Annotated in this window: 50 protein-coding genes (2 of these 50 running past the window's edge); 27 read left to right on the top strand and 23 right to left on the bottom strand. The window is 64.7% G+C overall.

Annotated elements, in window-relative coordinates; all coding sequences use genetic code 11:
- Positions 1-382, top strand: partial view of an ATP-dependent helicase HrpB gene (gene hrpB / locus ACO0LV_RS10220; protein WP_424787788.1) — the final stretch only. The gene continues 2,195 nt to the left of window position 1, outside the view; 382 of the gene's 2,577 nt are visible here — the last part of the coding sequence; the start codon falls outside the window, past its left edge; it ends in the stop codon at positions 380-382.
- Between the two features lie 241 nt (positions 383-623).
- Positions 624-2,660, top strand: coding sequence for an FIMAH domain-containing protein (locus ACO0LV_RS10215; RefSeq protein WP_424787787.1), 2,037 nt, complete (start codon positions 624-626; stop codon positions 2,658-2,660).
- A 212-nt stretch (positions 2,661-2,872) separates the two neighbouring features.
- Here the strand turns inward: ACO0LV_RS10215 and ACO0LV_RS10210 are convergent, their stop codons facing one another.
- The 3 genes from ACO0LV_RS10210 to ACO0LV_RS10200 all read right to left on the bottom strand — a co-directional run bounded on the left by ACO0LV_RS10210 (position 2,873) and on the right by ACO0LV_RS10200 (position 4,090).
- Complete coding sequence (locus ACO0LV_RS10210; RefSeq protein ID WP_424787786.1) at positions 2,873-3,310, bottom strand: type II toxin-antitoxin system VapC family toxin; 438 nt, start codon at positions 3,308-3,310, stop codon at positions 2,873-2,875.
- Positions 3,307-3,552, bottom strand: a complete 246-nt coding sequence (locus tag ACO0LV_RS10205) for a FitA-like ribbon-helix-helix domain-containing protein (RefSeq protein WP_424787785.1) — start codon at positions 3,550-3,552, stop codon at positions 3,307-3,309. The genes ACO0LV_RS10210 and ACO0LV_RS10205 overlap by 4 nt, the downstream gene beginning before the upstream one ends.
- A gap of 67 nt (positions 3,553-3,619) precedes the next feature.
- On the bottom strand, positions 3,620-4,090 hold the full coding sequence (locus tag ACO0LV_RS10200; RefSeq protein WP_424787784.1) for a hemerythrin domain-containing protein: 471 nt from the start codon (positions 4,088-4,090) through the stop codon (positions 3,620-3,622).
- A 249-nt stretch (positions 4,091-4,339) separates the two neighbouring features.
- Here ACO0LV_RS10200 and ACO0LV_RS10195 point away from each other — a divergent pair, with 249 nt between their 5' ends.
- Complete coding sequence (locus ACO0LV_RS10195) at positions 4,340-5,947, top strand: DUF262 domain-containing protein (RefSeq protein ID WP_424787806.1); 1,608 nt, start codon at positions 4,340-4,342, stop codon at positions 5,945-5,947.
- A gap of 102 nt (positions 5,948-6,049) precedes the next feature.
- A complete protein-coding gene (locus ACO0LV_RS10190; protein WP_424787783.1) occupies positions 6,050-6,430 on the top strand; it encodes a DUF5655 domain-containing protein in 381 nt (126 codons plus the stop codon).
- A gap of 75 nt (positions 6,431-6,505) precedes the next feature.
- Here the strand turns inward: ACO0LV_RS10190 and ACO0LV_RS10185 are convergent, their stop codons facing one another.
- Together ACO0LV_RS10185 and ACO0LV_RS10180 are read right to left on the bottom strand one after the other, a co-directional pair.
- A complete protein-coding gene (locus ACO0LV_RS10185; protein WP_424787782.1) occupies positions 6,506-7,282 on the bottom strand; it encodes a cation diffusion facilitator family transporter in 777 nt (258 codons plus the stop codon).
- Positions 7,283-7,800: 518 nt separating this feature from the next.
- The gene (locus ACO0LV_RS10180) at positions 7,801-7,980 is read right to left on the bottom strand and encodes a hypothetical protein (protein ID WP_424787781.1); all 180 of its coding nucleotides are present in this window, start codon (positions 7,978-7,980) and stop codon (positions 7,801-7,803) included.
- Positions 7,981-8,343: 363 nt separating this feature from the next.
- Here ACO0LV_RS10180 and ACO0LV_RS10175 point away from each other — a divergent pair, with 363 nt between their 5' ends.
- Both ACO0LV_RS10175 and ACO0LV_RS10170 read left to right on the top strand, forming a co-directional pair.
- Positions 8,344-9,042, top strand: a complete 699-nt coding sequence (locus tag ACO0LV_RS10175) for a carbon-nitrogen hydrolase family protein (RefSeq protein ID WP_424787805.1) — start codon at positions 8,344-8,346, stop codon at positions 9,040-9,042.
- Between the two features lie 9 nt (positions 9,043-9,051).
- Positions 9,052-10,386: an APC family permease gene (locus tag ACO0LV_RS10170; protein WP_424787780.1), complete on the top strand. Its 1,335-nt coding sequence runs from the start codon at positions 9,052-9,054 to the stop codon at positions 10,384-10,386.
- Positions 10,387-10,534: 148 nt separating this feature from the next.
- On the opposite strand, the gene ACO0LV_RS10165 is transcribed toward ACO0LV_RS10170, so the two are convergent.
- Together ACO0LV_RS10165 and ACO0LV_RS10160 are read right to left on the bottom strand one after the other, a co-directional pair.
- Entirely contained in the window at positions 10,535-10,903 is a 369-nt protein-coding gene (locus tag ACO0LV_RS10165) for a type II toxin-antitoxin system PemK/MazF family toxin (RefSeq protein ID WP_424787779.1), read from the bottom strand.
- A complete protein-coding gene (locus ACO0LV_RS10160; RefSeq protein WP_424787778.1) occupies positions 10,866-11,114 on the bottom strand; it encodes a hypothetical protein in 249 nt (82 codons plus the stop codon). The genes ACO0LV_RS10165 and ACO0LV_RS10160 overlap by 38 nt, the downstream gene beginning before the upstream one ends.
- Positions 11,115-12,194: 1,080 nt before the next feature.
- On the opposite strand from ACO0LV_RS10160, the gene ACO0LV_RS10155 reads away from it, so the two are divergent.
- Both ACO0LV_RS10155 and ACO0LV_RS10150 read left to right on the top strand, forming a co-directional pair.
- Positions 12,195-12,449, top strand: a complete 255-nt coding sequence (locus ACO0LV_RS10155) for a ribbon-helix-helix protein, CopG family (RefSeq protein WP_424787777.1) — start codon at positions 12,195-12,197, stop codon at positions 12,447-12,449.
- A complete protein-coding gene (locus ACO0LV_RS10150) occupies positions 12,446-12,751 on the top strand; it encodes a type II toxin-antitoxin system RelE/ParE family toxin (RefSeq protein WP_424787776.1) in 306 nt (101 codons plus the stop codon). The genes ACO0LV_RS10155 and ACO0LV_RS10150 overlap by 4 nt, the downstream gene beginning before the upstream one ends.
- Positions 12,752-12,798: 47 nt before the next feature.
- On the opposite strand, the gene ACO0LV_RS10145 is transcribed toward ACO0LV_RS10150, so the two are convergent.
- The 3 genes from ACO0LV_RS10145 to ACO0LV_RS10135 form a co-directional block, all read right to left on the bottom strand.
- Positions 12,799-13,389: a hypothetical protein gene (locus ACO0LV_RS10145; RefSeq protein ID WP_424787775.1), complete on the bottom strand. Its 591-nt coding sequence runs from the start codon at positions 13,387-13,389 to the stop codon at positions 12,799-12,801.
- A 157-nt stretch (positions 13,390-13,546) separates the two neighbouring features.
- On the bottom strand, positions 13,547-14,029 hold the full coding sequence (locus ACO0LV_RS10140; protein WP_424787774.1) for a hypothetical protein: 483 nt from the start codon (positions 14,027-14,029) through the stop codon (positions 13,547-13,549).
- 5 nt (positions 14,030-14,034) lie between these two features.
- Positions 14,035-14,478: a DUF3892 domain-containing protein gene (locus tag ACO0LV_RS10135; protein ID WP_424787773.1), complete on the bottom strand. Its 444-nt coding sequence runs from the start codon at positions 14,476-14,478 to the stop codon at positions 14,035-14,037.
- Positions 14,479-14,497: 19 nt separating this feature from the next.
- Here ACO0LV_RS10135 and ACO0LV_RS10130 point away from each other — a divergent pair, with 19 nt between their 5' ends.
- Genes ACO0LV_RS10130 through ACO0LV_RS10115 form a run of 4 tightly spaced genes read left to right on the top strand, consistent with a single transcriptional unit; the run spans position 14,498 to position 22,586 of the window.
- Positions 14,498-16,552: a hypothetical protein gene (locus ACO0LV_RS10130; protein WP_424787772.1), complete on the top strand. Its 2,055-nt coding sequence runs from the start codon at positions 14,498-14,500 to the stop codon at positions 16,550-16,552.
- A 3-nt stretch (positions 16,553-16,555) separates the two neighbouring features.
- The gene (locus tag ACO0LV_RS10125) at positions 16,556-18,196 is read left to right on the top strand and encodes a type I restriction-modification system subunit M (protein WP_424787771.1); all 1,641 of its coding nucleotides are present in this window, start codon (positions 16,556-16,558) and stop codon (positions 18,194-18,196) included.
- Positions 18,196-19,365 (top strand): restriction endonuclease subunit S, encoded by a 1,170-nt coding sequence (locus ACO0LV_RS10120; protein WP_424787770.1) that lies wholly within the window; start codon positions 18,196-18,198, stop codon positions 19,363-19,365. Before ACO0LV_RS10125 ends, ACO0LV_RS10120 begins: the two co-directional genes overlap by 1 nt.
- Positions 19,366-19,367: 2 nt before the next feature.
- Positions 19,368-22,586, top strand: coding sequence for a type I restriction endonuclease subunit R (locus tag ACO0LV_RS10115; RefSeq protein WP_424787769.1), 3,219 nt, complete (start codon positions 19,368-19,370; stop codon positions 22,584-22,586).
- A gap of 254 nt (positions 22,587-22,840) precedes the next feature.
- Here ACO0LV_RS10115 and ACO0LV_RS10110 read toward each other — a convergent pair whose 3' ends face one another.
- The 6 genes from ACO0LV_RS10110 to ACO0LV_RS10085 all read right to left on the bottom strand — a co-directional run bounded on the left by ACO0LV_RS10110 (position 22,841) and on the right by ACO0LV_RS10085 (position 29,876).
- A complete protein-coding gene (locus ACO0LV_RS10110) occupies positions 22,841-23,074 on the bottom strand; it encodes a hypothetical protein (protein WP_424787768.1) in 234 nt (77 codons plus the stop codon).
- A 180-nt stretch (positions 23,075-23,254) separates the two neighbouring features.
- Positions 23,255-24,253 carry an ABC transporter permease gene (locus tag ACO0LV_RS10105; protein WP_424787767.1) on the bottom strand — a complete coding sequence of 333 codons (999 nt, stop codon included), beginning with the start codon at positions 24,251-24,253 and terminating at the stop codon, positions 23,255-23,257.
- Positions 24,250-25,752, bottom strand: a complete 1,503-nt coding sequence (locus ACO0LV_RS10100; protein ID WP_424787766.1) for a sugar ABC transporter ATP-binding protein — start codon at positions 25,750-25,752, stop codon at positions 24,250-24,252. The genes ACO0LV_RS10105 and ACO0LV_RS10100 overlap by 4 nt, the downstream gene beginning before the upstream one ends.
- The gene (locus tag ACO0LV_RS10095; RefSeq protein WP_424787765.1) at positions 25,749-27,890 is read right to left on the bottom strand and encodes a hypothetical protein; all 2,142 of its coding nucleotides are present in this window, start codon (positions 27,888-27,890) and stop codon (positions 25,749-25,751) included. The genes ACO0LV_RS10100 and ACO0LV_RS10095 overlap by 4 nt, the downstream gene beginning before the upstream one ends.
- Before the next feature lie 72 nt (positions 27,891-27,962).
- On the bottom strand, positions 27,963-29,045 hold the full coding sequence (locus ACO0LV_RS10090) for a sugar ABC transporter substrate-binding protein (RefSeq protein ID WP_424787764.1): 1,083 nt from the start codon (positions 29,043-29,045) through the stop codon (positions 27,963-27,965).
- A 156-nt stretch (positions 29,046-29,201) separates the two neighbouring features.
- Complete coding sequence (locus tag ACO0LV_RS10085; RefSeq protein WP_424787763.1) at positions 29,202-29,876, bottom strand: helix-turn-helix domain-containing protein; 675 nt, start codon at positions 29,874-29,876, stop codon at positions 29,202-29,204.
- A gap of 231 nt (positions 29,877-30,107) precedes the next feature.
- Here ACO0LV_RS10085 and ACO0LV_RS10080 point away from each other — a divergent pair, with 231 nt between their 5' ends.
- Together ACO0LV_RS10080 and ACO0LV_RS10075 are read left to right on the top strand one after the other, a co-directional pair.
- Positions 30,108-31,250 (top strand): M20/M25/M40 family metallo-hydrolase, encoded by a 1,143-nt coding sequence (locus ACO0LV_RS10080; RefSeq protein WP_424787762.1) that lies wholly within the window; start codon positions 30,108-30,110, stop codon positions 31,248-31,250.
- Positions 31,247-32,185, top strand: coding sequence for a serine/threonine dehydratase (locus ACO0LV_RS10075; protein WP_424787761.1), 939 nt, complete (start codon positions 31,247-31,249; stop codon positions 32,183-32,185). The genes ACO0LV_RS10080 and ACO0LV_RS10075 overlap by 4 nt, the downstream gene beginning before the upstream one ends.
- Before the next feature lie 12 nt (positions 32,186-32,197).
- Here the strand turns inward: ACO0LV_RS10075 and ACO0LV_RS10070 are convergent, their stop codons facing one another.
- Both ACO0LV_RS10070 and ACO0LV_RS10065 read right to left on the bottom strand, forming a co-directional pair.
- Positions 32,198-32,590: a RidA family protein gene (locus tag ACO0LV_RS10070; RefSeq protein ID WP_424787760.1), complete on the bottom strand. Its 393-nt coding sequence runs from the start codon at positions 32,588-32,590 to the stop codon at positions 32,198-32,200.
- A gap of 117 nt (positions 32,591-32,707) precedes the next feature.
- Entirely contained in the window at positions 32,708-33,523 is an 816-nt protein-coding gene (locus ACO0LV_RS10065; RefSeq protein ID WP_424787759.1) for an amidohydrolase family protein, read from the bottom strand.
- A gap of 166 nt (positions 33,524-33,689) precedes the next feature.
- Between ACO0LV_RS10065 and ACO0LV_RS10060 the strand changes: the two genes are divergently transcribed.
- Both ACO0LV_RS10060 and ACO0LV_RS10055 read left to right on the top strand, forming a co-directional pair.
- The gene (locus tag ACO0LV_RS10060) at positions 33,690-34,037 is read left to right on the top strand and encodes an L-rhamnose mutarotase (protein WP_424787758.1); all 348 of its coding nucleotides are present in this window, start codon (positions 33,690-33,692) and stop codon (positions 34,035-34,037) included.
- Positions 34,034-34,783: an SDR family NAD(P)-dependent oxidoreductase gene (locus tag ACO0LV_RS10055; protein ID WP_424787757.1), complete on the top strand. Its 750-nt coding sequence runs from the start codon at positions 34,034-34,036 to the stop codon at positions 34,781-34,783. The genes ACO0LV_RS10060 and ACO0LV_RS10055 overlap by 4 nt, the downstream gene beginning before the upstream one ends.
- A gap of 25 nt (positions 34,784-34,808) precedes the next feature.
- Here the strand turns inward: ACO0LV_RS10055 and ACO0LV_RS10050 are convergent, their stop codons facing one another.
- Positions 34,809-35,372, bottom strand: a complete 564-nt coding sequence (locus ACO0LV_RS10050) for a helix-turn-helix domain-containing protein (protein WP_424787756.1) — start codon at positions 35,370-35,372, stop codon at positions 34,809-34,811.
- 529 nt (positions 35,373-35,901) lie between these two features.
- Between ACO0LV_RS10050 and ACO0LV_RS10045 the strand changes: the two genes are divergently transcribed.
- The 4 genes from ACO0LV_RS10045 to ACO0LV_RS10030 all read left to right on the top strand — a co-directional run bounded on the left by ACO0LV_RS10045 (position 35,902) and on the right by ACO0LV_RS10030 (position 43,378).
- Complete coding sequence (locus ACO0LV_RS10045; protein ID WP_424787755.1) at positions 35,902-36,573, top strand: DUF47 domain-containing protein; 672 nt, start codon at positions 35,902-35,904, stop codon at positions 36,571-36,573.
- 6 nt (positions 36,574-36,579) lie between these two features.
- A complete protein-coding gene (locus ACO0LV_RS10040) occupies positions 36,580-37,539 on the top strand; it encodes an anion permease (RefSeq protein ID WP_424787754.1) in 960 nt (319 codons plus the stop codon).
- A 156-nt stretch (positions 37,540-37,695) separates the two neighbouring features.
- Positions 37,696-41,115, top strand: a complete 3,420-nt coding sequence (locus tag ACO0LV_RS10035; RefSeq protein ID WP_424787753.1) for a chondroitinase family polysaccharide lyase — start codon at positions 37,696-37,698, stop codon at positions 41,113-41,115.
- A 34-nt stretch (positions 41,116-41,149) separates the two neighbouring features.
- On the top strand, positions 41,150-43,378 hold the full coding sequence (locus tag ACO0LV_RS10030; RefSeq protein WP_424787752.1) for an FAD-dependent oxidoreductase: 2,229 nt from the start codon (positions 41,150-41,152) through the stop codon (positions 43,376-43,378).
- Here the strand turns inward: ACO0LV_RS10030 and ACO0LV_RS10025 are convergent.
- From ACO0LV_RS10025 to ACO0LV_RS10010, 4 genes are read right to left on the bottom strand one after another with little or no spacing between them, the layout of a single operon-like run.
- Positions 43,345-44,184, bottom strand: a complete 840-nt coding sequence (locus ACO0LV_RS10025; protein ID WP_424787751.1) for a sugar phosphate isomerase/epimerase family protein — start codon at positions 44,182-44,184, stop codon at positions 43,345-43,347. The genes ACO0LV_RS10030 and ACO0LV_RS10025 overlap by 34 nt on opposite strands.
- Before the next feature lie 2 nt (positions 44,185-44,186).
- Positions 44,187-45,617 (bottom strand): sulfatase-like hydrolase/transferase, encoded by a 1,431-nt coding sequence (locus tag ACO0LV_RS10020; protein WP_424787750.1) that lies wholly within the window; start codon positions 45,615-45,617, stop codon positions 44,187-44,189.
- 51 nt (positions 45,618-45,668) lie between these two features.
- Complete coding sequence (locus ACO0LV_RS10015; protein ID WP_424787749.1) at positions 45,669-46,673, bottom strand: Gfo/Idh/MocA family protein; 1,005 nt, start codon at positions 46,671-46,673, stop codon at positions 45,669-45,671.
- Positions 46,670-47,791, bottom strand: a complete 1,122-nt coding sequence (locus ACO0LV_RS10010; protein WP_424787748.1) for a substrate-binding domain-containing protein — start codon at positions 47,789-47,791, stop codon at positions 46,670-46,672. The genes ACO0LV_RS10015 and ACO0LV_RS10010 overlap by 4 nt, the downstream gene beginning before the upstream one ends.
- Positions 47,792-48,113: 322 nt before the next feature.
- Here ACO0LV_RS10010 and ACO0LV_RS10005 point away from each other — a divergent pair, with 322 nt between their 5' ends.
- The 7 genes from ACO0LV_RS10005 to ACO0LV_RS09975 all read left to right on the top strand — a co-directional run.
- On the top strand, positions 48,114-49,415 hold the full coding sequence (locus ACO0LV_RS10005; protein ID WP_424787747.1) for an ABC transporter substrate-binding protein: 1,302 nt from the start codon (positions 48,114-48,116) through the stop codon (positions 49,413-49,415).
- A complete protein-coding gene (locus tag ACO0LV_RS10000; protein WP_424787746.1) occupies positions 49,415-50,395 on the top strand; it encodes a carbohydrate ABC transporter permease in 981 nt (326 codons plus the stop codon). Before ACO0LV_RS10005 ends, ACO0LV_RS10000 begins: the two co-directional genes overlap by 1 nt.
- Before the next feature lie 15 nt (positions 50,396-50,410).
- Entirely contained in the window at positions 50,411-51,298 is an 888-nt protein-coding gene (locus ACO0LV_RS09995; protein ID WP_424787745.1) for a carbohydrate ABC transporter permease, read from the top strand.
- Positions 51,299-51,308: 10 nt separating this feature from the next.
- On the top strand, positions 51,309-52,685 hold the full coding sequence (locus tag ACO0LV_RS09990) for a sulfatase family protein (RefSeq protein ID WP_424787744.1): 1,377 nt from the start codon (positions 51,309-51,311) through the stop codon (positions 52,683-52,685).
- Positions 52,686-52,765: 80 nt separating this feature from the next.
- Positions 52,766-55,621 (top strand): polysaccharide lyase 8 family protein, encoded by a 2,856-nt coding sequence (locus tag ACO0LV_RS09985; protein WP_424787743.1) that lies wholly within the window; start codon positions 52,766-52,768, stop codon positions 55,619-55,621.
- Positions 55,622-55,697: 76 nt separating this feature from the next.
- Entirely contained in the window at positions 55,698-57,191 is a 1,494-nt protein-coding gene (locus tag ACO0LV_RS09980) for a sulfatase-like hydrolase/transferase (RefSeq protein WP_424787742.1), read from the top strand.
- A gap of 39 nt (positions 57,192-57,230) precedes the next feature.
- Positions 57,231-57,671 carry the beginning of a formylglycine-generating enzyme family protein gene (locus tag ACO0LV_RS09975; protein ID WP_424787741.1) on the top strand. It continues 492 nt past the right edge of the window, so 441 of the gene's 933 nt are visible here — the first part of the coding sequence; the start codon lies at positions 57,231-57,233; its stop codon lies off the right edge, out of view.

Below are 57,671 nucleotides of genomic sequence, written 5' to 3'. Positions count from 1 at the left end.
CCTGCTTCCCTGGCCCCAGGCCGGTGAGTTGGACCGCCTCGCACCCGAACGCATCGAGGTGCCCAGCGGGTCGAAGATCGCGGTGGACTACACCGACCCGCAGCGCCCGGTGCTGCCGGTACGGATACAGGAGGTGTTCGGGTGGGACCAGGCGCCGCGGCTGGCCGGGGGCCGGGTGCCGCTGGTGTTGGAACTGCTCTCGCCGGCTTCCCGACCGGCCGCCGTCACCGCCGATCTGGCCACGTTCTGGGCCTCCGGCTACCCGCAGGTGCGCGCGGAACTGCGTGGCCGCTATCCGAAGCATCCCTGGCCGGAGGACCCGACGACGGCGACGCCCACCACGCGGACCAAGCGCGCCTCCCGGCGCGCTCGCGACGCGTGAACCGTCCGGGCGAACCTCCTCATCTCGTCACGAAGTTTCCTCATAGGGTTGGTTGACGGTGGTGAATTACCCTCGCTAGTTTGTCGGGCGAAGCAAAGGAGCGCTCCGTCCGTGATGTCACTGAAGCCGTTGCTGAAATCTCCTCGAGACCCGTCGGGTCTGACGACGCGAGTTTCCGGCGCCTCGGCGGTGGCGTCCGCGGCCGGTCCCAACCCCCATACACCGAGGATGTGGTTCGATCATGGCTCGCTCTCGCTCGCGTCTGACCCGCACCAGTAGCGTCGCCGCTGCCGCTGCCCTGGCACTGGCCGGCTTCACCGCATCGCCCGCGGTCGCCGATGACGAGGACTTCCGTGTTCAGCCATACCTGCAGAACCCGGCCACCGACGGGATGCTCATCACCTGGATGTCCTGGGATGACGAGCCGGGCGAGGTGCAGCTGGAGGGCCAGGACCCCATCGAGTCGGACCCGGAGGTTCAGGAGGCACTGGACTGGACGGACAACAACCGGCAGCAGGCCATCGATCACCCCGAGTGGGGTGACTGGTTCCGCGAGGGCCGCAACTACCGCCATCAGGTCCAACTGAGCGACTTGGAGCCGGACACCACCTACACCTACACGGTGCGCCAAGGGACCTCGGAGATCACGAACACCTTCACGACCGCGCCCACATCCGATGACTGGGAGAACATCAGGCTCGTCGCGATGGCGGACTCCGAGACCGATCCGGCGGGCCGCACCTCCCATCGCGAGTGGGTCCCGGGTGCCATCGCCGAGGGAAGCGATCGCCCCTCGGTCACCGACAGCCTGTGGGCCGAACGCTTCGGCACCACGGAACAACAGGGTGAGGAGATCCTGCAGTACGCCCTGACCGAGGATCAGGGCTTCGCCTACAACATGGAGATCGTCACCGAGCGCGACCCGGACTTGATGCTGTTCGCCGGTGACCTGGTCCAGGGGGGCGGTTTCCAGCCCGCCTGGGACGAGTGGTTCCGGTACCTGGCCGGAGAGGTCGGCAACCCGGCCTCCAGCCGGCCGGTGGTCACTGCGCTGGGCAACTGGGAACCGTTCGGAGCCTCCGATGGTGGGTATGAGATCGAGGCGGTGATGAACGGCCGGGACTCCTTCCACTCCTATTTCACCCCGTTCCCGAACGGCACGCCCGAGCACCAGGGCAACTACCACCGTCTCGACTATGGTCCGCTCACCGTGATCACACTGGACTCCACCAAGGGCATCCCGGACGATCACCCCGACAATTACGCCGAAGAGGACAAGCTCTCCGGCACCGAGTACGACGGTCCCGGCCCGGACACCCAGTCGAGTTACACCAGTACGGAATACGTTGCTGCCGGCGGTGACAACCTCTCGCCCTACAACGAGGGCAGCGTTCAGTGGAACTGGGCCGAGGATCAGTTGGCGGACGCCCGCGAGCAGGGGCAGATCATCGTGGTGCAGTTCCACCACGCGCCCTTCTCCTCCGGGGAGCACGGGCTTCCGATGAACCACGAGGACACCTCGGGTCAGGGCGGGACCCCGATGCGCATCTACGCGGAGATGTTCGAGCAGTACGGGGTGGCGGCCGTGTTGTCAGGGCACTCGGAGATGTTCGAGCGCTCACTGGTCGACCTCAACGGTGACGGCAATGCCGTCAACTACTACGACGTCGGCGTGGCCGGGGACGGCCTGCGCGGCGAGCGCAGGGCCAACGGCAATCTGCTGTCCGAACCGATCCTGGAATACAACCCCTACCGGGTGTGGTCCGCGGACCAGTTCGAAGCCGAGATCTGGGACGGGGAGACGCTGGTCGACGGCGGCAAGCACTACGGCCACCTGGAGATCAACATCGAACGCGCCGCTGACGGCGGGGCGACGATGACCATGACACCGGTGTACTCCTTCCCGCTGCTCGATGACGACCTCGACGTACTCGGCACCGAACGGCGGATCTACGACGACGAGGTGTCATTGGCGATCGGCGCTGACGGCACCGTGGAACCAGAGGAACGGGACGCCGTGGACGCGGTCGTTGACCTCGCCACCGCGTTGCAGGAGTACGTCGACGCCGGCGATGTCGCTGGTCCGATCGCGAACCAGCTGGAGAACGCCCTGCGCCAGGCTGAACAGCACCTGGAGGGCGACCGCACCAACCCGGCGAGGGTCGCCATGGAGCGGTTCGTGCGGCACCTGGACAATCCGAAGCGTCCCGACACCCTCACCGAACAAGCCGCGGAGGACCTTCGGGCCCAGGCGATGAGCGTGCTTGACCTCATCTGACGACGTCTGAACGACCCTCCGATTCGCCGGTCGGCGGTCTGCGGTCTGCGGTCGGCGGTTGGCGGTCGGCGGTTAGCGGTCGGCGGTCGGCGGTCGGCGGTTAGCGGTCGGCGGTCGGCGGTCGGCGGTCGGCGAAAGTTACAGTGGCCCCAGCACCCGGCGTGGGTCTGCGTCCAGTGCGAGCGTGTCCGGCAGGTGGAGGTTGGGGCTCCTCATAACGGAAGTGGATCTCCATGATCGCCGCGATAGGGGTCGACCAGGTCCAGCCCGAGGTGCTCGAAGTCCTCGGTGTCCCGGGTCGCCAGGGCGCTTCCGCTGAAGCGTGCGATGGCTGCGATGAGTGCATCCATCGCCCCGATCGGGCGCCCGATGCTGCGTCTGGTCGCCACGATGTCGGCGTACTGCGCCGCGCACCCGGGCACTAACGGCAAACAGGCGCCGAGGGTGTCGAATGCGGCCGTCGCCACCGACTCAAGCCGGTCGCGCCGCTGTCCGGCGGGCAGCAGCGCGACGCCAGCGAGGATCTCGGCGCGCGTGACCACCGTGGTCACGGGTTGCTCGGCCAGACCGCGCACCCAGTTCAGCACTGCTGGAGAAGCACCAGACCCCCGCATGAGTTCGGAGACGACGTTGGTGTCGAGGATGATCACGACCGCAGGTCGGCCGCCGTCGCCGGTTCGTCCTCAGGTACGGGCAGATCCACGCCGCCAACCTCATACCCGACGGCGACCAACTGCTCGACCCAGTTCAGGTCGGCTTTCCCGGTGGATTCCAGTGCAGCCAGGAGGATCCCCCGAGCCTCCGCCTCCATCGAGCGACCGTGGGCAGCCGCCCGCATCCGAAGTCGCTGTTTGGCTTCCTCGGGCAGTTGACGGATGGTGATCGCGGCCATGTTGCAATGATATCACTGCAACACGCGTCCGGATCGAACGTGACGCGGAGTTCGCCGGTCGGCGGAACTACAGCGGTCCGAGGGTCCGGCGTGGGTCTGCGTCCAGTGCGAGGGTCTCCAGCAGGTGGAGGAGTTGGCGCTCCTCATAGCGGAAGTGGCTCTCCATGATCGCCGCGATCCCCTCGAGGTGACGATCCAACTCGACCGGGGAGGCCGCTCTCGACACCGCTTCCTGCAACCCCGAGAGCAGGTGGGCGATCATCGAGTGGTCCTGCTCCAGGCGTTGCAGGGTCGGCCGCAGTTCGGGATGCGCTGCCGCGATCGCGGGAAACAACTCCCGGTCCTCACCCTCGTGGTGCCCGGCCAACGCGGTGCAGAACCCGTGGCAGAACAGCAACAGGTCACGCGTCGCCGAATCGCCGTCGCCTCCGGCGTCCACCGCCTCGCGCGTGACTCGCAGCGCCTCACGCAACCGCTCATGCACGGCACGCAACTCTCGACTCCAGGCCACCAGCCTGGTCTTCTCGCCCTCAGTCACGTGAGGACGAAGGGCATGACGTGATCATCGTCGTACTCCTTCGTGTCCCACGCCTCCATGCCTGACACTGCCTGCCACCAGCACGCGACGCTGGTGAGCAGCCTACAGCTCTCCGTCTAGAGAAGGGTGAGTAGTCGACCGGTTATCCTGAACGGAGCCGTGGCCAACCCGTCGGAGATCGGCCCCTCGGCACGACATCGCGGCAGGGCCGCTCCACAACGGTTGATGAAGGAGCCTGGCTTGAAGGCAGTGGACTCGCACCTACTAACCCTTCTAAAGAAGAGCACTCAGTTCATCGTGCCGATATATCAGCGGCTTTACTCGTGGCTGGAGCCAGAGTGCGACCAACTGTGGTCGGACATCCTGCGGGCGGGGTCAGACCCTGAACTCGGGTCGCACTTCACCGGATCTATCGTTTACGTCGCACGGGATCAGGCGACCAACACCTCGACTGAGCCCGACCTGATCATCGACGGTCAGCAGCGCATCACCACCGTTACCCTCATCCTCGCGGCTCTGGTCGAGCGGCTATCTCAGTTACCACCGGACCAACAGGAGCCGCACGACGGATTCTCCCCGCGTAAGATCCGCAACCGATACCTGCTCAACGACGATGAGGACGGGGACCGGCAGTTCAAGTTGATCCTGTCCCAGAGCGACAGAGACGCACTGAGGGCGATCCTTCAGGGCGTCAAGCCTGCGGACGGTCTGGTCACCCGCGTCATGGACAACTACAAGTACTTCCAAACGAAGTTTGCCGACCCCCGCCTCGACCTAGCCCAGGTATGCCGTGGGCTGGACAAGTTGATCGTGGTCGACGTCAAACTTGAGAGGGGCGTGGACAACCCCCAACTTGTCTTTGAGGCGATGAACTCCACCGGGCGGAAACTCTCTCAGGCAGACCTGATCCGCAACTACGTGCTCATGGACCTGCCCACCAAGCAGCAGAGCATGATCTACACGGCTCACTGGCGCCCGATGGAACTTGAGTTCGTGGGGGCAAGCGATAGCAAGTTCGATGAGTTCGTCCGCCATTACTTGACGGTCAAAACCGGAGATATCCCAAAGCTGGACGACATCTATGAGGCCTTCAAGGATTACGCAGCCACCCACACGCAGACCGGCGAACCTATCGAGTCGCTCGTGGTCGACCTGCGAGAGTACGCCCACCGGTTCTGCGCGATGGCCCTGGGTAAGGAGCAGGACCCCAAACTCAAGCCGGCCTTCCGCGACCTGGACCAGATCCGCGCCGACGTGGTCTATCCCTTCTTGCTAGTGGCCTACACCGACTACGAACTAGGCATCATCGACACAGATGAACTGCACGAAATCGTTCAGATGGTGACCTCCTACGTCTTCCGTAGGGCCGTGTGCCGCATACCCACCAACTCACTGAATAAGACTTTCGCGGGCTTTGCCTCAGCAGTGCGCAAGGACCGCTACGTCGACAGCGTCAAAGCCCACTTCCTCAGCCTGCGCAGTTACCGGGCCTTTCCCACCGACGAGGAGTTCCGCACCTCGCTGACTACAACCGACCTGTACAACTTTCGGCGGCGCTCCTATCTGTTCCGGAAGTTGGAAAACCACGGGCGCAAGGAACGAGTCGCAGTGGAGGAGTACACGATCGAGCACATCCTCCCGCAGAACGAGAACCTCTCACCCCTGTGGCGTCAGGCACTAGGCGACGATTGGCAAGACCTGCAGCGCAAGTACCTGCACACCTTAGGCAACCTGACCTTGACCGGATACAACTCTGAGTACTCCGACCACCCGTTCACAACAAAGCGCGACATGAAGGGCGGGTTCCGTGACAGCCCGCTGCAGTTGAATGCAGGTCTTGGCCAGTTGGAGAGCTGAACCGCCAAGGAAATCGAAAAGCGGGGCGAGCGGCTGGCGAGCGATGCCATCGCCCTTTGGGCCCGACCACACCTTGATGATGAAGTCATCCAGGACTTCCGGGTGACTAGCAGCGACTGCCCGTTCACGATCGAAGACCACCCACACCTATTGCCCCCGCGCCGCCGTGAACTCTTCGAACGTTTCACCGAGGAGACCCTCGCCCTGGACTCGGGCGTGACCCGCCACTTCCTGAAGTTGTACGTCGCGTTCAAGGCGGAGACCAACTTCGTTGATGTCGTGCCACAGAAGGCACGTCTGCGGCTAAGCCTGAACATCCCGCTCGAGGCGCTCAACGACGAAAGGAAACTGGCTAAGGATGTAAGCGGCAAGGGCCGTTGGGGCAACGGACCCACGGAAGTCAGCCTGTACGAAGACTCAGACTTCACCTACGTCATGGGTCTGGTCCGACAGGCCTACGAATTCCAGATGGGTGGCGACTGAAACACACAAGCATCATGCACTTGCCGGCCAGGGACTTGGTCGAGTAACTAGGGGCAGGGGTCCCATGCAGCGGATTCAGCGTAGGTCGGGTTCGAGGTAGATCGACATCTTCAGGGGCGCAGCCGCCCGGGCACGCTCCTCGGCGGCGTCGATCGCGCCGGCGATCTGTGCGGCGGTGTCGGTGCGGGTGACCGCGATCTTGGCGGCGACGAGGATCTGGTCGGGGCCCAGGTCCAAGGTACGCATGTGGATGACCGAATCGACCCCGTCGCCAACCAGCGCTTTCTCGATCGCGCGGTGATGTTCCGGGACCGCTGACTCCCCGATGAGCATGGAGGCCATCTCGATCGCGAGGAAGACGGCGATGATCACCAGCAGGACCCCGATCGCCGCGGTTCCGGCGGCGTCCCAGCGGCCGTCCCCGGTGAGGAGGGTCAGCCCGACTCCAGCCATCGCGAAAACCAGACCGACGAGCGCGCCGGTGTCCTCCAGGAGGATCACCGGAAGCTCTGGGGGACGGGTCTTGCGGATGTAGCGCAGCCACGGCAGCCGGCCGCGTACCTGGTTGGCTTCCTTGACGGCGGTGCGCAGCGCGAAGGCCTCCATGACGATGGCCAGGCCCAAGACGAGCGGGGGCACCCAGTGCCACGCGTCGGTGCCGTGTGGATCGGACCACTTGTGCCAGGCCTCATACAGCGCGAAGCAGCCACCGAGGGTGAACAGCACGATCGAAACGACGAAGGCGTACACGTACCGCACTCGGCCGTAACCGAACTGGTGCGTCGGGGAGGGCTGCCGCTGGGCGCGACGCCCACCGATGAGCAGTAACGCCTGATTGCTGGAGTCGGCCACCGAGTGGACACCCTCGGCGAGCATCGAACTGGAACCGGTGAGGATCCAAGCAAGAAACTTTCGTCACCGCAATGCCCAGGTTGGCGACAAGCGCGGTGACCATCGCCTTGGTGCCGCCACTAGCAGCCATCGGGGCTCCCCTAGTCGAAGGGTCTCCCGCCGCAGCATAGAGCCGACTGTTTCCGAGCACGAGTGGGCACCTCGCCCCCCGGGTGACGGCCTGCGACAGTCCAGCCGCGGCGCTGGGCCGCGGTGGAGCCTTCTCATGAAGGGCGCACAAGTCACCGCGAATCGTGTGGCCACGTCCCCGCAGCCATGGAGCAATGTAGGGATTCTCAGAAGTACTGCGGTTCGACGGACTTCTGCCGTGCGAGGCGACCGCGGTGGCTGCCGCCGGTTCCGCGCTGCGCCCGGAGGATGTGGTGGCCTGGCGCCAGGACCTCATCGACACCCACCGGGTGCCCCTGTGCGCGATCGAGTTGTCCCGGGAGCGTCTGGAGGCCGCGGACTGCGAGGAGTCAGCGGGTCGTCGTCGTACCGCTGCTGCCCCTGGCCTTGGCCCGCAGCCAGAGGAACACTCCGGTTCCCACGAACAAGATGATGCCGATGAGGGTGAGCCACAGCAGGCCCTCGATGATCGCGCCGATCACCGACACCACGAGCCACAGCACGAGCAGGAAAATCAGGAAGCCAATCATGAATGGGACGGTAGCAACACCGGGCTGCACCGGCATGTTGAGCCGTGGTGTAGGGGTGATCGGGCGTATCCAAAGTCGGGGCCCAATCTGCCTCGGAATTCATGTTCTGAAATCCATCGAGAAGTCCGGGCGCAGGAGTATGCTCCGGCTCATCGCAGCCTGCGAGTATTCGGAGGTGATGAGGTGAATCGATGGTTACCGATTCTCGTCGCCCAAGTTCCCGCACGAAACCCCGCCACGGCCACCAGCGAACTCGGCGATGAGGTTTCCGAACTTCTCAAGGACTTTCCCGAGACCAGGCTTCTGCTATATCCCGAATATCACACGTGTGAAGTCTCGGGGGATCCGTAAGAGCGCGCCGCCCTGTACGCCGAACTGGCAGAACCGCTCGAGGGTCCCCGGGTGCGGGAACTAGCCGCGATCGCCCGGGCGAACGCTGTGTGGCTGTTCCCGGGGACGATTATCGAAAGCGGGCCGTCCGGTGAGGTGTACAACACCGCCATCCTGCTGAGTCCTGCGGGTGAGGTGGTCTGCTCCTACCGAAAGATATTCCCGTGGCGCCCGTTCGAACCATTCACCTCCGGGTCCACGATGGCTGTGGGAGACATCCCGGATGTGGGACGCATCGGGTTGAGCATCTGCTACGACATCTGGTTTCCGGAGGTGGCTCGCCACCTGGCCTGGATGGGGTCAGACGTCATCTTGTGCCCGGCACAAACGAGCACGTCCGACCGTGAACAAGAACTGATCCTGGCCCGCGCTACCGCGATCCAGAACCAGACGTTCGTGCTGAGCGTGAACGCCTCCGCTCCCCATGGAACCGGTCGAAGCATCATCGTCGACCCCGAGGGGATCGTCCGCTCCCAGGCACCGAGTGAAGCACCGGCCTTCCTGACCGACGTCCTCGACCTCGGCGCCGTCGCACGGGTCCGCAGGTACGGCACTGCCGGCCTCAACCGCATGTGGGATCAAGTCCGCACGGACGACGCCGAGATCCCACTACCTCTCTATAACGGATCGATCAGCGCACAGCGCTGGCGGCCGCACTCTTCACGAGATTAGGAGAGCAAAGTGACCACGCCCAAACTCGAACGGACCGTGACTCTGTGGCCGATGGTCCTTTTCGGTCTTGCCTACATCACGCCTTTCATCGTTCTGACCACATTCGGCGCGTTCTCGGAGGTCAGCGGGGGCATGCTCGCCGGCAGCTACGCGTTGACGACCATCGCGATGATCTTCACCGCGATCAGTTACGCGAAACTTGCCAGAGAGTTCCCGGTATCGGGTTCCGCCTATACCTACGCACGCCGCGCGATCGGGCCCCGCACAGGATTCATGGTGGGGTGGGCGATCCTGTTGGACTATTTCTTCCTGCCCATGGTCGTCTGGTTGATCGGCACCGCCTACCTGACCGCCGAATTCCCCGGCGTTCCCGGTTGGGTGTTCCTGCTCGGCTTCATCCTGCTCACCACGATTCTCAACGTCATCGGCATCAAGGTCGCGACCCGGGTGAACCTGGCGCTCATCAGTTTCCAGGTTCTGGTGCTTCTATTCTTCGTCGGGCTATCGCTGCGCCGGGTCTTTGCTGATCCTGATCTGGCCGTCACCACTGAACCGTTCTGGAACGCGGATGTGGGTCTGACGCCGCTGGTAGCCGGAGCGGCGCTGGCGGCGTACAGCTTCATCGGTTTCGACGCCGTCAGCACATTCTCCGAAGAAGCGGTGGACCCGAAACGAACTGTGCCCCGTGCCATCATCTTGACCGCCGCGATCGCCGGTGCCGTGTTCGTCGCCGTGGCTTTCGTGGTCCAACTGGTCAGCGCCGGAGCGACATACCCCGACCCGGACAGCGCTGCTCTGGATATCGCCCGGACGATCGGCGGTGACCTGTTCGGGGCGGTGTTCCTCGCAACCGTCATCGTGGCGCAGTTCACCGCCGGCATACCCATTCAAGCGGCCGGCTCCCGACTGCTGTTCGCGATGGGTCGCGACGGGGTGCTCCCGCGCAAGATCTTCGGCTACGTCTCCCCCCGGTTCCGGACGCCGGTGTTCAACCTCGCGCTCACCGGCGCCGTCGGTCTCGTCGCGGTGTTCCTCGATGTGACCACCTCCACGTCCTTCATCAACTTCGGCGCCTTCACCGCCTTCGCCTTCGTCAACATCTCCGTGATCGTTCTATTCATGCGGCAACGCCACGAGAAGCACCGGAACGTCCTCAGTTGGACGCTCCAGCCACTGCTCGGCCTTGGGGTGATCACGTGGCTACTGGTCAATCTCGACGTCAACGCGCTGACGATCGGGGTGATCTGGCTCGTCCTCGGGTTCGCGTGGCTCCTCATCATGACGAGGGGCCTACGGCGGGAGCCGCCCGAGGTGAGGCTGGAGGAGGTCGTAGCCGACGCGTGATGACGCTGGTATACACGTCCAGTGCCTTCACGAAGCGTGAGGTCGACAGGGACGACGACCATCGCGCGCGGCTCGCCGCACCCAGACTCCGTACACAAGCATGGAACCGGTCCCTGACGGCGTTAAGGAGCAGGTCAGGAGCGGCCGCTCAGAGCCGCAGCAGCAACCGGAGAACCCGCTCCACCTCAGACATCACCGCGATGTCAGCACGGCCCAAACGATGCACCATCCGAGCCGTGCTGAGGGTACGCGGCTGCTCTGCCTGCACGTAACTGGTCTCATCCAGGCCCGATGAGCCCGGAATGATCTCCACGCGCGTGGGGTAGCCCCGTCTCGACCGGGTGATCGGGCAGAGCGTCACCAGCCCATAGCGGTTGGCGGGATCATCGGAGACGACGAGGGCGGGCCGATGGTAGGCAGCCTCGCGGCCGATCGGGTCGCCGAGGTCTACCAGCCACACATCGTGACGAAGAGGGGTTTCAGCCACGCCGGGATCCATCGCGCGCGGTCGCCGCATCCCACAGCGCGTTCTCCTCGGCCTGGTCGGCTGCCACTTCCGGATCGACCCGTTCCGCGGCCGCCGCTGCCCCATAGTCAGCCCAGAAGAGGGCCCGCTCGTACTCCTCCAACGCCCGGCGCACGACTTGCTCGGCAGTCTGACCGGTTCGTGCACCGACGTCATTGACCCGGTCGCGAGTCTGCTTGCTGAGTTTGATCGTGGTCACCACGCACTGAGTATACGTGTATGAGAATTCTGCGTATACCTTGCGCACACTCAGGGCCGTGGCGAGAGTGAAGTCAACGTCCCACGCTTCGCGCCGTATGCAGGCTCCCACCCGGTGTCCTCTCGGATAGATGACTGCACCCCTTGAGGCTGCTGACTGGCGCTGAGAATGTAGGGAGTTCGCTGATGGCACCTGGGGAGCGGCGGATCGATCGCTGGGCACGTTCAGTGTGGGCGTCCGGCATCCCCTCAGGGGTCGAGCGCCGGGTACTGCTGGAGAGTCCGCACGCCACGCAGCCCGGGTTCTGGAAAACTCCGCCGGGTGTGGTGTTGGTGATCGTGCTCGTTGTCTTGTTGACGATGGTGCCTGTGTGCGCAACCGGACCTTGCAGACCTTGGCGGACCGAAGCCTCCTCGCGCTCGAGATCGTCGACCGCGCACTAGGTGTTCCCCTCGGTGAACTGCACACCTTGGATGATGAAGCAGAAGCGCTAAGGCCTGACCCCTGAGGGATGAGTTACCCGCGAAGTGGGTTCACAATGCGCACTCCGCGCAACGTCGCCCCCTCAGGGAAGTCTTCACTCCCCCGCGGCGTCGCCAGAGCGCGCCAGGCGCGTTGTTGGCGGTCCGGATCAGATTCGTCGAAGGGATAAGCGAGTCGTGTCCAGGAATGCCCCACGAGATGCGCCGACCGTCGTAGAGGTCCTCTCGAGACCATCCACGGCCCCCAGACGACCCGCTCATCGACTTCGACAGTTCCAGAAGCCGAGTCACCGTGCGTTGTTGGCGATCGTCCTCATCGTCCTGGGCGTACTTGCGCAGTTGGTCAGCAGGGTAAGCGTTCACGGACTCCCCGCGCTCGAGAGCACGGATACGGGCGCGCTTGAGCGTCTCGTCGTCGACCGTGATCGTCAAGTCACCACTCACGTCAGGGTAGCCCTGATGTCGTGTAGCACGAGGCCCGACGAGTTGGAGGGCGCCAGGCGCTTTGGGCCCCAGGCAGTCGTGACCAGCCCGCCGGCGGCGCATGAACCCTGCGAGGTGCGTACGCCGCAGTATGATGAACTCATACTGAGGAGGAACCATGGCAGTCCGTAAGGTGGCGATCACTCTCCCTGAAGAACTCTATGAACTCGTCGAGCGCGCCCGGGCAATCGAGCATCGAAGCCGCTCGGAGGTCGTCCAAGAGGCTCTTCGTACCCACTTCGGCGAACCGACTTACCGGCCGACCGAGGCCGAACGTGCCCAACTCCTCGCGGCCCTTGATGCGATCCAAGCCGACCCGCAATCAGTGCGTGAGTGGTCGGAGGTTCGCAACGACCTTCGTCAGCACAGGTGAAGGTTCACATCACCAGGGACGCCGAGAGCGACCTCGTAACGGCCCGTCGCTACTACGCGGCGATCGACTCGGCGCTGGGCGAGCGCTTCTTGGATGATTTCGACGCTGTGATCGACCGTCTCGCCGTGTTTCCCGACGGCGCTCCTCCGGTTGAGGGTGTCACCGTGCTGCGGCGAACTCGGATGCGCCGGTTCCCGTACGGCGTCTTCTACACCCGTGCTGGAGAAGCGGAACTGATCGTCGTGCGTGTGCTGCACACCAGACGCGATCAACCCGCCGCCCTTGAAGGCCCGCCCGCCTGATCGCCGCAAACGGGCCTCCCACCGTTATCGGTCACCAATCGGAGTCATCACCCCATAAACTCCCACGTCCCACACCCCTGGCTGCTGAATCCAGCATCACTCCCCTGGATCGTGACCGTCGAAGGGCCCGACGTGAAGTCGTTGGAGATGATGTCGCTGAACTCACCGGAGAATCCGGAGAGCCGCTCCCAATAGCATCCGCTACCGCCGTCGGTGCGGTAGGTGCCCGGCTCAATGTCCTCGCCGACCCGCCAGGTGCCGTTCCCGAATGAGTCGCTCGGCTCCGCCGCTTCGGCGGCGGCCTCAGCCTCGGCCTCCGCGGCAGCCTGCGCTTCTTGGCTCTCCGCCTCCATGGCTTCCACGCGCTCCAGCGCCTCGTCACGCTCGGTCCTGGCAGCGGTGATCTCGCCCGCGATTTCGTCCCGCTCCGCGGCTACGGACTCGAGGTCGGCGGCCACACTGTCACGATCGGCCTCCGTCTCCTCCAGTTCCGTGACAAGCGCGTCCCGCTCGGCCTCGACATCTGCCACTGCGGCCTCGATCTCGGCATCGAGATCCCCCGTCGGCGTGATCTCCTCTGTGTCCCCTCCGGCGCCCGCAGCAACGCCGATAGTGAACGCAAGCACACCCACGATCACGGGCGTCAGCCAGCGGCGCAAGCGTCCCTTGCGAGGCGGCGCTGGAGCATCGGTCCCTACCCCCGAGGCGCCATCGGCAGTCGGACTCTCATCGAACTGTGGGTCCGGGGAGTAGGAGTAATCCTGGTAAGGGTCATTCGTCATCGTTCTTGTCCTTTCAATCGATCGTGATCATCAGGTTCAGACCCGAGTTCGGGTGATAGGTCCAGGTGGCGGTGTAGACGTCCCAGGAGTCACTCACGCGTCCGTCAAGAGCCCGCGTTGCGGCGATCTGGGTGGTAACGCGGGTCGGCACGTCCAGGGCAGTGAAGGCACACAGCACTTCGAGGTAATCCATGCCGAGGGAGTTCTCCTCCCCGGCGGTCTGCAGGAGCAGGGTGCGGCCCTCATCGGCCAGTTGCGCGCCGAGGTCTTCTTCAAACCCACAGCGCTCGTAGGCGGCTTCCAGCGCAGTAGGCGCCGGGGGCCGGCTCTGCCAGTAGGCGGTACCCGCCAAGACGAGTACCACCACCGCGATTCCGAGCAGACCGATCAAACGCCACCGACGGCGCTTTCCCCTTTCCTGCTCGGCAGCCAGAATCGCCTCAACCGAGTAGCCCTGCCCAGCAGCGGGCCCTTCTCGCCGCGATTCGGTATCCATCGCGATCAGAACCGGGGAAGTTCGAGCAGGTTGTTGGACTCCCGCCCGTCGGCAACGGTGGTGATGTAGCGCAGCCCGTTCACCGAGGTAGCCACGACCACCGGCGCCTGCGCACCCGTTGCGTCGTTGTGGCTGCGGTACTGCTGGCCGGCCAAGATCCCGGCGACGGTTTCCGCCAGGGTCGCGGTGCGCAAAGTGCCGGTGGTGGCGAACGAGAACTGCACCGCGGTGATGTGACGGTTAAGGGTGCCCGGATCTTCCAGGCGAACCTTACGGATATACATCATCGAGAACCTCCTGTTAACGGGAGAACTGATCTGCCCTCCGCTGGTCTCCAGGAACGTAGAGCGACGTTCACTCGCATTTCCAACACCATGGCGATAAGCCCCCTTATCGCCTGGATAGCGCCCGGTGTCTGCATCCATCGCTACGGTGAAGTCATCGCCCATCGACCGACAGGAGACCGCCATGGCACCCAGCCCCGCACCAGGCGCGGAGGAGCCTCAGCCACCGGCTGCTCTGTTGTCGATGTCCGGCATCGCTCGGCTGGCCAAGGTCCGCCGGCCGGTGGTGACGATCTGGCGGCGGCGCAAGGCCCAAGGCCCGGACCCGTTCCCCGCGCCGGTCAACCCCGGCCACCCGGAACTGCAGTTCGACGCTACGGAGATCGCCGCATGGCTCACCCGTACCGGCCTGGGCAACAACGCCAGTGCCCAGGAGGACCTCGCCGCCCACGTCCGTCCGGGCCCCGCGCACCTGAGCGCCGACTTCGACGCGGCGGTCGCCGCCCTCCTCACCCTGACCACGCTCACCGGCGCCTCCCTGACCGAGACCGTCCCCACGGAACTCCTCGACCTCGCCGACGACGTCGATCCCCATGACGAGTTCTGTTACCGCGAAGTCGAGGCCGCCCACCAGAACCCCGAACTGGTCTCCCACGCCGAGCAGGTTGCCGATGCGTCCTACTCGGCGGCCAACGCTCTGGAGCAGTCGCTGCAGGAAGCACGACGGCGCGCACCGAACCTCCCGGACGTGCTCTCCCGTCCGGCACTGAGGTTGCTGGCCGATCTGGCAATTGCGCTGCATGAGGGAGACGACGGCGAGATGCACTTCGCCGATCCGTTCCCGCAGGCGGGTGACCTGTTGGCGGCGGTCCGCGAGCGCCTGCCTGAGCACATCCCAGCGGTCGCACACACTCCCGAGGTGACCACCGCCGTCGGACGGAACACCCTCCGGCGATTGCTGTCGGGCGGGTGGGGACGACGGCGACTGTCCGGAGAACTCGGCGCGGCACCGTCCGCCGTGGTGCTGACCCAGGTCGATCACGAGGACGACCCGCGAGGCTCCGCGCTGCACCTGTTGCGACAGATCGATGACATCGCCTTGGAAATGCACGCCGGTCAGCGTGCCGTGATCGTCGGCCCGGCCCAGGTACTGATTGACGAACTGGCCGACCGGGAGGCGGACAACCTGCGCGCGCATCTGCTCCGGCTGGACCGGGTTCGCTCCATCATCCGGTTGCCCGCCGGTAGCGTCCCGCGGCGCCACAACCGAGCCATGGCGGTGTGGGTACTGGGGGCCACGCACCCCGGCGTGCCCGCCGAGCGGCGCTGGACCACCGTCTGCGACCTTACCGACCGCGGCCTCACCCCAGCGTTGTGCATTGACGTCGTCAACGACACGCTGGCTGCGATGGGCGATGAGCAGACCGTACGTTCCCACGCGTTCCACTACTCCCGCCGGGTCGCGGCACGCTCCGTCATCGCAGCCCACGGCCCACTGATCCCCGGCCCCACCACCGCTCCCCCACGGCCGGCGACATCCGGCTCCCACACCGCGGCGCGCCTGATGACCCTGGCCGAGCGCCTCGATAGCGAACCAGCCCAGCCGCTCGCGCCCGCTGTTCGCGTCTTTCACGCAAGCGCGCCGACCACGCGGCGGCCCAGTACGCACGAGACCATCGAGCACTGGCTGGACCGAGGTGATCTGGAACTGATCCCCGGCCACCGCCTCAGCGGCGAACCCACCGACGAAGCCGGTGTCCCCGTGCTGGGCGCGGACCAGATAATGGACGGCAGCCTGGCCCCTGCTCAGGTTCACATCGACCTGCTCACCCTGGCCGAGGACTACCCCGCCGCGCACTTGAGCGAACCTGGTGACGTCATCCTCACCACCACCGGCGGGCTCCGTGCCGCCGTCGACCATGAGGGCAGCGCCCTCGTCACCTACCCCGCGCGCATCCTGCGGCCAACAGAAACACTCGACCCACACCTACTCGCCCGCGCGCTCAACCGTCACGGAGCCACCGGCGGTCGGGCTTGGCGGTCAGTGACACTGCGCCCGGTTCCGGAATCCCAACGCAAGGCGCTGCGCGAGGCGATGGCCGCAGTGGACAATGCACACAGACACGCTCATGCCCGCATTGCCGCACTGAAGGAACTCCGGGACGACTTGCTCGACGGCATCGCCGCCCGGGTTCTGCAGTTCGACACCCCCACGACAGCCCCACCGGAAGGACACTAGGACGTGCCACCCAAGCGCAAGGCCGCCGAAGCCTCGGCAGCCAATTCGGTCAAGGGACCGAGTTCGATGAAGGAACTCAAGGACACCCTGTGGAAGGCCGCGGACAAACTCCGCTCCTCCATGGATGCCTCGCAGTACAAGGACGTGGTGCTGGGGCTGGTGTTCCTCAAGTATGTCTCGGATGCCTTTACCGAACGTCGTGAGCAGATCAGCGCCGAACTGCTCGATCAAGCCATCCCTGAGGACCAGATCGACACCTTCACCGATGACATCGATGAGTACACCGGCCACGGAGTGTTCTGGATCCCGGCCACGGCGCGCTGGGACTACTTGGCCACCAACGCCAAGGGTCTACCCGCTTCCGGCGCCGAACTGGCTCGCTCTATCGGCGAACTGGTCGATGACGCCATGGAACTCATCATGGGCGCCAACCCCAGCCTGCGCGGCACCCTGCCGCGGATCTATAACCGCGACAACGTGGACCAACGCCGCTTGGGTGAATTGATCGACCTGTTCAACACCGCCCGGTTCACCGGCCACGGGGCCACCAAGGCCCGGGACATTCTGGGCGAGGTGTATGAGTACTTCCTCGGCAAGTTCGCGGCCGCCGAGGGCAAGCGTGGCGGGGAGTTCTACACGCCCCCGGATGTGGTGCGCGTGCTGGTGGAGGTACTCGAGCCCTACTCCGGTCGGGTTTATGACCCGTGCTGCGGATCGGGCGGCATGTTCGTGCAGACCGAGAAGTTCCTGCAGCGCCACGACACCGACCGCACCGCGATCTCCGTCTACGGCCAGGAGTTGAATGACCGCACCTGGCGCATGGCGAAGATGAACCTCGCTATCCACGGCCTCAACGCCAACCTCGGTCCCAAGTGGGGGGACACCTTCGCCCGCGACCAGCACCCGGACATCGAGATGGACTACGTGCTGGCCAATCCCCCGTTCAACATCAAGGACTGGGCCCGTTCGGAGGAGGACTCCCGCTGGGTCTACGGCGTGCCACCGGCCAACAACGCCAACTACGGCTGGATCCAGCACATCCTGTCCAAACTCAGCCCCCGCGGGTCTGCGGGTGTGGTGATGGCCAACGGGTCGATGTCCTCGAACTCCGGCGGGGAGGGCAAGATCCGCGCCCAGATCGTCGAGGCGGACCTGGTCTCCTGCATGGTCGCGCTGCCGACCCAGTTGTTCCGCTCCACCGGCATCCCGGTCTGCCTGTGGTTCTTCGCTAGAGACAAGACCGCCGGCCCTGGTGGTGCAACCGACCGGACCGGCGAGGTGCTGTTCATCGACGCCCGGAACTTGGGCCACATGATCGACCGCGCCGAACGCGAACTGCGCGAGGAAGACATCGCCCAGATCGCCGACACCTTCCACGCCTGGCGGGGCACCGAATCAGCGACGACGGCGGGCCTCACCTATGAGGACGTGCCGGGCTTTGCTTACTCGGCCACCTTGGGCGAGATCAAGGAAGCGGACTACACACTCACCCCGGGCCGGTACGTCGGCGTCCCTGAGGTGGAGGACGACGGCGAGCCGCTGGAGGAGAAGATCGATCGTCTGACGACGGAGTTGCTCGAGCAGTTCGAAGAGTCGTCGCGGTTGGAACAGGTCGTACGCGAGCAGTTGGGCAGGGTCAGATAATGGCCTGGGCGACACGCAAACTCGGAGAACTCACCTCAAAGATCGGCTCTGGAGCCACGCCCCGTGGCGGCAGTACGGTGTACCGTCCATCCGGCACGACATTCATCCGTTCGCAGAACGTACACGACCACAAAATGCGCCTTGAGGACGTGGCCTACATCGATGATGACTCAGCGGCGGCCCTATCATCCGTAGCAGTGAGTCCAGGGGACGTCCTTATAAACATTACGGGCGACTCAATTGCTAGGACTTCATTAGTCGATCTAAAGGCCCTACCCGCTCGGGTGAGTCAACACGTGGCCATCCTCAGGCCCACAGATGAACTTGATAGCCGGTACCTGCAGAAGTTCCTGACAAACCCCTCCTTCAAGGATCACCTTATTGCGATTAGTTCCGGAGGAACTCGGAAAGCACTAACCAAAGCGACTCTAGAATCACTGAATATCGCGCTACCACCGTTAGCCGTGCAACGGGCGATCGCGGAGGTGCTGGGCGCCCTCGACGACAAGATCGCCGCCAACCACCAGTTGACTGCGCGATCACGCAGCCTGATTTCGGCCCTGTATCGGAGTGCGCTTGCTCAGGCGCCCATCCGACACGGACGCTTCTTAGAATACTTCCAGGTTACTTATGGTTCAGCGTTTAAAGGCGAGAACTTTAGCGATATAGGCATTGGTCGACCACTCATGAGAATCCGGGACCTTCGCACCCACACTCCCCAGACATGGACGACAGAAACTCGGAGCGATGAAACAATCATCACGCCCGGCGAGATCGTGGCTGGCATGGACGCTGAGTTCACGCCGACAATATGGCTCGGCGAGAATGCCATCCTCAATCAACGTATGTGCCGACTCCGAACTGATCATTCAAACGCACTTACACTTGAAGCAGCTCGCGAACCCTTGAGTTATATTGAGAGCCACAAGACAGGCACGACGGTTATCCACATGAATAAACGCGACCTACAATCCACGGCTGCAACTCTTCCGGGCAAGGACGCTGCGCACGAGTTCGATCAGAAGTGCTCACCGCTACTCGAACTTATCGTGAGCCGTCACATCGAGAATCGTGCACTCGCGGCCACTCGCGACGCACTTCTTCCCGCACTCATGTCGGGCAAGTTGCGCGTGAAGGATGCCGAGCGTCAGGTCGAGGCGGTGGTGTAAACGTGCGGTTCTCGGAGGATGACTTGGAGCAACTCGCCGTCGACGTCCTGGGCGAACTCGGTTGGAAGCCGGTCGCTGGCACCGCCATCGCCCCCGGCGCTACCACCGAGCACGGAGAGGGTGAGCGCCACACCTGGGACGAACTGCTCATCCGTCCCCGGCTGCGCGCTGCGCTGCACCGCCTCAACCCGGACGTCCCGCGCGTCTACCTGGACCAGGCCCTCGACGTCATAGGCTCGGCCACGTCACAGGATGCGATCACCGAGAACCAGCGCATCCACACCATGCTCACCGACGGGTTCCGCGGGATGTCCTACGTCGACTCCGACGGTGTGGAGCAGAACCCCACCATCCGCCTGGTCAGCGCTGAACCTGCGCACAACGACTGGCTCGCTGCTCGCCAGGTCACCATTACCAGCGGCGAGACGACCCGCCGGTTCGACGTCGTGCTTTACCTCAACGGCATGCCCGTGGGCATCGTCGAACTCAAGCGTCCAGGTGCCGCACATGCTGATACAGCCGCTGCTCACGCCCAACTGCAGACCTACCTGCGGGAGTTCCCGCTCGCGTTCCGCTTCGCCGTCGTCTCGATCATTTCCGATGGAGTGACCGCTCAGTACGGCACTCCGTTCACCCCGCTGAACCACTACTCCCCCTGGAATGTGACCGAGGAGGGTGACTCGCTGACCGCAGCGTCGCCGTCGTCCGCTTCTGACGACACCTCCACGGGGTTGGACCGTGTGCTGCATGGGCTGTTCCCCCCGGAGCGGTTCCTGGAGTTCCTCACCCGCTACGTCGCCTTCGACAGCACCGAGGAAGGGCTGATCAAGCGGGTCGCGAAACCGCACCAGTTCTTCGCCGTCGGGAAGGCCGTGGCCAAGACGCTGCAGGCGGTGGCCTCCGACGGCAAGGCCGGGGTGGTGTGGCACACCCAGGGGTCGGGCAAGTCGATGGAGATGGAACTGTATGCCAACCAGGTGCTGCGGATCCCCCAGTTGCGCAACCCGACCATCGTGGTCATCACCGACCGCACCGAACTGGACGGGCAACTGTATGAGACCTTCAACCGGTCCATGCTGCTACCGGAGAAGCCGGTCGCAGTGCGTCGCCGGGAGGAGTTGCGCAGCGAGCTGCAGAACCGGATCACCGGAGGCACCTACTTCACCACGTTGCAGAAGTTCGGGCTGAACCAGGCCGAGCGCGAGTCCGGCGCGGTGCATCCGTTGCTGTCGGACCGGCGCAACATCATCGTCATCGTCGATGAGGCGCACCGATCCCACTACGACAACCTGGACGGGTACGCCTGGCACCTGAAGAACGCCCTCCCGCGAGCGACGCTGATCGCGTTCACTGGCACGCCGGTGTCTTTCGCTGATCGCAACACCCGTGAGGTGTTCGGTGACTACATCGACATCTACGACCTGACTCGCGCCGTGGAGGACGGGGCCACGGTGCCGGTGCATTTCGAAAGCCGGCTGATCAAGGTGGATCGGGCCGATGAACTCTCGGCCGAGGACATCGACCGCGCTGCCGACGAGGCCACCGAGGGGCTGGACGACGCCGAACGCGACCGCATCGAGAAGACCGTCGCGGTGATCAATGCGCTCTATGGCGCGCCGGCACGGATTCAGACGCTGGCGGCGGATCTGGTGGCGCACTGGGAGCGGCGCCGGGAGGCCATGTTCGAAGCACTGGGGACCGAGGAGAATCCGCGCACCCCGGGTAAGGCGATGATCGTGGGAGCAACGCGGCAAATCTGCGCGGATCTGTATGCGGCGATCGTGGCGCTGCGGCCGGAGTGGCACAGCGAGGAGGACCACGCCGGGAGGATCAAGGTGGTGTACTCCGGTAGCGCCACCGATCAGCCGCCGGTGTCCTTGCACGTTCGGCGGGATTCGCAGAACAAGGCGGTTAAGAACCGGCTGCGGGATCCCGATGATGAGTTGGAACTGGTCATCGTCAAGGACATGATGCTCACCGGCTTCGATGCGCCGCCGCTGCACACATTGTATCTGGACCGGCCGCTCAAGGGCGCGCTGTTGATGCAGACGCTGGCGCGAGTGAACCGCACGTTCCGGGGCAAGCAGGACGGGCTGCTGGTGGCCTACGCCCCGGTGGTGGACAACCTGGCGCGGGCACTGGAGGAGTACACCGACACCGACCGGAAGGTACGGCCGCAAGGGCGGGACATCTCGGAGACCGTGGCGGTGGCCAAGGAGTTGGTGGAGGTGCTCGACGGGCTGCTGGTAGGTGTGGATTGGCGCGGACGGCTGGCTCGGCCGGGGCCGCGGGCGTATGTGGATGCCGTAGCGGCGACCGTGAACTGGCTACGCGCACCGTCCACGCCGGGGAACCAGGTTCGCGGTGATGAGGAATCACTGGCGGGTCGGTACCGGCAACTTTCTGCGCAGTTGGGCCGGGTGTGGGCGATCGCTGGACACACGGATGAGTTGGCTTCCGTGGCCGACGACGCTCGGTTCTTTGAGGAAGTGCGCGTATGGATGGCCAAACGGGACGCCGAGGACCGTCAGGCCAACGGGGAGCCGGTGCCCGAGGAAGTGCAGCGGATGCTGAACTCGTTGGTGGCTTCTTCGATCGTGTCCGAAGAGGTCATTGACATCTACGGCGCTGCCGGGATGGACAAGCCGGCGCTCAGTGACCTGGACACGGCCTTCGTCGCCAAGATGCAACAGGCGCCGAACCAGCATCTGGCGATCGAGGCACTGCGGAACATGTTGTTGGAGGAAAGCCGGACGCTGTTGGGCAACAACGTGGTGCGTCGGCAGGCTTTCTCCGAGCAGTTGCAGGAGTTGATGATCAAGTACGTCAATGCGAACCTCACCTCCGCTGAGGTCATCGCGGCGTTGATCGAGACCGCTCAGGAGTTGTCCGCCGAACCGCACCGTGGCGAACAGTTCGACCCGCCGTTGTCCGATGACGAGTTGGCGTTCTACGACGCGGTAGCGACCAATGAGTCCGCGGTACTGGAGCAGGGGCAGGACACGCTTGCGAAGATCGCGCGAGAGCTGGTGGATGTCATGCGGCGGGATGTGCGGACGGACTGGACTGTGCGTGAGGACGTGCGGGCCAAGATGCGGACGTCGATCAAGCGGCTGCTGGCGAAGCATCGCTATCCGCCGGATCAGCAGCCGGGGGCGATCAAGTTAGTGATGCGACAGATGGAGTCGTTGGCGCCGGGGTATGCGCTGAGTGGTGAGTGAGCCGACGTCAGAACTGATGACCGCCCCAGGTGGGGTGACCGAAATGAAAGAGTTAGTGCTTCGCCCAGGCAGGGAGATCTCAGATTCAGCGAACCTGCGGCTACGAAGAGCCGGGATTCTGTACCAGGAACTTATCGAGATGCTGGACCGTTGGCGATCTACGATCCTGCACTCCACCGACCCAGAGACCCAGGCGATGCTGGAGTCGGTGGTCAGCGCCCGAGGCTCCGGACCCGCCCTGGCGTTGCCTGCCGTTACAACTTCTTCGGAAAGCGCTGCTCGTTGATGGCAAGTTTCTCGAAGGCGGCGTCGATGGCGTCGATGCCGGTGACGTCCGCCAAGCGGGCCAGGTAGATGAGCAAGTCCGCCATCTCATAGGCGACCCGCTCCCGCAGTTCAGGGTCGCTCTGCACCCGCTCGTTACTGGTGGCGCCGTCGGACCACTGCAGTTCAGCGGCCAACTCCCCAGCCTCGCCGGCGATCGCCATCGCCAGGTTCTTCGCAGTGTGGAACTGTCCCAGTCCCGGTCGATGGCGAACTGGCGCACCGCCTCAACCAGATGCTCGAATTCGCGCATGCTCTGCTTTCTCGCCGGGGCCTGCGCCTAACGTAACAGGGGAGTGCTGACACGTAGGTTCGCCGCCCGGGATAGCGCCCTGGCTACGCCGTCATCTTCGTTTCGAGTTCACATCGATCAGCACGATGATGATGAGGATCGTGCCCTTGACGATCCACTGGAAGTAGGTGTCGATCCCCAGCAGCACCATCGCGTTGGAGATGATCCCGATGAGTAGTGCGGCAAGGATGACGCCGACGACGTTACCGCGCCCTCCGAAGAGGGACGTTCCGCCGAGCACCACGACGGTGATGACGTCGAAGAGCAGCGCCTCCCCCAGCGACGCGGTACCGGCCATGGTCCTGGAGGTCAGTCCGATCGCCCCGACGGCTGCGAAGACCGAGGAGAGCATGAAGCCGATCAGGGTGATGGCGCGGACATTGATACCGCTCAACCGGCTCGCTTCGGCGTTGCCACCCACGGCGTAGAAGTTCCGCCCCATCTGGGTGTGCATCGTGAACACGTAACACGCCGCCCCGATCAGCAGCATCAGGTAGATCGGGACGGGCACGGAGAACAGGTAGCCCATCCCTAGGAAGTTGAACCCGGAGGGCAGGCCGGAGATGGGCAGGCCGCGGGAGTAGAGGAAGGCCACGCCCATGAGGATGTTCATCATCACCAGCGTGGTGATGAACGCCGGCACCTTCCCCACCACCGTGACCAGCCCGTTGACCAGCCCGACGAGCGCGGCCAGCACGAGCACCAGCGCGATCGCGACGAGCAGCGGCAGATCGTTACGGGAGACCAACCCTGCCATCAGCACCGAGTACAACCCGATCGCTGAACCCACCGACAGGTCCAGATGGCCGAGCACGATCACGAAGAACTGCCCGAGCCCCACGATGGCCAGGAAGGAGATCTGGCGCATGATGTTCATCATGTTGCCGAGTTCGAAGAACCTGTCGATGAAGATCGAGCAGAGCAGAAACACGCTGAGCACCAGGAAGAAGATCATCCAGTCGCTGACGAACCCGCTGCTGCCGATTCCGTAGCGGCGGTTCTTCAGGGAGAGGCCGCCTTCGATGGCATCTCCGGTGGTAGGTGCCGTCATACCTTTGCTCCCATCAATGATTCCAAGATCTGGTCCTGATTCAGCCTGCTGCCGGAGACTTCGTCGACGATCCGCCCTTCGTACATCACGTAGATCCGGTGACATACGCCCAGGAGTTCCTCGAGTTCCGGTGACACCATCAGCACGCCTTTCCCGCGCGCCGTGAGTTCGCCGATCAGGTTGTAGATTTCCGATTTCGATCCCACATCGATCCCCCGGGTGGGCTCATCCATCAGGAAGATGTCGGTATCGGCCAGCAGCCACCGGCCGATGATGACCTTCTGCTGGTTGCCGCCGGAGAGTTTGCGCACGCCCTGGAACAGGGAGCGGTACCGCGTGCCCAGGCGTTCGAGGGTGTCATAGGCGGCCGAACGCTCTTTGCGCTCATCCATGAAGAAGAAGCCACGTTTGAATTTCTTCAGCGAGGCGATGGTGGCGTTGCGCCGCACATCGGTATGCATATTGAGGCCGAGGGTCTTGCGCTCGTCCGGCACCAGCCCCATGCCCACCCGGATCGCGTCGATCGGTGACTTGACCCGGACCTGCTCACCGCGCACCCGGATCGTGCCGCCGTCGGTCTTCATGGCGCCATAGATCGATTGCAGCAGTTCGGTCTTCCCGGCGCCCACCAGGCCGGCGATGCCCACCACCTCCCCGCATCGCAGGGTGAGGTTGACGTCGGAGAAGACCGGGGAGGACAGTCCCTGGACCTCCAGCAGGACGTCGTCCTGGTGCGGGGCGATGGTCGGGTAGATCTTGGTCAGTTCCCGACCGGCGATCATCTGGATGAGTTCGGGCTTGGTCAACTCATCGACCTGTCCACTGCCCACCTGCTTACCGTCGGTGAGTACGGTGTAGCGATCGCACAGTTCGAAGATTTCATCGAGCCGGTGGGAGATGTAGACCACGGCCAGGCCGCGTTCCTTCAGCAGCCGCACCAGCCGGTAGACGTTCTTCGTCTCCTGCTCGGGCAGCACCGCGGTCAGTTCGTCGAAGATGACCACCCGGGCATCGCGCGCCAGGGCGCGGGCCAGTTGCACGACCTGTTTGTCCGAGGTCCGCAGGCTGCGCACCGGCCGGTTCAGATCCAACTCGATCTGGAGGAACTTCATCAGTTCCTCCCCGCGCCGGCGCAGCGCCGCACGGTGCACGAACGGGCCGGTGGAGGCCAGTTGTCCCAGGAAGATGTTCTCCAGGGCGGACAGGTCCTCCACGAGCTGGAGTTCCTGGTGCACCACCGCGATGCCCCGGTCCTGGATCTCCTGCATGCTCGCCCCGGCCGGTATCGGCTCGCCCTGCACGGACACTTCACCTGTGGCCATCCGGTTCTCACCGATGATCGCCTTGATGAGGCTGGATTTCCCGGCGCCGTTCTCCCCCACGAGGGCATGACACTCTCCCGCGTGGACCTGGAAACTGACGTCGTCGACGGCTACGACGCCGGGGAACCGCACCGTGCAGTTGCGGACTTCCAACAGCACGTTCGTGGAATCGCTCATACCTGGGCGTTCCGCGCCTCGTCGTCCTGCAGCCACAACCAGCCCAGGGCCTCGATACCGGAGACGATGATGTCCTCATCGGGTGCGTCGGGGTTCTTGATGTTGTGGATCAGGCGCTTCATCTCGTGGTACGGCATCATGCAACTGCGCACCCCGGTCTGGGAGACCGGGTTGAGGTCGAAGAACATCTCCTTGGCGATCGCGAAGTCGCGTTCGTTGTGCCGGGCCACCTCATCGAGCAGGTCGGCCTTGCGGGCGGGGTCGGTCTCCTGCTCGTAGTCCAGGGCGCTGAGGACCAGGTCGTAGATGACCCGGTTGCGCCGGTGCGCGTTCTCGATCTTGGTGAAGTGCGGCAGGTAGTGCTGCAGCGCGGGTTCGGCCGCCACCTGCTCCTGGATGTCCCGGATCTGCTCCAACAGGTGCGGATGATCGCCGATCGCCTGCTGGATCTGGGGACGGTCGCCGTCGTTGATGATGTTCGCCTGGAACGGGAACGGGGTGGTGTACAACTCGATCTGACTCTCGTGGATCGTCAGGATCGACCGCAGCACGCGCAGTACCCGGGCACCCAGGTCGGGACCGAAGTGCAGGGCACAGGCCCGCTCGAAGAACTCCTCCTGGGGCATGGTCGAACCCCAGCCGTAGTTGCCGTGGGCGAACTGGTGCATGAACAGCCCGTACCACTCGAACATGAACCCGTTGATGCCGTGCACGTCATGCTCGACGCTGCCGATGTGCTGTTCGATGTCCCGTTCGATCGACATCTCGTTCGGCTCATCCTCGTACCGGATGATGTTGGAGGTGAACACCCGGTACAGCCGGCCCATCGTGGAGGTGATGGAGTTGGATTCGGAGTCCCGGCCCCAGATCCGGTGCTTGCCGAACGCCTCGACCCACTTGGTGAATTCACTGTCCGGCACGTACAGCGCCGGCGCCCAGAACAGCACGATGTCATCGGGGATGGAGGCCACCGTCTCCTCGAGCCACTCGGGGTCCTTGACCAGCGGCGGCTGGCGGAAGGCCCGGATGCCGAGCACCAGGTCGCTGCGCACGGCGCGGACGGTGTCGTAGATCTGGTTCAGCAGCCACATGTTCGCCGCGTGCTTGGCCTCCCCGGCGGATTTGGCGTTGGCGTGCCAGCGCTGGGTGCAGGCCGGGCACTCACAGAACCAGAACCCCTCCTCACTTTCCTCCAGGCTGAAGCCGTCGAAGCCCAGTTCGGCGATCTTGCGCATGGAGGCCAGGATGTAGTCGATGTTCTCCTGGTCGGACAGGCAGACCGAGTCGAAGTCGTTCAGGAAGCCCGAATCGGCCGGCGGAGTCATCCGCTTCTCCGGGTGGGCGATGGTGTACCCGCCGTTATAAGAGTTCAGACCGACGTAGGCGAAGATCGAGACGCCGAACTTGTGCGCCAGTTCGATGAATTCGGCGAGGAAGTTCTCCTCGATGTTCGGGTGGGAGTAGTCGATCTTCAGCCAGCGGTCGTTCTCGGCGTTCCAGATCTCGACCGGGATGTCCTTGAACGTGGTTTCGGGGTACTGCTCGAACTCGAAGGGCCAGTAGCCGTACATCACCATGTTCAACTGGTTGATCTTCTGGTCGATGCACTGCTGCAGGTACTGCTCCCATTCGGCGTACCCCCACAACTGCATGTCGAACCCGATCCGCCCGTAGCCGGCGTACCAGCTGAACGTCGGGGACACCGCCCGCACCGGGATGGACGGGTAGTCCACGATCCTGGTGCAGTCGAGCTGGTACCCGTCGGCCTGCCCGGTCAGGTGCTGGGTGAGGATGAGGTTCTTCAACGAGGTGAGGCCGGCGACGTACCCCTGCCGGTCCCCGTACTCGATCACAGCGTGGTCGGAGTGGACCTCCAGGATGTAGCCCTGACTGCGGAACAGATCCGGATTCTCCACCTCGACCTCAGCACGGAAGGGAACCACGCGTACCGGCAGCGTCCGGCCCGCATCGGCGGCCAAGAGCCACGGGGCGTTCCACATCCGCCTCTGCGCGATCTCCTGCATCTCCTCCCGGCTCATCTCGCCGGCGGCGGTGACGTCCAGTTCGAGAGCCTCGAAGGGCAGCGTGCGCCCCTCCTGGGTGGTCACAAGCTTCGGTTCGGGAAGCAACACAGTCATGTTCACAGTCCTTTCCAGTCGCGGGTCAGGCGGCGGCCGCCGCACGGGTGCTCCGCGCGGCGGCCGTCCGGATCAGCCCAACCAGGTCCAGTTCTGCCAGTCGTGCTCGTCGATGTTGGCCGGGGTGATGCCTTCCGGCGCCGGCAGGTCGTACTGCTCGGGCAGCGATTCGCCGTTCATGGCGAGCCAGAGCGCTTCCATCGCGGTGTAGCCCAGCACCACCGGGTCCTGCACCACTTCACCGATCCAGGCCTCGTTGCCGTCCTGGATGTGCTGGAAGACCTCCTTCTCACCGCCGATGCCGATGAAGCCCATGTCTCCGTCCCGGCCGGCACCCACGGCGGCGTTGTAGGCGCCCAGGACCGTGGCGTCGTTGTGCCCGGAGACCACGTCGATCGAAGCCTCCCGCTGCAGGACGTTCTCCATCAAGGTGTGTGAGGAGTTGCGGTCACCGGCGCCGGTGTCACCCTCGACGATGATGTTCGCGTCCGGGAACTCGGCTTCGACCACGGACCGGAAGCCTTCCAGCCGCTGCTCGGTCACCTCCCCGGAGGAGGGCACGGTGATGAACAACAGGGTCGGATCCTCGATGCCCTGCTCGAGCAGGTGGTCGACCGCGATCTGGCCGGAACTCTCGCCCAGGGCGACCATGTCGTGACCGACGAAGGTCTCCCAGATGGCATCCTCAGGATTGTCCGGCTGCTGCGGGTAGTCCCCGACGACGAACTGGATGTCCTGGGTGTTGTGCAGGTTGACCATCGTCGGAATGATCGCCTTGGAATCGGTGGGGAACACCACGATCCCGTCCGCGCCCGCTGATGCCAGGTTCTCCAGGTTCTCGATGTTGCGCTGGATGTCCTGGTTGCTGTCCTCGAACTGGAACCGGATGTTGGCGTCCGGGTTGTCCTCGGCCCAGTTCTCCATGCCCTCCTGGGCACCGAGGAACCAGGCGTACTGCAGCGTGAAGATGCTGCCGCCGATGAGGATCTCCTCGTCGCTGTCCGCTGCGGCGGTCTCGTCCTCACCTTCGGCGCTGGTCTCGTCGTCATCGCGTTCCTCGGGCACGGGGCTCTCGGTTGCTCCTGCGCAAGCGGACAGCAGGAGCGAGCCCGCGGCGAGGACGGCGATGGACTTTGCGATCCGTGGTGTCTTCATCGATACACCTTTCTGGTGAGTGGGTTCTGATGAACTGGTTCTGCTGAGCTGGTTCTGGTGAGCTGGTTCTGCGGGGGTGATGTGCAAAGTCGGATGCACGACCGGCGGCGTTGTCCTGGTCCGCTCAGGGGCGGCAGGGCTATCTCGTGATCGTCCTCATGCGCTCTCCGGATACTGCTGGACGACCACGAGTTCACCCGGCCCATGGGGTGCGTGATAGAAGTGCGGCCGATCGGCACGGAAGGTGATCAGATCCCCCACACGAAGTGTCGAATAGTTGTCCGTCAGCCCGACCTCGACTTCGCCCTGGACGCACACGACTCTCTCGACCACCCCCGGGGCGTTCCCGGGTGAATCCCGCCGAGCGCCGCGGTCCAGGGAGACGAAGGCTATTTCGATCTCACCGCGTGCCTGCCACCCGAGCAGCAGTTTGGCCTGGTGGGCCTGCCCTTCGGCGGTCAACGCCGGGGCGTCGGCGTATCGGCGCACCGCGGGCTCCTGGACGCCGCCGGGGTCGACGAACATCGCGCCCAGGGAGACGTTGAGGCTCTTGGCGATGGCCCACAGGGTGTCCAACGAGGGATTACTCGCACCGCGTTCCAGTTCGGAAATCGTCGACTTCGACACCTCGGCGGCGCGGGCCAGCGCGGAGACGGACAGGCCCCGGCGCAGTCGCCACTTCTGCAGGTTGTTCGCCACCATCGGTCGGTGTGCGCTGCGTCCACCCGCACCTGTAGCCGTAGCGCTCCAGCCGGCGTCGTCGTTCTGCGAAGCACCCATGGAGCCGTCCTCGGCCGGGGGCGGGGCTTGCATTGCGGTGCGTTCCGTCACATGCTCTCCCTTGAGTGCTGGTCGCTCGCCCCCGGTTTCCCGGTGACTGAGATTCGAGTGTCGTATCGTTCGCTAGAACGTAGTATCGTTCGGCAGACCGAACAGTGGATAGTGAAGCACACGCCCCTGGGGGTGTCAAAGAGGCGCATCCGCCTCCCGAGGCCGCCCCCACCGGGTGCTCACCGTGCCCGCACGCTGCCCGCTACGACCCGCGAACGAAGGGGTTCTGAGTTGAACCGGACTGAACAGATCCTGGCGGAACTCATCTCCATCCCGAGCGTGAATCCACGCCACACCGCCGCCGACGGCGGTGAGACCCGCATCGCCGAACACCTCGCCCGGTGGGCGCAGGGGCACCGATGGCAGGGCCGCCTGGACGAAGTCTTGCCGGGCCGGTCCAACGGTGTGGTGACCATCCCCGGGGAGTTGCCGGGCACGATCCTGCTGCAGACCCACAGCGACACCGTCGAGGTTCAAGGGATGACCGTGGAGCCCTTCCGGATGGAGCGGACGGCAGGGCGGGTGACGGGCCGGGGAGTTTGTGACGCCAAGGGACAATTGGCGATGTTCATGGCTGCGCTGGAGCGAGTGGCCGACGACGACCAGCCGCATCACACGATCGTCCTGGCCGCATGCGTGGATGAGGAGGAACGCTTCCGGGGAGTGCTGGACCTGTGCACGCACCTGGATCCCGAGAAGGTTCTCGGTGCCATCGTGGGTGAACCCACCGAACTGGCCCTGGTCACCTCCCACAAGGGTGTGCTGCGCGGCCGCATCCTGATCGACGGGCCGGGCGGGCACAGTTCCATGCCCGACGGCGTGGTGAACCCGATCACGGTCGCTGCCGAGGTGATCGCGTACGTGGCAGGGGAAATGGACGTGCGCCTGCGCGAGTTGACCGACCCGCAGGTCGGAGCCGCGTCCTTGACCCTGACGATGATCGACGGCGGAGATGCCATCAACATCATCCCCCGCCAGGTGGCGCTCAGTTACGACCGGCGCACGCTTCCGGGCGAGGACCCGCACGCGGTCTGGACCGAGTTGCAGCGGGATCTGGAGGGTCGGTTCAGCGGCGTCCGGGTGGAGGAGCCAGCGCTGGCCGATCCCGGCCTGCCGCACTCTGGGGCCCCGCTGGTGCACACGTTCCAGGACGTCCTTTCCCGCCACGACCTGCCCGCGGCGGCGGTCGGCGTACCGTACGGCTCGGATGCCTCCAAGATCGCCCGGCTGGGCATTCCCGCGATGGTGTTCGGGGCCGGATCGATCAAGCAGGCGCACACACCGGACGAGTATCTGGACCTGGACCAACTCCACCGCGGAGTGGAGGTCCTCCATGACCTCCTCACCACGGATCTGACGCCGGGAGCAGCATGAGCATCGTCGCGGCCGAAACGGTCGCCGAGGCCGCGCATCGGATACATCCCTATGTTCGCCGCACGCCCCTCTTGCGGCTCAGCGTGCCGACACCCCAGGGCGACCGGCAGGTGCAGTTCAAACTCGAACAAACCCAGGTGGGTGGCTCGTTCAAGACCCGCGGGATCCTTAACATGGCGCTGCGGGCCCGGGAGCGGGGGGTGCTCCCGGAGAGGGGGGTGGTGATCGCCTCGGGCGGGAACGCCGGAATCGCGGCTGCCGTCGCCGGCGCCGCGATGAAGGTCCCGGCGACTGTGGCAGTGCCCCATGACTCCCCGCACAGCAAAGTCGATCGACTCCGCGACCTGGGCGCCCGCGTGGTCGATGACCTCGCCGACCACGCCGAGAGCAACGCCTGGGCGGACGGCTACGCCGAGCGAACCGGTGCGCTGCGCCTGCACGCCTACGACGATCCGGATGTGGTGGCCGGGGCGGGCACGATCCTGACCGAAGCGCTCGAGCAAGATCCGAACGTAGATTCAGTTCTGCTCGCGGTCGGAGGGGGTGGCCTGGTCGCCGGGGTCGCGACGGCAGCACCAGCTGGCGTCGCCGTGGTGGGCGTTGAACCTCAAGGGGCCCCGACGCTGCATTCGGCTCTGGCAGCGGGCCGGCCGGTGCCCGTCGAGGTGGACACCATCGCCCAGGATTCGCTGGGGGCACGCACCCTTGGTGAGGTGCCGTGGGCGATCTGTTCGACTGCCGGGGTGCAGTCGGTGCTCGTCGACGACGCCGCGATCACCCGGGCACGTCAGTGGTTGTGGACCGCCTGCCGTCTCGTGGTCGAGAACGCCGGTGCGTGCGCCCTGGCGGCGCTGCTCGAAGGCGTGTGGGTGCCGCCGGACGGGAGCTCACCGCTGATCGTCATCTGCGGCGCGAATGTCGACGATCCGCGGTGAGCCCCGGGGTGGTCAGGACTTGAGCTTCGCCATCACATCGACCTCAACGAGCAGGCCCGGGATCGCCAGTTCCACCCCGATGGTGCTCCGCGCCGGCAGCGGTTCGGAGAAGAACTCCCGGTAAACCGAATCGAACGCGGGGAAATCATCCTGAATCCGGGTCAGGTACGCCCGGGACTGAACCACGTCATCGAGGTCGAGATCGACCTCTTTGAGGACGGCTCGAATATTCTCCATCACCTGTCGCGTCTGGGTTGCGACATCATCGCCGACGATCTCACCGGTTTCCGGGTGGAATGCAACAGCACCGGAGACGAAGAGGAATCCTCCTGAAAGGATGCCCTGGGACAGTGCAGCTTTAGGCTCCCCGTAGCCACGAGGATGAACCTGAACTTTATCTGACATTTTTCACTCCATTACTAATCGTCATCTGGAAACGGCAATGTTCGTCGCGACTGCTAATCTCGGGCGGCGCCGAGAGCACGTCAACGGAGAGCTTTGCGGGCTCGCCGGCGCGTTTGCTCAAGGGAACTCTACACGGGCGAGTATGTCACGAAGCGTATCTCCCCTAATGCCTGGACGGGCGCTTTGCGGAAGGCTTGAAAGATGCGAGATGGACTGCCTGAAGGATTCCGAACTGAGTACCACCGGGTAATCGGATCCCCATAGCACACGTTCTGGTCCGAACTCCTCCATCACCGTGGTCAGCACTTCGTCGGCACCGAGTACCCCGCCCAATGCGTAGAATCCGCTCGCCTTGACGAAGACACTCGGATTCTCACGCATCGCGACAAGGCTCCGCAACGACTGATGCCCTCCCCGGGTGGTGCCGGCTCCCTTGGCCGGGAGTCCGAAGTGGCTGATCAGAGCCGGTGCACCCGCTAGCCCTTCCAACCCCACGCGCAGTGCGGAATAGACCGCGGCAGAGACGTTGAGGCTGATGACAGCACGGCGTTCACTTAGCACCGGACCAACTCTCGCGATCAAATCGGCAAGGGATTCTGCATCGCCTTCCTCGACGGCGTAGATGCTGACTCCGTAGAACCCTTCGTCCAGCCACTCCTGCACTTCCCGATGGGAGGCGGAATGATGCAGGTATGCTAATGGCTTGATCCATGCGTGGCGGCGTGCGGTCCGCCCGATGTAGGCGTTGTTACCAAGGTAGGCCTTCTCCCCTTCATAGCCAACCACCAGCGCCGCGTCGATATTGTTGACTTGGCGAAGTTTCTCGTATTCAGCGACTTCATCGCCACCGGATGGGCTGCCTCCGTCCGGTCCGATGAAACCATTCTCGAAGAGGTGGATATGGCTGTCTGCAAGGACTGGTTCAGTGGCCATGTGGATCTCCTATCGTTCCGCCTGCGACGAATGCTCGCATCGGCCTGGGTACAGAATAGCGCGTTCCAGTGCTACGCACCCGCATGGATACACACCCCATCACGTTATACACTCGCGTGAGGCCCGATAGTGCGGGTTCTTGTCGACGCGATGAGATGAGGATCTAATGAGCAGTGGTGACTCTGAGTCTGAATGCTTCCTCTATATCCTCAAGCCCGGTTGCGCCGACCGCTACGACGAACTGCACGCGAACGTCTGGCCGGAGGTCCAGGAGGAACTTCGCGCCTCCGAATACCTGCGCTATGACATCTACCGCTGGGGCGACGTGGTCATCACCGTGACCGAGCGCAACCGCCATCGGATGCCGACGCCGGTGTCCGAGCATGTGCAGGAGCAGGTGGACCGGTGGGCGGAACTCATGGCGCCGCTGTTCATCGCCTCCACGGACCGCGACGGAAACCTGCTGCGCGCAGCGCCCGTATTCAGTCTGTTTCACCAAGGAGAACACGCATGAATGGACTTGCAGATCGCCGCTTCCTCGTGTGCGGCGCAGGCTCCGGGATCGGAGAGGCAACTGCCCACTTCCTCGCCGGGCAGGGGGCGCACGTGGCCGTCGCCGACCTGCACGGCGACGCCGCCGATCGCGTGGCTGAGGAGATCGGGACCCGCGACTCCTATGCCTATGACCAGGGTGATCCGACTTCAGTGGAGGAACTCTTCGAGGCCGCCGCCGGGGCTGGGCCGATTCATGGAGTGGCGATTGTGGCCGGAGCACATCCGGGGAAGGTCGCGCTGCAGGACATCGACCCTGGCCTCTTCCGTACGATCCACGGCGTCAATGCCCTTGGTGTGCTGACGATGCTGCAGTCCGCCACCCGGCGGATAGTCCGCGATGGCCGTTCGTCCATCGTGGTGACCAGTTCCGTCGCCGGGGTCCGGCCGGTGGCCCAGGACGCGATCTACGCTTCCTCCAAGGCGGCGGCGCAGGCGATCGTGCGGTCCGCTGCCCTGGAGTACGCCCGTGAGGGCATCCGGATCAACTCGGTGCTGCCGGGTTCGGTGATCACCCCGTTGGCGATCTCTCAGTCATCCGAGGCGCAGATCCGCGAGGTCGCGACCCGCACACTCCCGATCGGGCGGCCCAGTGAATCGCGGGAGATCGCGAGCACCATCGCCTTCCTGCTCTCCGATGACGCCTCCAGCATCACGGCCACGGAGTTGATCGTCGACGGTGGCCTCGCAGCCGCCGGCCCGAAGTGAGACCCGCCCTCAGCGCCGGGTGGTGCTAGGTCACGTCCCCGTACTCCTGGACGACCACCAGCCGGCCCGGTCCCGCGATCGCTGCATAGAAATGGGGTTGGTCCGCACGGAACCGGATCAGGTCCCCCACCCCCAGTTCCGCCGAACTCTCCTCGGTGCCCACGGCAACCGTGCCCTGGACGCACACCACCCGTTCAACGACTCCCGGGGCATTGCCACGGGAGTCGCGGCGAGCCCCATCAGCGAGAGTCACGACCGCGATCTCGATCTCACCGTCGGCGCGCCAGCCGCTCAGGATCTTCGCGACGTGTCCCACGTCATCGGACTCCATCGCCGGCGCATCCGCGTATCGCCGGACTTCCAGGTCACCGTTGGTCCCAGAGTCGGTGAAGAGCGCACCGAGCGGGACGTTCAGGGTCTTCGCGATCGCCCACAGCGTGTCCAGGGACGGGTTCCCCAAGCCTCGCTCCAACTCGGACACGGTCGATTTCGATATTTCGGCTGCGCGAGCCAGCGCTGAGACCGACAACTGCCGCCGCATCCGCCATTTCTGCAGATTGCTACTCAACGGGGGCCCCTCTTCACTCATCGCTCGAACTCTCGAGCGCAAGGCCACTACCCATTCCTGCTCCCCTCCTCGTGCTGTCCAGGCCGCCAGACCGGTTGGCTAAGACTGGCGACGCAGGGCTCCGAAGAGGCTATCGTGCGGCGCCGTCGGCGAGCCCGTGAGCCGACGCCGGAACATGGCCCGCCGGACCGGGTCCCAAACCCCGGCTCCTGAACCGGCGGCGCCCGCCTCCGCGGGAGCCCTACGACCGCCCTCACCGAGGCACCGAGGCACCGAGGCACCGAGCCGGCCTGCGTTAACCCGCCGTTCACCTCCTGTTCATCTTCTGTCCCGACTGCTGGTAGCCTTGGGGGCCCTCATTCGGGCGCAGCGAGCAGTCCGAGACAGTGCGCCTGCACTGCGTCGTCCGGATGTGGGGCGGTGCGCACCCGCTCGCCCAAGGGCAAACGGCGCCCCGCACTGTCTTTCCGGCCGGGCCACCGAGCCCGTGCCGCCCGCTCGCGCCGCACCTGACCCCGCATAGTCCCGAACTTCACGGAGGCACCAGCACATGACCCGCACCCGATGGCGCGCACGGACCGCCGGCGCGAGTACCCGGCGCAAGTCGCGTCGTCGTCGCGTCGGAGGTAGCGATGCCCTCCGGCGGGCCATGCTCGGCCAGATCCGCGCCGCCCACGACGGCGCTGACATCGCCCGGCGAATGCTCGAGGGCCTGTCCACCGAAACGGCGCGCAAGGAGGTCGCTGAGGTGGAGCGGGGTGGGGACGCCGAACGCGCGGCGTTGGTGACCGGGCTGGCCAGCACGCTGGTGACACCACTGGACCGCGAGGACCTGTTCCGGGTCTCCCGCGCGATCGACGAGGTCCTCGACACGCTGCAGGACTTCGTCCGGGAAGCAGACCTGTACCGGATCGACAACCGTGAGGCATTCCGCCCGATGGTCTCCAAGGCCGCCGATGCGCTGGACCTGCTGGAGGAAGCAGTGGACACGCTGTGGACCAATCCAAGCGATGTGCCGAACCGATCCCTGGCGGTGCGCAAGGCCGCACGCGCTGTGAGTCGCCAGTACCGCACGGAGTTCGCCAGTACGGTGGTGGACGCCCCCGACTCCCTGGACACCCTCAAGCACCGGGAGCTGATCAAGCGCCTGGACTGGGTAGGCGTGCGAATCAGAGAGGCTGCCGATGCACTGACCGATGGTGCGTTGAAGCGGGGGTACTGAGGCGCTTTGATCGCCCCCGAACTCCTGATCGGCCTCGGCCTGGCATTCGCACTGATCACCGGCACCAACGACGGCGGCGCCCTGCTCGCACCGGGCCTGCGAGTGCCGGGCCTGAGGCTGCTGCCCGCGCTGGCAATCCTCACCCTGGCCACCGCGGTGATTCCGCTGGTCACCGCCGCACCCGTGGCCCACACGCTCACCTCCACCATCGTCCCCCCGGGCCAGTCGGGCTCCCTGGCACTCCTGGTGGCGTTCGTCAGTGCCGTGCTGGTGGTCTGGCTGCTCACCCGGCGCGGACTGCCAACGAGTCTGACCCTGGCCGTGATCGGTGCCACCGCAGGTGCCGGCGCGGGCCTCGGGCTCGCAGTGGCCTGGTCCGCGCTCACGGTGGTGCTCATCGTGGCCGCCCTGGCCCCGTTCGTGGGCCTGGGGCTGGCGCTGGCGGGGTCGACACTACTGAACACCCGCAGAGACAGCGCCTACCTGCCGGTGATGCGCCGCGGTCACCTCGTGGCGTTCACCGCCCAGTGCATCGCCTACGGGGCCAACGACGGACAGAAGATCCTGGTGCTGCTCCTGGCAGCAGGACTGGCTCATCCGGACGGACGGCTGTCCTGGTGGTGGTACCTGGCGCTGGGGCTGGCCTTCGCGATCGGCACAGCGCTGGGATTGCCGCGCATCGCCCGATCGGTGGGCACCGGCATCCTGCACACCAGCCCCGCCCACATCGTCACCGCGGAGTTCGCCGCAGCCGGCGCCGTACTCGGCAGCGCCGCGCTGGGCGCACCGGTCAGCATGACCCAGGCCATCATCGGCGGACTCCTCGGCGCCGGGCTGCGCGAGAGCTACCGCCGTATCCGTTGGAAGGTGGTCCGCGGCCTGGGCCTGGCCTGGCTGGTCACCCTCCCGCTGGCGTTCACGGTTGCGGCGCTTGGAGCCTACGTGACCGCGGCTGTTCTGGGCTGATTCGGCCAGAGTCACACACCCTGCTCACGGTGTGATGGATCGCGCGATCGCGACATAGACGCGGCCTATGTCATTTAGTCACTCTTTAATGCTCCCTTGACCAGATCCTTACTCCTCTCTTCAATAGGAGGACGATCCAATGAAGGAGCACGATCAATGTCACAATCACCGTTGAGCCGTCGGCACTTCCTGGCGGGCGCCGCGCTCGCCACGGCCGGAGCAGCCCTGCCGAGCAACATTCGGCCTGCATTCGGCCTGGGACCTGTACGAACAGACGTCAGTCCCGCTCAACTCGAGCGCGAACTCGCGGAACTCGACAAGCCGATCTACCTGCTTGAGAACGTCATACCGGACACCTTCTCCGTCGAGGATGACAGTGAAATTAGCATCTCAGGTGCTCACGGGAACATCGGTATTCACTCTCTTCAGTGGGACTTCGATCCTGGTGCACATCTTCGAATCGAAGGTGACCTCAGTTATTCCGAGCCATCAGGGGGCGTCACCGACTACTTCTCGGTCTGGATCTACAACGAGACGCCCATCGATGACTATCTGCGGTTCACGTTCGGCCGCGGCGACACCGTTGATGCCTGGTTCGACTTCCACCTCAATTTCCACGGCTGGCGTACCTGCTGGGTCCGGTACTCCGACGACACCGACGGCACGCCACATCCTGGGATGGATCGCATCACGGTCGTGGCTCCGGACAACCACGGCACACTCTGGATCGATCAACTGGTCACGAACATCTCAATCCGCCCGGACCGTCCCACCCCGGACTTCCAGGTGCCCACCCTGGCACCGGAGTTCCCCGAGGCGAACAACTACCACTGGATGGGTCTGCTCGACTTCTGGCACAAGCAGGACTCCCCCGGCTTCGACTCCGGCAACGTCACCCAGGCTGAGATCGACGACGCCGAGACGATCCGTGACAGACTACTGACCCGGCAACGCGCCAACCCCTCATTCAACGACGCAGCCCTGGCCAGCCTGGAGGACCGATTCACCGAGTTCGGCGTGCCTGAACTGGCCGACCCGTACGCCGAAGGTGATGACCTACGCCCGGCGAATGTGGGGGCGAAGGTCAATCACAACCAGATTGCCATCTTCCCGGCCCAGTACCGGCAAGCGGTGCAGGAGTTCACCCACGTCGTCGCGCTACGCGGACTGTGGGAGCGGTGCGGCCTCCCGGCCGCACAGACCTGGGACCATGCCACGCGTCAGGGTGCTACGGCCGCTGCCGATCGGGCCGCACAGTTGGTACTGCGCCTGCTCACCCACCTGCACGATCAAGGGTGGGCCACGGGCTCCGGCCAGGGCACCATCCACCACATCGGTTATGCCTACCGGGCCTGGGCCAGTTCGGTGCTGATGCTGGAGCCCTTGCTGCGCGAGCGCGGGATCTGGGAGCGGACGAGCACCAGTGTGGCCTGGTACGCCGGAACCGGCCGACTCACCGATGACTTCACCGAGAACCAGCACCGCTCGGGGCTGGTCGACGTCCTCAACACGCTCATGGAAGGGTTGCTCTCGAGTTGCTTCTTCGCCGAGACCTGGCCGGAGCGCGTCGGGCGGCTGCGCGCCTTCAAAGCATGGATCGATCGCGCCTACAGTTACGCCCCAGGTACCGAAGGCGGGTTCAAGCCTGATGGTTCGATGTACCACCACGTCGGCCCGTACCCGATCTACGGACGCGACGCACTCTCGGGGAGCACCGTGGTCATCACCGACTGCGTCGGAACCGCCTTCGCCCTCGGCGGGGCCGGGCAGAAGGTGCTTCGCAACGCACTGCATCACCAGGCACTCATCGCCAACACCATCGACTACCCGGTCAGTCAGGGCGGACGACACCAGACCGGTGCGTGGCACATCCGCCCCGTCATCAATCCCTTCGGCCTGACCGCTCGCACCCGACTGGACGGCGAATCCGGGTTGGACGAGGAGCAAGCCGCGATGTTCCGGCGTCTGGTTCCCCCCGACGCCAGCAACTGGCAACGGAACCTCGATGCCCAGTTCGAAGCCGCCGGCATCCAGCCCGCCCCCGCGCCCAACGGCTACTGGGCGTTCCCATACGGTGCTGCCGGCCTCAGCCGCCAGGACGAGTGGCTCGTCACCATCAAGACGCACAACAACTACATCTGGGCCACGGAGATCTATGACCAGCAGAACGTCTTTGGGCGCTACCAGACCTACGGGCAGATCTCGATCCAAGCCGACGTGGACGGTGACTCCTGGGTCTCCCTGACCGAGAACGGGTGGGCCCAACCCGGTTACGACTGGAACTTCATACCCGGTGCCACGACCAAGACGCTGCCGTTCGATGAACTGGCAACGACCGTGGGCGCCAGTGGGGAGACCCTGCCCCTGAGCGAATCGCGTTTCGGCGGCTTCGGCGCCTTGGAAGACCACGCCACCGTGTTCGGGATGGAGCTCATCGAACATCCCGCCTTCGATCCCAGCCACACCGCCAGGATCTCCGCGCTCATGGTTGGTGATCGCGTGATCGCACTGGGTAGCAGGATCCGGAACAACGACTCCGCGAACCCCACCCGGACCACCCTGTTCCAGGTCTCTTCCGAGGTGATGAGCAACCCCCGCGATGTGCAGTCCGGCGACGACTGGATCACCGACCCCACCGGTAACGGGTACGTCGTCGTCGAAGGTCCCGCGCTGACCCACCGAACCGCTGAGCAGACCGCACCGGACTGGAGCGGCAACGGTGAGGGCACCCAGGTGGTGGCGCTGGGTTACCTCGATCACGGCACAGCCCCACAGGACTCCCAGTACGCCTATGTGATCCTGGTGCAGGCCGGAGCGGATCGCACCGCTTCTTTCGCGGCAGCAATGGCCGGACCGCAAGAACCTGTGCGAATCCACCAGCGTGATGCCATTGCTCACGTGGTGACCGATGTGGAGTCCCAGGTGAGTGCGCACATCGTGTTCGAGCCGGATACCGACCTGGTGGCCGAGTCGGTCGTCCGCTCACTCAGCCGTCAAGGACTGGTACTGAGCCGCCCCACCGGGTCCGGTGCGATCGACTTCTCCGTCACCGACCCCGACCTGCACCTGTATGAAGGAATTGATGAGGAGCAGTACGACGGCGACGGGAACTACGTCGGCAATCTGAGCCCGTACTCACGGCCGTGGCGCTACAACGAGAGCCCGCAGACGCAGACCACGGTGGTGCTTCGCGGGCCGTGGGAACTCGCACAGACCCGCGACGATGTGCACCTGGACACCACCACCGATGGTGACACCACGATCACCGTCACCACCCAGCACGGCACTGGTGTGCAGTTCTCGCTCACACCCGGAGCGAGCATCGAGACAGTCCGAACGGCGTTGGACACCTACATTTCTGACGGGCTGATAGCCGGACCGATCGCCCACCGACTCGCCGATGCCCTGGAGCAGGCCGAGAAGCACTTGGACGGTGGGAGGTCGAGACCGGCGATCGGGGCCCTGGAGCGGTTCATCCGGCATCTGGATGACCCGGAGCGGTCCGACACCCTGGACACACAGGCTGCAGCGGACCTGCGGAAGCAGGCCGCCTCACTCCTCTCACAGGTCGGTTAATGACGCAGACAGCTCACGAAAGACGAGATGACCCGTGAGAACCGAACAGCATCACCACGACGTGGTGGTCGTGGGTGGCGGGCTGGCCGGCACATCTGCGGCGATCGCCGCCGCACGCAACGGCCGGAGCGTGGCACTCCTGCAGAACCGTCCGGTCCTGGGTGGCAACTCCAGCAGCGAAGTCCGAGTATGGGTGTGCGGGGCCACCGCCACCGGGCATCAGCGGTATGCCCGCGAAACCGGCATCGTCGGCGAGTTCTATCTCGAGAACGAGTACCGCAACCCGCTGGGTAACCCCCAGTACTGGGATCTTGTGCTGCTCGAAGCGGTCAAGAACGAGCCGAACATTGACCTGTTTCTGAACACACACGTGCTCGATGTGCACCTGGATGGGCAGCGGATCGAGTCTGTGAGGGGCCATGTGCTCGGATCCGAACGCGAGTTGCACATGCACGCGCGGTTCGTGATCGACTGCACCGGCGATGGTTCGATCGCGGCGGCAGCCGGCGCCGACCATTTGCTCGGCAGGGAGGGTCAGCACGAGTACTCCGAGTCCTGGGCACCTGCCGAGAAGGACGACCTGACCCTCGGCAGCACGCTGTTGTTCTACACCCGCGAGGAGTCCGAGCCGGTTCCGTTCATTCCGCCGTCGTTCGCGATCGATGTGCAGGCCACCTCGATCCTGGAATCGCGGGTGATCCGCACCGGCGATAACGGTGCCGACTACTGGTGGATCGAGTGGGGTGGCGAACTCGACGTGGTCCACGACAACGAACGGATCCGCGATGAACTCTGGGGTGTCATCTATGGCATCTGGGACTACATCAAGAACTCCGGGAAGTTCGACGCCGAGAATCTCACCCTCGAATGGGTCGGGTCGGTGCCAGGCAAACGCGAGTACCGCCGGGTCCTCGGCGAGACGATCATGACGCAAATGGATATCGAACAGGACCGCCGCAAGCCGGACGCCATCGGCTTCGGCGGCTGGTCCATTGACCTGCACCCACCCAAGGGCGTCTATGAACCGCGCGGAGCGGCGCAGCAGATCTACCCGCCCGGCCTGTACGACATTCCGTTCAGCGCGCTGTACTCCCGCAATATCAGGAACCTGTTAGTGGCGGGCCGCAACGTGAGCGCCACGCACGTTGCGTTCGGCTCCATGCGGGTGATGGCTACCTGCGGCGTCATGGGTGAGGCCGCCGGTACTGCGGCCGCACTGTGCGCTGAGCAGGGTATCGACCCCACTGACCTCAGCGAGTCCGTGACCACCCTCCAACAACGGCTGATCCGACACGATGCCTCCCTCATCGGTGTGCCGTGGACTGATCCCGCCGACAGAGGACGAGGGGCCCTGGTCACAGCCAGTTCGTCACTGGATCCGGACGGTGCACGTGTCGTCGACGGCTCGGTCCGTCTCGACGCTGATACCGCCGTGCTCTTCCCTCGGACGAGCGCCGCACGCGTTGCCCGTGTCTGCTTGAGTGCGAAGCAGCGAACCTCTGTGCAGTACGCCTTCCACACCACAGCCGATCCGCTCACCTACACGCCCCGGGAACTGCTCTCCTCCGGCACGGTGGACATCGAGGACTCCGAGAGTCGTTGGCACTCCCTCGAACTCCCCTCGGCCCGGGACGATGAGGAGAATCTGGTCCTGGTCCTATCCGCGAACGACGACGTCTCCTGGCACACCCATCCAGACTACCTGTTCGGTCAACTCGCGATGCGCCGCCGCGCGGATCTCGCCACCCGCGACATCGACCTTCATGTGGATGACCGCGCACCGAACGAGATCGTTCAGTGGGACATCAAGGCGTTGAACCGTACCCCGTTGGCGCTGCGGATCGACGACGGCGGACCGTACGCGCCTAGTCAGGTCATCTCCGCCTACAGCAGACCGTTCGCGGGCCCTCAGATCTGGTCCTCGGCGCCGATGACGAGCGAGCCGGAGTGGCTCGAACTGCGGTGGGACGTGCCGCAGTCAATCGAGGAAGTCCACCTGCTGTTCAACGACGACGTGAATGAGTACGCCAACAACCTGCACTACTCCCGGTGGCCGTTCCGCGTCATTCCAGAGATCGTGGCCGATTACGACCTGGAGGTCTACTGCGACGGAGCCTGGTACACGTGCGTCGTCGAGCGCGGCAACCGGAGACGTCACCGGGTGCATGCCTGCTCCGCCCAGGACGTGGAGGCTATCCGGGTGAAGGTGCTGGCCACCAACGGGTCCCCTTACGCGCAGGTCGTTGCGGTCCGAGTCTTCTGAGAGCCCGCCGTCCAATCCACGCCGGCTTGACGGAATACCGAGTGGAGATGTTCGATCGCTACCTCCAGCGGTGCAACGGCCGGGAACCACACCCGCTCCCACTCCAGTGACACCCAACCTGGGTATCCGCGCTCTCGGATCGTCGTCAGGATCTCGATCAATGGGACCGCGCCGTCGCCAGGTAGTTCGGGTGCCGGGTCACGCCTGCTCACAGCATCCTTGACTTGGATCCAGCCATCGGTTAGCCATCCGGACAGGTGGTCCAGCGACTCACCCGCACTCTCCCCCACCCGCCAGGTGTGCAGTACATCCCACACTGCCGTGAGCGAGCCGCGAGCGGCAGCCGAGTCAACTGCCGCGTCCAGGAGGTTGGCGATGTCGGACGCAGCACAGTGGGAATCGTGCGTCTCCAAGGCGATGTACACCCCCGTGTCACGCCCGATCTGAGAGGCTTGCGCGAGCCGGGCGACCAACTCGCGATCCTCGGTGCGATCCGCCCCCCTGCCGGCCCCGGGAAAGACGCGCACATGCGTCGCCCCCAGCCGGTTCGCATCCGCCACGGCGGCACTGAGATCGTCGATGAAGTCGTCGCGCGTCCCCGCACCGACCTTCACTCTGGAAGCCAGGACGACGAAGTCCAACACTCCCAACCGATCGCGGATCCCGGCGTCCCTGTACTCCGCGGGCCCGACAGCGTCGTGTCTGATCTCGACTCCCTGAACCCCTGAGCGCTCGACCAGATCCAGGAATGTCGACAGCCCGGCCTCGGGGACGCCAAGTCCGGAGATAGCCAACCTGACCGTCACGATCAGTACCTCGGGACAGTGTTGAAGGCCGTCGCCAGAGGGAACGGGCTCCGCCCGGGTCCCACCGTGTCCACCTGCCCCGCGCCGCTCACGGGCAAGGTCCGACCATCGACGTCAACACGTGCGTGCTCCTGAAACCATGCGTTCAATTGGTCATGCAGTCCCTCGCTCAACGCATCAGCGCCGGGGGAACCGATCATGTTCGACCGCTCCCCCGGATCGGCGATGAGGTCATAGAGTTCGTGCGGTCCATGGGGATAGCGATGGACGTATTTGTGGGTGCGGGTGCGGATCATCCGAACCGGCCCGTACTCATCGAACACCACAACGCGCTCACGGCGATCCTGCTCCTGCTGCCCCATGAGGGCGGGGACGAAGGAACGACCGGGCCCGTACCCGTGCGGTTGTGCGATGCCGCAGAGCTCCCGCAAGGTTGCCGCGACGTCATAGGCGGACACCAGGGCATCGCTAACTTGGCCTGCTGGGATACGGCCGGGTTGGCGCATGATGAAAGGCACCTTCACTGACTCGTCATACATGTTCTGGGGGAAAGTCGCGTTCCCTTTGCCCCAGATCCCGTGCTGACCACAACTGAATCCGTTGTCGCTGGTGAAGATCACAACCGTGTGCTCGTCCAGCCCGAGGTGGGCAAGGCGCGACAGCACCCGACCGATTCCTGCGTCCATCGCGGTGACCGCCGCGAAGTAGCCCTCGAGCGCGGCGCGAGTATCCGGCTCACCGCCGATCGGGGCGCCGTCGACGATCGGCACCCAGGGATGCAACTCCTCCTGCGGCAGCGAGTCGAAGGCGCAGTCGCGGTACAGGTCGGTGTACTCCGCGGGATGGTTGTTCTTCCACGGACTATGCGGAGCCGTGTAGTGCAGCGAGAGGTAGAACGGGTCTTCCGTCCGCGACTCGTGCTCAAGGAAATCACAGGCAGCATCGCTCAGAACATCGGTGACGTAGCCTGGTTCGTCGACGGGCCCACTCTGGTCGTACAGCGGAGCACCGTAGTACGGCCCGCCTCCACCGCCATGAGCCAACCAGCGGACAAATCCGGGGCGTGGCCTGTCATTGGCGCCGAGGTGCCATTTACCCACGAGGCCGAGGCGATAGCCCGCGTTTGCCAGGTCGTCTGTGTACAGTCGTTGACCGCCGAGGAAGTCGTGACCGTCTGCTCCCACATGCCGGGCGTCGAGGTAATCATGCACACCGTGAGCCGAGGGCATCTGCCCGGTCAGCAGCGTAGCCCGCGCCGGTGAACACACGGGCGAGGCGCAATAGAACTCCGTGAACCGAGTCCCCTCCGATGCCATCCGGTCGATGCTCGGCGTCTGGATCTCGGGATTTCCCGCACACCCGAGAGCCCACGGGCCGAGGTCGTCGGCCACGATCATCACGACGTTCGGCCGGTCCGTGTCCCAACTAGCCATCGGCCGTTCTCACCCCATCACGGCCTGGGTCCATGCGATCGGCCGCATCGCTCACAACGCAGCCCCAGTCGGCTGTCTGGTCTCCACGGTCACCGGCAGACCGGTGCCAGCCGACTCGTAGATCGCGTGCACGGCGGCCACGACCGTGCGGCTCAGACTTGTACTGACGGGGAAGGGCGCACCGTGGTCGACAAACTCGACGAACGACGCGAGCTGGTTCCGGAACGCTGTTGGGATGTCCCCTTCCGACCGTTCATGCAAGACGTGCTCGGTGTCTCCGACGCGTACCACGGTCCCCCGCCTGGAGTCGGCCACGATTGTGCCTTCGTCCCCGACGACGGTGACCTCATCCATCAGCCGAGGCGGGGTGGACGTCACGGTGATCGACGCTCGGAGTCCGTTCGCCATCGTCAGTAGTGCGGTGGCGTCAGTCTCCACACCGACGCCGAAACGCGAAACGGTGCTGGCCGCCTCGACGCGCTCCACCAGTGCGCCGGCCAGCCAACTGCTCCGGTCGATGCAGTGGCTGCCGATGTTCATCACCGCTCCCCCGCCCGCCATCTTCCGGTCGAAGAACCACTCCGGTCGCGTTCCTGGACGGTAATCGGTACTGCGTAGGTCGTGCACCAGGCGCGGAACTCCGATCCGTCCGGACCGCACAGCATCGTACGCGGCGACCTTCTCGGGCAGGAAGTGCTGGATATGGCCCACAGCAAGGGCAACCCCAGCAGCCTCGCATGCCTCGATCATCAGGTCACAATCCGCGACCGTCGTGGCCATGGGCTTCTCCAACAGCACCTGCAACCCGGCCGCCGCCGCGTCGAGGACCATGTGCGTATGCAACGAATGCGGCGTGCTGATCACCACGGCGTCGAGGTCGCTGTCGAACATCTCGCGGTAGTCGCTGTAAACCCGTGCACCATGGGGTTCGGCCACGGCCTCGGCCTCAGACACTGAACGAGAGCACACCGCGGCCACGTTGACGGTGGGCAACTCTGCGGCAGCTTGGGCATGAACCGCGCCGACCGCGCCGGCCCCCAGTAGCCCTAGTTTCATACTTCCTCCTTGATTGCCCGGGTCAAATCGGACGCACCACACGAATCCCGGATGACGAGCGGCGGCCGCAGGGTGATCTGGTGGACGACGTTTTCGTCATTGCCGTGTACACGCTGCAGGAGGGTCTCAGCAGCGAGGCGACCCAACTCGTGCTTTGGTGGCGAGACCGCGGTCAACGGAATGTCTGCATACGCGGCGCTCTCGTCGTCATACGCGACCAGGGCGAGGTCCTCGGGGATCCGCACGCCGGCACGCCGGGCGGCGGCCTCAATCCATGCGGCTTCCCTGTCTCCGAACACAAGCGCCGCCGTGGTCCTCGACTTTCGAAGCAGGTGCAACGCTGCCTCGGCTCGCTCCAGGGACCACTCCGAGGCCGGCGCGGTGTCGATCGGAAGGGCTGGCAAAGCGAGGTCCTGTACGGCGTCCTTGTAGCCCTGGACCACCCAATTGCCCGTGTGGTTCGGGTGCCGGCACACCAGCCCGATCTGCTCGTGCCCAAGTGTGCGCAGATGCCGGACCGCGTCGTACGCCCCGCCGGCATGATCAGTGCACACGTACTCCGACCGGTCTGAGATCCGTGCCTCGAAATCGCGCCGTTCCAGCATCACCACCGGCACCGGCAGATCGAACAGGCTCTCGATCTTCTCTTGCGTATTCGGGGCGGACAGCAGGTCCGGCACAGCGATCAGACCATCGATGCCGCTGGCCAGAAGGGACGCCATGTCGCGCTCCTCCTCGACGGCGTCGTAGTGATAACTCGCGAGCACCATCCGGGCAGAAGCACCGGAGAGCGCGCTCTCCACACCCGCGAGCACGCGCGGGTAGTACTCCGTTGCGCTCGGGACGAGGACACCGATCGTGCGCATCGCCCCAGCGCCCCGTCGAAGATCTGTCGACACATAGGAGCCGGAACCCTGCCTGCGCACGATCAAACCATCGTCGGCGAGTTCATCAAGTGCCCGTCGGACAGTGGTCAGCGACAACTCCCGCTGAGCCATGAGTTCCTTCTCCGTCGGCAACTTCGCTCCGGGTTCCCACCTTCCCTCCGAGATCTCCTGACGGAGGTCCTTGGCCAGTGCGCGGAACTTCAGTTCCCGTCCACTCGTAGCATCATCCACCACCGTCCCACTCTCCCTTGATTGATTCCCTCGGAAAGGATGTATCTAGGATTCATTAGGTGAAGAGTAGCGGACCTGAAGCCTGCTTGCACCCACTTGCGGCAATGACGCCCCACCCTCGGATGAGCTGCCGACTGCCCCCGGTACCAATGGTCACAGTCAGGTAACGAGAGCCCATGGTCGACTGTGGCGTCCCATCTCTCCCCAGATTGCATCTACACTCCTTCCTAAGTCATTCTTGACAAGTCGCTAACTCTCACCGCATTGTGAGAACCGAACCAGCGAATAGATACCTCAGTTAGTTCTATCGAAAGGTGCAATGATGCAGCACTCTCACTCCCGACGCGGCGCAGTAGTCGGGGCTCTCGGGGCGGTTGCTCTGGGGTTGGCGGCATGCTCCGGGACCAGCGCCGACGAAGGTAATGCCGAAGCCACCGAGTTCACCTACTGGTCCGCCTGGAACGAGGGCGAAGTCCAGCAGGAAGTCATGGCGCAGGCAATCGAAGACTTCACCGCCGAGACCGGTATCGAAGTCAACGTGCAGTGGCAAGGGCGTGACAACGTCCAACGACTCGTCCCGGCATTGAACACCAACGAGGTGCCCGATCTCGTCGACCAGTCCTACGTCAACACCTATGGAAGCCTCGTCGCAGCCGGCCAAGTACAGGGCTTGTCGACTGCGTGGAACGCGGACATCGAAGGCCAGACGCTGGCCGACATCGTCCCGGCACAGTACCTGGAGTACATCGACATCGAGCTCGATGACGGTGAGTACTGGATGGTGCCCTACCAGTTGACCTCCGACGCGATCTGGTTCGACGCGGCAACTCACCCGGACCTGGTGGACAACACACCCCAGTCCTGGGAAGAGTTCGTCGCACTGCTGGACGACCTGCAGGCCGACGGGCACACGCCGATCGCTCTGGACGGTGACATCCCGGGCTACAACGTGTACTGGTTCAAGACGCTGCTGCTGCGTGAACTGGGGCCCGGGGCGCTGTACGAGTTGGCCTCCGACGAGACCGGGGCCGCGTGGGACGACCCAGCAGTGCTCGAAGCCGCCCAGAAGGTGCAGCAACTGGTGGATGGTGACTACTTCATCGACGGCTTCCAGGGCAGCCAGTTCCCGGAGCAACAGCAGCAGTGGGCCTCGGGCAACGCCGCGCTCCTGTTCATGGGCTCCTGGGCCGCAGCAGAGACAGAACCGTACGCGGCCGACGGGTTCGAGTACTCCTCCTTCCCGTTCCCTCCCGGCACCCATGACAGCGCCCGCGTGGACTTCACCGGCTTCGTTGTTCCCAGTACGGCTGACCACGCTGAGGCTGCGCAGGAATTCGCTGCGTTCTTCCTCCGGGAGGAGTACCAGACGATGCTCGGTGAGGGCGCTGGGCTGCTGCCAGTCCGACAGGACGTCGACGTCAACCCCGTGCTCGACACGGTGATGGAGCGCCTCGCCACCGCCGATTCATTCCACCAGCAGAACGACGGCGTGGCCTTCCCCGGTTACAACGACACCGTCTTCTGGGCCATCAACGACGACCTGGTGCTGGGCAACCTCACAGCCGAGGAGTTCGTCGAAGAGGCCAAGGAAGCCACCATCTCCTACTGGGAGGACCAAGCCTGATGAGTGCTCTGCTCGCGCGCGAGCAGGACGTGCGGCCGGCCGGGCCGGGGCACGCCCCGGCCGGCCGGTCCGCCAAGACCAGCCAGCGCTCCCCCCTGGATCGTCAACGGCGCAAACTTTTCGTGCCGTTCGTGATGCCCGCCCTGTTGTTCTACGTCGTCCTATTCGTCGTGCCGATCATCGCCGCAGCGTGGATCAGTCTGCACACCTGGGCCGGCGCCGGGGAGATGGAATGGGTCGGCCTGCGCAACTACGCCCGGCTGGTCCGAAACGACCTCTTCCTGCAGTCATTCACGAACACCTTGCTGATCCTCTTCATCGTCGGCGCTGCGATCTTCGTCGTCGCCTTCGCTCTGACGCTGGTGCTACGGGATATGGCAGGCAAGCGCACCGCAAGGAACGTGCTCTTCTTCCCGCATCTGATCAATGCCCTGGTCTTCGGCGCACTGGCCGGGTTCGCTTTCAACCCCAACGGGCTCGTGAACAGCTTCCTGCGCGCCATCGGTGTCTCCGACCCCCCGCTGTGGCTGGCGCGGGACAACCTCCTCGGACTCGTCATGGCGATCCTGGCGTGGGCGAGCGTGGGCTACTACACCACGATCCTCATGGCCGGCGTGGATCGGATACCGGAGTACTTCTTCGAAGATGCTGCACTGGCTGGTGCCAGCGCATTCCAGCGGTTGCGTTATGTGATCCTCCCCCTGACCTGGGATGTGTTCGCGGTCTGTGCCGTGCTGTGGACGATCACGTCGGTGAAAATCTTCGAGATCGTCTGGATCTTCGGTGGCACCACGGGAGTGGGCCTGCCCCCTCAGGAGATCTGGACCTCCGCCGTCTACACCTACATCATGGCGTTCTCCGGCCAGTCGATCCCCTCCTATGGCATGGCCAGCGCTTCAGCCATGCTGGCGCTGCTGCTCGTGGCCGTCCTCATCGTCCTGCTACGGCGCGTCACGCGTCGTGAAGCGCTCGAGTTCTGAGACGGGAAGGTCCTCATGACTACTGCTACACAGGCTCCCTCTCGCAGGCGGAAGACCGGACGAAGCCGCGCGGCTGATACCGGGCCGCTCCGCACGATCGGCGTGGGCTTCACCTGGCTGTTCGTCGCCTTCAACATCGCCATGCTCGCCTGGGTGGCGTTACAAGGTTTCCGCGATACCCGCGAGATCTTCGGCAACCCCTGGGGCTGGCCCGAGAACTGGACCTTCGACAACTTCGCCACCGCATGGAACGCCGGAAACTTCGGTACCGCAGCGTTCAACAGCGTGGTGCTGACCCTGAGTGCGTCGGTGGCGATCGTGGCCCTGGCAGCCCCGGCGGCCTACTACCTGTCCCGTCAGGACAACCGGCTCACCCGTTCGGTGACCCTGCTGTTCATCCTCGGACTCGGGGTGCCGGTCCAAGTGATCATCGTTCCGTTGTTCGTGATGCTCGCCCGGGTGGGCCTGACCAACAGCATCTTTGGTTTGGCGCTGGTGTACATGGGAGTCTCCATGCCCTTCACCGTGTTCCTGCTCACCGCGTTCTTCCGCTCACTGCCCGGAGAGTTGGAAGAGGCAGCCGCCCTGGACGGAAGCACTCCGGTACGAACCTTCTGGACCATCATGCTGCCGCTTGCCAGGGGCGGACTGCTGACCGCCTTCGTCCTGCAGTTGATCTCGAACTGGAACGAAACGGTGCTCGCCCTGGTGCTGCTGCAAACCACGGACCGCTACACGCTGCCGATCGCGTTGATCAACTTCGTTCAACGCCAGACCTACAGCGGCGCCGACTGGGGCGGGCTGTTCGCAGGCCTGGTCCTGGTGATCATTCCGGTGCTGCTGATTTACCTCTGGTTGGGCCGGCGGCTCACCGAGGGACTGACTCTGGGCATGGGTAAGTAGCGGGCGAGAGATGAACGATCTGCCCGGAGCCGCCAGCGTCGGGGCCGGCGAGCGACCGAACATTCTGCTCATCATGGCCGACCAGATGGCAGCGCACATGATGAGCAATACCGGGAATCCGGACATCTCCACGCCGGCGCTGGACCGGTTGGCGGCCGAGGGCACCCGGATGGATCGTGCCTACGTCACCTTCCCGCTGTGCGTCCCGGCCCGAAGTTCCCTGCTCACCGGCCAGTACCCGCACACCCTGGGGCTGACATCCAATGATGCGTCTGGTGATGCTCTCGGGCCGGATTCACTGGGTCACCTCCTGAGCGGGGGCGGATACCAGTGCGCCTACGCCGGCAAGTGGCATGCGACGCGTCCCAGTGCGCAGGCCGGCGACGGATTCGAGCCGATCAAGGACTTCGGGGATCGTGGGCTCACCACAGCGGTGGACCAGTTCCTGACCAGCGGCCGCGACCCGAACTGCCCGTTCTTCCTGGTGGCCTCCTTCGACGACCCACACACGATCTGTGAGTACGCCAGGAACCAGCCGTTGTATTACGGCGACACCCCGACCACGGAGTTGGCGAACACACCGAACCTGCCCGCGAACTTCGGCCACCAGCCGTTCGAGCCCGAAGCCCTTCGCACCGAACAGCACGAGCACGCCAAGGTCTATGGCACCGGCGGGTACACCCCCGAGGACTGGCGCCACTACCGGTACACCTATGCCCGTCTGGTGGAGCGCGTGGATGCCCGTGTGGGTGAGTTGCTGGAGATACTCGACCGAACCGGCCGGGCACGAGACACCCTGGTGATCTTCACCAGCGATCACGGCGACGGCGACGGAAGCCATTCATGGAACCAGAAGACGGCGCTGTTCGAAGAGATCGTGCGGGTGCCGTTCCTGGTTCGCTGGCCCGGGCGGGTACCCGCCGGGCGCGTCGACAGCGGCACGCTCGTGTCGGTGTGCCTGGATCTGCTGCCGACTCTGGCTCAAGCAGCCCAAGCCCGGGCAACTGCCGGACTCCCCGGGCGAAGCCTGCTCCCCGTGCTGTGTGACGGTGAGCGCCTGGACCGCGAACGCTTGGTCGTGCAGACGAGTTTTCCCGCCGTCACCGCGCCCGCCACCCGGGGTCGGGCCGTCGTCGAGCATCGTTACAAGTATGTGCTGTACAGCTGGGGCAGGTACCGGGAGCAATTGCACGACCTGCAGTCGGACCCCGGTGAGATGACGAATCTCGCGGTGGAATCCCGCTACCAGGGTGAGTTGGACCGGTTGCGTGGCGAGTTGCTGCGCTGGGCCCGGTCCGGCGGCGATGAGGAAATGCTCACACGCCTCGTACTGCCCCAGGACACCGACGAGGTCGCGCGCGAGGAAATCTATGTGAGGCCCTACTGACATGCCGGCGAGGAGGCGCATGGACGAAACCCAGTAGTCGACCCACCCCTAAGACAATCATTCACGATCAAGGAGGATCCATGGAACTCACCCGCAGAACAGCGCTGAAGGGTGCCGGCGCCGTGGGATTAGCGGCACTGTTCTCGCATGCATTCCACGAAGCGGCGCTCGCCGCTCCGGATATGGACGAGGCTGAATTCGAGCAACTGCGGCAACGATGGGTCGACCAGTTGACCGGTCGCCTTGAAGTCGACAGCAATGACTCCGCGTTCGGCCCTGCCCTGACGGCACTGGATCAGGAGGTACGCAACGCGATCGAATTGATCGCGCCAGAGGTAGACGACGGACCAGGGTCCGAATACGACCTCCTGACCAACCCAACCTTCAGTGACGTCGGTGCCGATGGCTTCCCTGCGGGTTGGAATGCCTGGAACCCGGCGGGATCGGCTAGCGCCACCGTCGAACTAGACGGCGGTCCCGATGACGGGGCCGCACTGGCGATCACCTCGGACTCTGGTGCGGATGCTCGGCTGGCCTTCACCCAGCGTCTGCCAATCCCGCCCGGAATACCGCGTGAGTTCACCGTGACCGCGCAGGTCAAGGGAACCGACCTGTCCGGTGGCTTCAGCATGCTGAGGGTACAGGCGTACGACTCCGATGGCTCCGTCGTGGTGCCGATCGGCTCGGGACCGTACCTGCGCGGAACCTTCGACTGGCAACGGTATGAACGGCGGATCGAACTACCACCCGAAGCCGTTGAACTCTCCGTCGGTGTCATGCTGGACCGGACCGAGGGCACGATCTGGTTCGCCGACATCCAGGTGAGCGATGGCGCTGACGCACGGACCTTCGTCGACCTTCCATTTCTGCCCGAAGGCAACGAGGGCAACATCGTCACGACCTTCCGTCGCATCCAATCGATCGCCACCGCCTGGGCCACCCCGGGTTCGGACTACTTCGAGGATGAGAGCGCACTTGAGACCGCATTGGGCGCACTCCGGCGCACGAATGTGCTCACCTACAACCCCAGCACTGCCGAGTACGGCAACTGGTGGGCGTGGGAGTCGGGATCCGCTCGGTCGCTCGCAGACAGTATGGCTCTGCTGGCGGACCACATCGAGCCGGAGCACTTCGAGGATTATGCCGATGCCATCGACTTCTACGTTTCCGACCCCTGGTACCAGTTCCCGGAGCATTCGCCGCGCCGTGCTCTCTCGGAGGGCGCGAATCGCGTGGACCTGTGCCAGGCAGTGATCATCCGGTCGATCGCCGGAGCCGACACCGACCGGCTGGCCCATGCGGTGGCCGGACTGAGCGATGTTTGGCAAATCGTCGAATCTGGGAACGGGTTCTATTACGACGGGTCGTTCATCCAGCATTCGACGGTCCCGTACACCGGGACCTATGGATTGGTCTTGCTCCGTGCGCTGTCCCGGCTCTTCGCCCTGCTTGCCGACACGAGCCACGACATCGACGATCCGAGCCACCAGATCCTGCTGGACTCGGTCGAGGGATCGTTCGCACCCGTGATCTACCGGGCCCAGATGATGGATCCGGTGCGCGGCCGGGCCATCTCCCGAGAGCATGAACGCAGCATTGACAACGGATTCATGGCCATCGAGGCCATCGCGACCCTCGCGCAATCAGTGGAAGCGGCCACTGCCCGGCAGTGGCGTGGACGCTGTCTGCACTGGCTGGAGACCAACGACTACCGGTCGATCTACGACGGCGCCTCAGTTCCCCAGGTGGCCATCATCAAGGAACTCGAGGCCTCCGGCGCCGAGCCAGTTCCGGATCCTTTGGGTCCGACACTGTTCGCCCGGATGGACCGGCTCATCTACCGCGGAGAGGACTGGGCCACCGCGATCGCGATGTGCTCCGATCGCATTGCGTGGTACGAGTGCGGGAACGGTGAGAACGAGTTCGGATTCAAGACCTCCAACGGGATGACATATCTGTACCTGCCTGATGACATCGCGCACTACGACGACGAGTACTGGCCGACCAGCGACCTGATGGCTCCGGCAGGCACCACGGTTGACACCACCGAGTTGCCCGCCCGGACCGAAGGCCAATGGGGTTTGAGTACGCCCGATAACGAGTGGACCGGTGGCGCGGCTCTCAATGACATTGCTCTCGCCGGACAGCACCTCATCGGTCCCGGCGGGACGGGCCTGAACGCGCGCAAGACCTGGCTCTGCCTGCCGGACATGATTATCGCCCTGGGCAGCGACGTCGTCACAGGTTCCGGGAATGAGGTCAAGACGGTCATCGAACACCGCAATCTGGGCGAGGATCACCGCCGTCTGGTCGTCGATGGTGTGGAAGTCACGGCGGCGACCGAGGTCGGCGACCCGACCTGGGCGCACGTGGAGGGGGTGGCTGGTTACCTGCTGCTTGACGTACCCCAGTTGCGTGCTTCGGTGCGCGAGCGATCCGGTAGTTGGTCGAGGAACCACACCGCCGGTTCGAGTACTGAACACACCCGGGTGTATGCCACCTTGGAGTCGGTCCACGCACCGGATCGCACCACCTACGCCTACGCGGTATTGCCGGGGGTGAGCGCGAATCGCACCCAGGCGCGCTCGCACAATCCCGGGATCGAACTCCTCGCCAACGACGCGGATGTCCAGGCCGTCCGGATCGGGCACGTTCAAGCCGCGAACTTCTGGGGACCGGGGCGAGGTGGAGAGATCTCCTGCGACCAGCCTGCCTCGGTCCTGGCTGAGATCAATCCGGGCCGCGGCCGTGTTTCGATCAGCGATCCGACCCACCAGGCCGACACCGTCGAAGTGTTCCTGCACGGGAACCAGCCCCGTCGGCTCGCCGGGCAGTCGGAACGGGTACAACTCCATCCCGAAGACAGCGGCCTGCGGATCGTCGTGGACACCGCCGGACTCGGTGGTGTGCCGGTGACCTTCGAGCTGAGACGGTGAACGACGGCTGGGCCCTCCCTCAGCGGGAGGGCCCAGCGATGGTCCACTGCCCACCACGAAAGCACGAGAGGGATCGATGCGCAGTCCTCGCAACCAGCCAACCGGCGGGGCTCAACCCCGCAACATCCTTTTCCTGATGACCGACCAGCACCGGCTGGACACACTCGGCTTCTACGAGGGCACGCCGGCGTACACTCCAGTGCTGGACGACCTCGCCGAGGTCAGCACCGTGTTCACCTCCGCGTACACCCCCAGCGCGATCTGCACGCCGGCCCGGGCGAGTCTGGTCACCGGCCTGCACCCCTTCGAGCACGGCCTCCTGGCGAACTACGAGTGGAACTCCGGGCATCGCGAGGAACTACCCACCGATCACGCGGTCTTCTCCCACCAACTGCGTGCCCAGGGTTACAACGTCGGGCATGTGGGCAAGTGGCACGTGGGCCGCCGCCGGGGTCCGGCCGAGCACGGGTTCGACGGGGATCACATCGCCGGAGCGCTGAACGACTACACCAATCCCGGCTACCTGGCGTGGCTGGAACGCCACGGTCACCCGCCGGTGGAACTCACCGAGCAGATCCACACCAGGCTGCCGGACGGCAGCCAGGGCCATCTCCTCGCCTCGCGGCTGCGCCAACCCACCGAGGCGACGTTCGAGCAGTACCTGGCGGACCTGACGATCGAGAGAATCGGCACCTACGCAGCCGAGGGGAAGCCCTTCTACCTCAACTGTCACTTCTTCGGTCCGCATCTTCCCTATCTGCTGCCCGATGAGTGGTTCGACCTGATCGACCCGGACCAGATCGAACTGCCGGCATCGATGGCGGAGACCTTCGCTGACAAGCCCGAGATCCAATGCACGTACTCCCAGTACTGGGGTGCCGACGGTTTCGACGCCGTGCGATGGCGCAAGCTCATCGCGATCTACCGCGGTTACGTCGCCCTGATCGACCACCAGGTGGGCCGGATCCTCGCAGCACTCCAAGACCACGGGCTGCAGGAAGACACGGTGGTGTGCTTTACCGCCGACCATGGCGAGTTCACCGGTGCCCACCGGTTGAACGACAAAGGCCCGGCGATGTATGACGACATCTACCGCATCCCCGCCCTGGTGCATAACCCAGGGGTGCGGGGAGCCCGGTGCGACGATTTCGTTTCGCTACTGGACTTTCACGCCACCATCCTGGACGTCGCCGGGATTGACACCGCTGCCAGCAGAGGAACCAGTTTGCTGGACCCCTCAGCGCTGCACGAGCGCCGGGAGATCGTCGCGGAGTTCCACGGCCACCACTTCGGTTATTCCCAGCGGATGCTGCGGGACCGGCGCTTCAAACTGATCGTCAACCCCGAGGGCACCGACGAACTCTACGACCTGCAGTCCGACCCGCATGAGTTGCGCAATGTCGTGGCCGTGCCCGCGTACGGCAATGTGGTGACCGATCTGCGACGGCGGTTGTACCGCATCCTGTGCGAGCGTGGTGACCGCTTCGCCCAGTGGATGGCCATGATGTCCGGAATCCCCGAGGTCGACCGGATTCGACCCGAGACCGCCGTGGAGTCCCACGTACAGTAGAGGTGCTCCGCCCCAGAGGCATCCGCACGGGAGGTTCAGTTGACAGGTCCCGGTGACCGCAGCACCGGCGCGACACCGGTGCGGCTCCACACCTCGAAGGAGCGTTCCCGACCGGAGCACAACGCTAACGAAGCGCGCAAGATCCGGCGCGACCTCGTCGACCTGCCCGGCGGTGTCTTCGCGATGGGGAGCGAGGATCCCGATGCCCACCCCGCCGACGGCGAGGGGCCGGTCCGCACGGTCGAGGTCGAACCGTTCCTGATCGGATCCACCACCGTCACCAATGCCCAGTACGAACGCTTCGTGAAGTCCACGGGATACCGCACCCAGGCGGAGGAGTTCGGCTGGAGCTTCGTCTTCCACCTCTTCGTGCGTGACATCGACCCCCGCATGGTACGCGGCGTGGCCGCAGGTACCCCGTGGTGGGTCGGAATCGATGGCGCCGACTGGCGCCATCCGGAAGGTCCGGGTTCCTCACTG

This window comes from Pseudactinotalea sp. Z1739 (assembly GCF_049725055.1).
In the GTDB taxonomy this organism is placed as follows: domain Bacteria; phylum Actinomycetota; class Actinomycetes; order Actinomycetales; family Beutenbergiaceae; genus CALKWS01.
The sequence above is the reverse complement of the archived record's forward strand: the minus strand, read 5'-3'. Positions and strand labels throughout refer to the sequence as shown.

Excerpts from the sequence above, each read along its gene's own strand:
- ACO0LV_RS10215 (WP_424787787.1), top strand. The coding sequence starts at position 624 with ATGGCTCGCTCTCGCTCGCGTCTGACCCGCACCAGTAGCGTCGCCGCT.
- ACO0LV_RS10205 (WP_424787785.1), bottom strand. The coding sequence starts at position 3,552 with ATGGCCGCGATCACCATCCGTCAACTGCCCGAGGAAGCCAAACAGCGA.
- ACO0LV_RS10180 (WP_424787781.1), bottom strand. The coding sequence starts at position 7,980 with ATGATTGGCTTCCTGATTTTCCTGCTCGTGCTGTGGCTCGTGGTGTCG.
- ACO0LV_RS10165 (WP_424787779.1), bottom strand. The coding sequence starts at position 10,903 with ATGCGGCGACCGCGCGCGATGGATCCCGGCGTGGCTGAAACCCCTCTT.
- ACO0LV_RS10155 (WP_424787777.1), top strand. The coding sequence starts at position 12,195 with ATGGCAGTCCGTAAGGTGGCGATCACTCTCCCTGAAGAACTCTATGAA.
- ACO0LV_RS10140 (WP_424787774.1), bottom strand. The coding sequence starts at position 14,029 with ATGGATACCGAATCGCGGCGAGAAGGGCCCGCTGCTGGGCAGGGCTAC.
- ACO0LV_RS10135 (WP_424787773.1), bottom strand. The coding sequence starts at position 14,478 with ATGGGCGATGACTTCACCGTAGCGATGGATGCAGACACCGGGCGCTAT.
- ACO0LV_RS10130 (WP_424787772.1), top strand. The coding sequence starts at position 14,498 with ATGGCACCCAGCCCCGCACCAGGCGCGGAGGAGCCTCAGCCACCGGCT.
- ACO0LV_RS10120 (WP_424787770.1), top strand. The coding sequence starts at position 18,196 with ATGGCCTGGGCGACACGCAAACTCGGAGAACTCACCTCAAAGATCGGC.
- ACO0LV_RS10110 (WP_424787768.1), bottom strand. The coding sequence starts at position 23,074 with ATGGCGATCGCCGGCGAGGCTGGGGAGTTGGCCGCTGAACTGCAGTGG.
- ACO0LV_RS10105 (WP_424787767.1), bottom strand. The coding sequence starts at position 24,253 with ATGACGGCACCTACCACCGGAGATGCCATCGAAGGCGGCCTCTCCCTG.
- ACO0LV_RS10100 (WP_424787766.1), bottom strand. The coding sequence starts at position 25,752 with ATGAGCGATTCCACGAACGTGCTGTTGGAAGTCCGCAACTGCACGGTG.
- ACO0LV_RS10095 (WP_424787765.1), bottom strand. The coding sequence starts at position 27,890 with ATGACTGTGTTGCTTCCCGAACCGAAGCTTGTGACCACCCAGGAGGGG.
- ACO0LV_RS10090 (WP_424787764.1), bottom strand. The coding sequence starts at position 29,045 with ATGAAGACACCACGGATCGCAAAGTCCATCGCCGTCCTCGCCGCGGGC.
- ACO0LV_RS10075 (WP_424787761.1), top strand. The coding sequence starts at position 31,247 with ATGAGCATCGTCGCGGCCGAAACGGTCGCCGAGGCCGCGCATCGGATA.
- ACO0LV_RS10070 (WP_424787760.1), bottom strand. The coding sequence starts at position 32,590 with ATGTCAGATAAAGTTCAGGTTCATCCTCGTGGCTACGGGGAGCCTAAA.
- ACO0LV_RS10065 (WP_424787759.1), bottom strand. The coding sequence starts at position 33,523 with ATGGCCACTGAACCAGTCCTTGCAGACAGCCATATCCACCTCTTCGAG.
- ACO0LV_RS10060 (WP_424787758.1), top strand. The coding sequence starts at position 33,690 with ATGAGCAGTGGTGACTCTGAGTCTGAATGCTTCCTCTATATCCTCAAG.
- ACO0LV_RS10055 (WP_424787757.1), top strand. The coding sequence starts at position 34,034 with ATGAATGGACTTGCAGATCGCCGCTTCCTCGTGTGCGGCGCAGGCTCC.
- ACO0LV_RS10050 (WP_424787756.1), bottom strand. The coding sequence starts at position 35,372 with ATGAGTGAAGAGGGGCCCCCGTTGAGTAGCAATCTGCAGAAATGGCGG.
- ACO0LV_RS10045 (WP_424787755.1), top strand. The coding sequence starts at position 35,902 with ATGACCCGCACCCGATGGCGCGCACGGACCGCCGGCGCGAGTACCCGG.
- ACO0LV_RS10035 (WP_424787753.1), top strand. The coding sequence starts at position 37,696 with ATGTCACAATCACCGTTGAGCCGTCGGCACTTCCTGGCGGGCGCCGCG.
- ACO0LV_RS10020 (WP_424787750.1), bottom strand. The coding sequence starts at position 45,617 with ATGGCTAGTTGGGACACGGACCGGCCGAACGTCGTGATGATCGTGGCC.
- ACO0LV_RS10015 (WP_424787749.1), bottom strand. The coding sequence starts at position 46,673 with ATGAAACTAGGGCTACTGGGGGCCGGCGCGGTCGGCGCGGTTCATGCC.
- ACO0LV_RS10005 (WP_424787747.1), top strand. The coding sequence starts at position 48,114 with ATGCAGCACTCTCACTCCCGACGCGGCGCAGTAGTCGGGGCTCTCGGG.
- ACO0LV_RS10000 (WP_424787746.1), top strand. The coding sequence starts at position 49,415 with ATGAGTGCTCTGCTCGCGCGCGAGCAGGACGTGCGGCCGGCCGGGCCG.
- ACO0LV_RS09995 (WP_424787745.1), top strand. The coding sequence starts at position 50,411 with ATGACTACTGCTACACAGGCTCCCTCTCGCAGGCGGAAGACCGGACGA.
- ACO0LV_RS09990 (WP_424787744.1), top strand. The coding sequence starts at position 51,309 with ATGAACGATCTGCCCGGAGCCGCCAGCGTCGGGGCCGGCGAGCGACCG.
- ACO0LV_RS09985 (WP_424787743.1), top strand. The coding sequence starts at position 52,766 with ATGGAACTCACCCGCAGAACAGCGCTGAAGGGTGCCGGCGCCGTGGGA.
- ACO0LV_RS09980 (WP_424787742.1), top strand. The coding sequence starts at position 55,698 with ATGCGCAGTCCTCGCAACCAGCCAACCGGCGGGGCTCAACCCCGCAAC.